The sequence below is a fragment of the Eikenella sp. NML03-A-027 genome (genome assembly GCF_001648395.1).
Taxonomy (GTDB): domain Bacteria; phylum Pseudomonadota; class Gammaproteobacteria; order Burkholderiales; family Neisseriaceae; genus Eikenella; species Eikenella exigua.
The window spans coordinates 110,036-165,970 of sequence record NZ_LXSM01000003.1; the positions used below are offsets into that span (position 1 = coordinate 110,036).

General features: G+C 56.1%; 56 protein-coding genes, 5 tRNA genes and 4 pseudogenes (2 of these 65 only partly in view). 22 read left to right on the plus strand and 43 right to left on the minus strand.

Annotated elements, in window-relative coordinates:
- The 25 genes from A7P96_RS11110 to A7P96_RS01405 form a co-directional block, all read right to left on the minus strand.
- Nucleotides 1–1,283, minus strand: partial view of a phage tail protein gene (locus A7P96_RS11110; protein WP_067524123.1) — the 5' portion only. 166 nt of this gene lie to the left of the window's left edge; only the first 1,283 of its 1,449 coding nucleotides appear in the window; its start codon is at nt 1,281–1,283; the stop codon falls past the left edge of the window.
- Between the two features lie 4 nt (nt 1,284–1,287).
- Nucleotides 1,288–1,863, minus strand: coding sequence for a YmfQ family protein (locus A7P96_RS01300; protein ID WP_067524126.1), 576 nt, complete (start codon nt 1,861–1,863; stop codon nt 1,288–1,290).
- Nucleotides 1,851–2,948, minus strand: a complete 1,098-nt coding sequence (locus tag A7P96_RS01305) for a baseplate J/gp47 family protein (RefSeq protein ID WP_067524128.1) — start codon at nt 2,946–2,948, stop codon at nt 1,851–1,853. The genes A7P96_RS01300 and A7P96_RS01305 overlap by 13 nt, the downstream gene beginning before the upstream one ends.
- Complete coding sequence (locus A7P96_RS01310; RefSeq protein ID WP_067524130.1) at nt 2,935–3,324, minus strand: phage GP46 family protein; 390 nt, start codon at nt 3,322–3,324, stop codon at nt 2,935–2,937. The genes A7P96_RS01305 and A7P96_RS01310 overlap by 14 nt, the downstream gene beginning before the upstream one ends.
- Nucleotides 3,321–3,890, minus strand: coding sequence for a phage baseplate assembly protein V (locus A7P96_RS01315; protein WP_067524132.1), 570 nt, complete (start codon nt 3,888–3,890; stop codon nt 3,321–3,323). Before A7P96_RS01315 ends, A7P96_RS01310 begins: the two co-directional genes overlap by 4 nt.
- The gene (locus A7P96_RS10920; RefSeq protein ID WP_067524134.1) at nt 3,841–4,956 is read right to left on the minus strand and encodes a phage baseplate assembly protein; all 1,116 of its coding nucleotides are present in this window, start codon (nt 4,954–4,956) and stop codon (nt 3,841–3,843) included. The genes A7P96_RS01315 and A7P96_RS10920 overlap by 50 nt, the downstream gene beginning before the upstream one ends.
- Entirely contained in the window at nt 4,946–6,193 is a 1,248-nt protein-coding gene (locus A7P96_RS01325; protein WP_067524136.1) for a DNA circularization protein, read from the minus strand. The genes A7P96_RS10920 and A7P96_RS01325 overlap by 11 nt, the downstream gene beginning before the upstream one ends.
- Nucleotides 6,193–8,157, minus strand: coding sequence for a phage tail tape measure protein (locus A7P96_RS01330; protein WP_067524138.1), 1,965 nt, complete (start codon nt 8,155–8,157; stop codon nt 6,193–6,195). The genes A7P96_RS01325 and A7P96_RS01330 overlap by 1 nt, the downstream gene beginning before the upstream one ends.
- A 133-nt stretch (nt 8,158–8,290) precedes the next feature.
- Nucleotides 8,291–8,584, minus strand: coding sequence for a phage tail assembly protein (locus A7P96_RS01335; protein WP_064087706.1), 294 nt, complete (start codon nt 8,582–8,584; stop codon nt 8,291–8,293).
- Nucleotides 8,585–8,722: 138 nt separating this feature from the next.
- Complete coding sequence (locus A7P96_RS01340; protein WP_067524140.1) at nt 8,723–9,292, minus strand: hypothetical protein; 570 nt, start codon at nt 9,290–9,292, stop codon at nt 8,723–8,725.
- A gap of 107 nt (nt 9,293–9,399) precedes the next feature.
- On the minus strand, nt 9,400–9,753 hold the full coding sequence (locus A7P96_RS01345; protein WP_064084039.1) for a phage tail tube protein: 354 nt from the start codon (nt 9,751–9,753) through the stop codon (nt 9,400–9,402).
- Nucleotides 9,754–9,763: 10 nt separating this feature from the next.
- A complete protein-coding gene (locus A7P96_RS01350; RefSeq protein WP_064084038.1) occupies nt 9,764–11,260 on the minus strand; it encodes a phage tail sheath C-terminal domain-containing protein in 1,497 nt (498 codons plus the stop codon).
- A 2-nt stretch (nt 11,261–11,262) separates the two neighbouring features.
- Entirely contained in the window at nt 11,263–11,433 is a 171-nt protein-coding gene (locus A7P96_RS10100) for a DUF2635 domain-containing protein (RefSeq protein ID WP_082887633.1), read from the minus strand.
- Complete coding sequence (locus A7P96_RS01355) at nt 11,433–12,062, minus strand: hypothetical protein (RefSeq protein WP_067524142.1); 630 nt, start codon at nt 12,060–12,062, stop codon at nt 11,433–11,435. Before A7P96_RS01355 ends, A7P96_RS10100 begins: the two co-directional genes overlap by 1 nt.
- Nucleotides 12,059–12,541 (minus strand): hypothetical protein, encoded by a 483-nt coding sequence (locus tag A7P96_RS01360; RefSeq protein WP_067440907.1) that lies wholly within the window; start codon nt 12,539–12,541, stop codon nt 12,059–12,061. The genes A7P96_RS01355 and A7P96_RS01360 overlap by 4 nt, the downstream gene beginning before the upstream one ends.
- Nucleotides 12,541–13,146, minus strand: coding sequence for a hypothetical protein (locus A7P96_RS01365; RefSeq protein WP_067524144.1), 606 nt, complete (start codon nt 13,144–13,146; stop codon nt 12,541–12,543). The genes A7P96_RS01360 and A7P96_RS01365 overlap by 1 nt, the downstream gene beginning before the upstream one ends.
- The gene (locus tag A7P96_RS01370) at nt 13,143–13,580 is read right to left on the minus strand and encodes a hypothetical protein (protein WP_067524146.1); all 438 of its coding nucleotides are present in this window, start codon (nt 13,578–13,580) and stop codon (nt 13,143–13,145) included. The genes A7P96_RS01365 and A7P96_RS01370 overlap by 4 nt, the downstream gene beginning before the upstream one ends.
- A 44-nt stretch (nt 13,581–13,624) precedes the next feature.
- A complete protein-coding gene (locus tag A7P96_RS01375) occupies nt 13,625–16,189 on the minus strand; it encodes a hypothetical protein (protein ID WP_067596340.1) in 2,565 nt (854 codons plus the stop codon).
- Between the two features lie 130 nt (nt 16,190–16,319).
- The gene (locus tag A7P96_RS01380) at nt 16,320–16,544 is read right to left on the minus strand and encodes a hypothetical protein (RefSeq protein ID WP_064084032.1); all 225 of its coding nucleotides are present in this window, start codon (nt 16,542–16,544) and stop codon (nt 16,320–16,322) included.
- A complete protein-coding gene (locus A7P96_RS01385) occupies nt 16,541–17,992 on the minus strand; it encodes a hypothetical protein (RefSeq protein ID WP_067524149.1) in 1,452 nt (483 codons plus the stop codon). The genes A7P96_RS01380 and A7P96_RS01385 overlap by 4 nt, the downstream gene beginning before the upstream one ends.
- Nucleotides 17,985–19,337, minus strand: coding sequence for a hypothetical protein (locus A7P96_RS01390; RefSeq protein ID WP_067524151.1), 1,353 nt, complete (start codon nt 19,335–19,337; stop codon nt 17,985–17,987). Before A7P96_RS01390 ends, A7P96_RS01385 begins: the two co-directional genes overlap by 8 nt.
- Nucleotides 19,321–19,515: a hypothetical protein gene (locus tag A7P96_RS01395; protein ID WP_067524152.1), complete on the minus strand. Its 195-nt coding sequence runs from the start codon at nt 19,513–19,515 to the stop codon at nt 19,321–19,323. Before A7P96_RS01395 ends, A7P96_RS01390 begins: the two co-directional genes overlap by 17 nt.
- Nucleotides 19,512–21,158, minus strand: coding sequence for a hypothetical protein (locus tag A7P96_RS01400; RefSeq protein WP_067524154.1), 1,647 nt, complete (start codon nt 21,156–21,158; stop codon nt 19,512–19,514). Before A7P96_RS01400 ends, A7P96_RS01395 begins: the two co-directional genes overlap by 4 nt.
- Nucleotides 21,155–21,325 carry a hypothetical protein gene (locus tag A7P96_RS10565; protein WP_156496231.1) on the minus strand — a complete coding sequence of 57 codons (171 nt, stop codon included), beginning with the start codon at nt 21,323–21,325 and terminating at the stop codon, nt 21,155–21,157. Before A7P96_RS10565 ends, A7P96_RS01400 begins: the two co-directional genes overlap by 4 nt.
- A 124-nt stretch (nt 21,326–21,449) precedes the next feature.
- Complete coding sequence (locus A7P96_RS01405) at nt 21,450–22,400, minus strand: hypothetical protein (protein ID WP_067524156.1); 951 nt, start codon at nt 22,398–22,400, stop codon at nt 21,450–21,452.
- Nucleotides 22,401–22,492: 92 nt separating this feature from the next.
- Here A7P96_RS01405 and A7P96_RS11465 point away from each other — a divergent pair.
- Nucleotides 22,493–23,509, plus strand: a pseudogene (locus tag A7P96_RS11465) (recombinase family protein); the annotation flags it as partial.
- A 495-nt stretch (nt 23,510–24,004) separates the two neighbouring features.
- Here A7P96_RS11465 and A7P96_RS01415 read toward each other — a convergent pair.
- Both A7P96_RS01415 and A7P96_RS01420 read right to left on the minus strand, forming a co-directional pair.
- Nucleotides 24,005–24,079: transfer RNA gene (locus A7P96_RS01415), tRNA-Glu, on the minus strand.
- Nucleotides 24,080–24,089: 10 nt separating this feature from the next.
- Nucleotides 24,090–24,166 (minus strand) — tRNA-Arg (locus tag A7P96_RS01420).
- 268 nt (nt 24,167–24,434) lie between these two features.
- Here A7P96_RS01420 and dapE point away from each other — a divergent pair.
- The gene (gene dapE / locus A7P96_RS01425) at nt 24,435–25,571 is read left to right on the plus strand and encodes a succinyl-diaminopimelate desuccinylase (RefSeq protein WP_067524160.1); all 1,137 of its coding nucleotides are present in this window, start codon (nt 24,435–24,437) and stop codon (nt 25,569–25,571) included.
- Between the two features lie 161 nt (nt 25,572–25,732).
- Here the strand turns inward: dapE and A7P96_RS01430 are convergent, their stop codons facing one another.
- The 3 genes from A7P96_RS01430 to A7P96_RS01440 all read right to left on the minus strand — a co-directional run bounded on the left by A7P96_RS01430 (nt 25,733) and on the right by A7P96_RS01440 (nt 28,132).
- Entirely contained in the window at nt 25,733–26,533 is an 801-nt protein-coding gene (locus A7P96_RS01430; protein WP_067524162.1) for a 1-acyl-sn-glycerol-3-phosphate acyltransferase, read from the minus strand.
- A 21-nt stretch (nt 26,534–26,554) separates the two neighbouring features.
- Nucleotides 26,555–27,304: a GNAT family N-acetyltransferase gene (locus A7P96_RS01435; protein WP_067524164.1), complete on the minus strand. Its 750-nt coding sequence runs from the start codon at nt 27,302–27,304 to the stop codon at nt 26,555–26,557.
- A 282-nt stretch (nt 27,305–27,586) separates the two neighbouring features.
- Nucleotides 27,587–28,132 (minus strand): RNA 2'-phosphotransferase, encoded by a 546-nt coding sequence (locus A7P96_RS01440; RefSeq protein ID WP_067524166.1) that lies wholly within the window; start codon nt 28,130–28,132, stop codon nt 27,587–27,589.
- A gap of 362 nt (nt 28,133–28,494) precedes the next feature.
- On the opposite strand from A7P96_RS01440, the gene rpmB reads away from it, so the two are divergent.
- The 4 genes from rpmB (at nt 28,495) to lolD (ending at nt 31,188) form a co-directional block, all read left to right on the plus strand.
- Complete coding sequence (gene rpmB / locus A7P96_RS01445) at nt 28,495–28,728, plus strand: 50S ribosomal protein L28 (protein ID WP_035579964.1); 234 nt, start codon at nt 28,495–28,497, stop codon at nt 28,726–28,728.
- A gap of 25 nt (nt 28,729–28,753) precedes the next feature.
- Nucleotides 28,754–28,909 (plus strand): 50S ribosomal protein L33, encoded by a 156-nt coding sequence (gene rpmG / locus A7P96_RS01450; protein WP_003822324.1) that lies wholly within the window; start codon nt 28,754–28,756, stop codon nt 28,907–28,909.
- A gap of 355 nt (nt 28,910–29,264) precedes the next feature.
- Nucleotides 29,265–30,515, plus strand: a complete 1,251-nt coding sequence (locus A7P96_RS01455) for a lipoprotein-releasing ABC transporter permease subunit (protein WP_067524168.1) — start codon at nt 29,265–29,267, stop codon at nt 30,513–30,515.
- Complete coding sequence (gene lolD, locus A7P96_RS01460) at nt 30,508–31,188, plus strand: lipoprotein-releasing ABC transporter ATP-binding protein LolD (protein WP_067524170.1); 681 nt, start codon at nt 30,508–30,510, stop codon at nt 31,186–31,188. The genes A7P96_RS01455 and lolD overlap by 8 nt, the downstream gene beginning before the upstream one ends.
- A 287-nt stretch (nt 31,189–31,475) precedes the next feature.
- On the opposite strand, the gene A7P96_RS10115 is transcribed toward lolD, so the two are convergent.
- Together A7P96_RS10115 and A7P96_RS01470 are read right to left on the minus strand one after the other, a co-directional pair.
- On the minus strand, nt 31,476–31,967 hold the full coding sequence (locus A7P96_RS10115; protein ID WP_369799130.1) for a tetratricopeptide repeat protein: 492 nt from the start codon (nt 31,965–31,967) through the stop codon (nt 31,476–31,478).
- A 120-nt stretch (nt 31,968–32,087) separates the two neighbouring features.
- Nucleotides 32,088–32,240, minus strand: a pseudogene (locus A7P96_RS01470) (hydroxymethylbilane synthase); the annotation flags it as partial.
- Nucleotides 32,241–32,340: 100 nt separating this feature from the next.
- On the opposite strand from A7P96_RS01470, the gene A7P96_RS01475 reads away from it, so the two are divergent.
- A complete protein-coding gene (locus A7P96_RS01475; RefSeq protein WP_067524174.1) occupies nt 32,341–32,718 on the plus strand; it encodes a hemerythrin domain-containing protein in 378 nt (125 codons plus the stop codon).
- 117 nt (nt 32,719–32,835) lie between these two features.
- Here the strand turns inward: A7P96_RS01475 and folD are convergent, their stop codons facing one another.
- Nucleotides 32,836–33,699: a bifunctional methylenetetrahydrofolate dehydrogenase/methenyltetrahydrofolate cyclohydrolase FolD gene (gene folD / locus A7P96_RS01480; RefSeq protein ID WP_067441431.1), complete on the minus strand. Its 864-nt coding sequence runs from the start codon at nt 33,697–33,699 to the stop codon at nt 32,836–32,838.
- 380 nt (nt 33,700–34,079) lie between these two features.
- On the opposite strand from folD, the gene A7P96_RS01485 reads away from it, so the two are divergent.
- The 7 genes from A7P96_RS01485 to rplI all read left to right on the plus strand — a co-directional run bounded on the left by A7P96_RS01485 (nt 34,080) and on the right by rplI (nt 36,000).
- A tRNA-Pro gene (locus tag A7P96_RS01485) sits at nt 34,080–34,157 on the plus strand.
- 32 nt (nt 34,158–34,189) lie between these two features.
- Nucleotides 34,190–34,266: transfer RNA gene (locus tag A7P96_RS01490), tRNA-Arg, on the plus strand.
- An 11-nt stretch (nt 34,267–34,277) separates the two neighbouring features.
- A tRNA-His gene (locus tag A7P96_RS01495) sits at nt 34,278–34,353 on the plus strand.
- Between the two features lie 256 nt (nt 34,354–34,609).
- Entirely contained in the window at nt 34,610–34,984 is a 375-nt protein-coding gene (rpsF, locus tag A7P96_RS01500; RefSeq protein ID WP_067524176.1) for a 30S ribosomal protein S6, read from the plus strand.
- Nucleotides 34,985–34,994: 10 nt separating this feature from the next.
- Nucleotides 34,995–35,291, plus strand: a complete 297-nt coding sequence (priB, locus tag A7P96_RS01505; RefSeq protein WP_067524178.1) for a primosomal replication protein N — start codon at nt 34,995–34,997, stop codon at nt 35,289–35,291.
- 6 nt (nt 35,292–35,297) lie between these two features.
- Entirely contained in the window at nt 35,298–35,528 is a 231-nt protein-coding gene (rpsR, locus tag A7P96_RS01510) for a 30S ribosomal protein S18 (RefSeq protein WP_067441425.1), read from the plus strand.
- A gap of 19 nt (nt 35,529–35,547) precedes the next feature.
- Nucleotides 35,548–36,000: a 50S ribosomal protein L9 gene (gene rplI, locus A7P96_RS01515; protein ID WP_067524180.1), complete on the plus strand. Its 453-nt coding sequence runs from the start codon at nt 35,548–35,550 to the stop codon at nt 35,998–36,000.
- A gap of 373 nt (nt 36,001–36,373) precedes the next feature.
- On the opposite strand, the gene A7P96_RS01520 is transcribed toward rplI, so the two are convergent.
- The 4 genes from A7P96_RS01520 to A7P96_RS01535 all read right to left on the minus strand — a co-directional run bounded on the left by A7P96_RS01520 (nt 36,374) and on the right by A7P96_RS01535 (nt 44,697).
- Entirely contained in the window at nt 36,374–38,407 is a 2,034-nt protein-coding gene (locus A7P96_RS01520) for a M3 family metallopeptidase (RefSeq protein ID WP_156496232.1), read from the minus strand.
- A gap of 197 nt (nt 38,408–38,604) precedes the next feature.
- Nucleotides 38,605–40,101 carry an efflux transporter outer membrane subunit gene (locus A7P96_RS01525; protein ID WP_067524182.1) on the minus strand — a complete coding sequence of 499 codons (1,497 nt, stop codon included), beginning with the start codon at nt 40,099–40,101 and terminating at the stop codon, nt 38,605–38,607.
- A gap of 61 nt (nt 40,102–40,162) precedes the next feature.
- Nucleotides 40,163–43,411 carry an efflux RND transporter permease subunit gene (locus tag A7P96_RS01530; protein WP_067524184.1) on the minus strand — a complete coding sequence of 1,083 codons (3,249 nt, stop codon included), beginning with the start codon at nt 43,409–43,411 and terminating at the stop codon, nt 40,163–40,165.
- Between the two features lie 14 nt (nt 43,412–43,425).
- Entirely contained in the window at nt 43,426–44,697 is a 1,272-nt protein-coding gene (locus tag A7P96_RS01535) for an efflux RND transporter periplasmic adaptor subunit (protein WP_067524186.1), read from the minus strand.
- 261 nt (nt 44,698–44,958) lie between these two features.
- Between A7P96_RS01535 and A7P96_RS01540 the strand changes: the two genes are divergently transcribed.
- From A7P96_RS01540 to A7P96_RS10575, 3 genes are all read left to right on the plus strand, one after another.
- Nucleotides 44,959–45,633, plus strand: a complete 675-nt coding sequence (locus A7P96_RS01540; protein WP_067441415.1) for a TetR family transcriptional regulator — start codon at nt 44,959–44,961, stop codon at nt 45,631–45,633.
- 216 nt (nt 45,634–45,849) lie between these two features.
- Complete coding sequence (locus tag A7P96_RS10570) at nt 45,850–46,002, plus strand: hypothetical protein (protein WP_153705553.1); 153 nt, start codon at nt 45,850–45,852, stop codon at nt 46,000–46,002.
- Between the two features lie 214 nt (nt 46,003–46,216).
- The gene (locus tag A7P96_RS10575) at nt 46,217–46,462 is read left to right on the plus strand and encodes a hypothetical protein (RefSeq protein ID WP_156496233.1); all 246 of its coding nucleotides are present in this window, start codon (nt 46,217–46,219) and stop codon (nt 46,460–46,462) included.
- 59 nt (nt 46,463–46,521) lie between these two features.
- On the opposite strand, the gene A7P96_RS01545 is transcribed toward A7P96_RS10575, so the two are convergent.
- Both A7P96_RS01545 and A7P96_RS01550 read right to left on the minus strand, forming a co-directional pair.
- The gene (locus A7P96_RS01545; RefSeq protein WP_067448045.1) at nt 46,522–47,388 is read right to left on the minus strand and encodes a peptidyl-prolyl cis-trans isomerase; all 867 of its coding nucleotides are present in this window, start codon (nt 47,386–47,388) and stop codon (nt 46,522–46,524) included.
- Between the two features lie 239 nt (nt 47,389–47,627).
- Complete coding sequence (locus tag A7P96_RS01550) at nt 47,628–47,921, minus strand: YciI family protein (RefSeq protein WP_197476430.1); 294 nt, start codon at nt 47,919–47,921, stop codon at nt 47,628–47,630.
- Between the two features lie 502 nt (nt 47,922–48,423).
- Here A7P96_RS01550 and A7P96_RS01555 point away from each other — a divergent pair.
- The 5 genes and pseudogenes from A7P96_RS01555 to A7P96_RS10130 form a co-directional block, all read left to right on the plus strand.
- Entirely contained in the window at nt 48,424–50,349 is a 1,926-nt protein-coding gene (locus tag A7P96_RS01555; protein WP_067524190.1) for a FimV family protein, read from the plus strand.
- Nucleotides 50,304–50,426, plus strand: coding sequence for a FimV/HubP family polar landmark protein (locus tag A7P96_RS10120; protein WP_082887884.1), 123 nt, complete (start codon nt 50,304–50,306; stop codon nt 50,424–50,426). Before A7P96_RS01555 ends, A7P96_RS10120 begins: the two co-directional genes overlap by 46 nt.
- Nucleotides 50,427–50,844: 418 nt before the next feature.
- On the plus strand, nt 50,845–51,654 hold the full coding sequence (truA, locus tag A7P96_RS01560) for a tRNA pseudouridine(38-40) synthase TruA (RefSeq protein WP_067524193.1): 810 nt from the start codon (nt 50,845–50,847) through the stop codon (nt 51,652–51,654).
- 10 nt (nt 51,655–51,664) lie between these two features.
- A pseudogene (locus tag A7P96_RS10125) lies at nt 51,665–51,911 on the plus strand (glutaredoxin family protein).
- Between the two features lie 18 nt (nt 51,912–51,929).
- Nucleotides 51,930–52,055, plus strand: a pseudogene (locus A7P96_RS10130) (N-(5'-phosphoribosyl)anthranilate isomerase); the annotation flags it as partial.
- A gap of 112 nt (nt 52,056–52,167) precedes the next feature.
- Here A7P96_RS10130 and A7P96_RS01565 read toward each other — a convergent pair.
- The 4 genes from A7P96_RS01565 to glmM form a co-directional block, all read right to left on the minus strand.
- The gene (locus A7P96_RS01565; RefSeq protein WP_067524194.1) at nt 52,168–52,758 is read right to left on the minus strand and encodes a DUF4189 domain-containing protein; all 591 of its coding nucleotides are present in this window, start codon (nt 52,756–52,758) and stop codon (nt 52,168–52,170) included.
- Nucleotides 52,759–53,011: 253 nt separating this feature from the next.
- A complete protein-coding gene (locus A7P96_RS01570; RefSeq protein ID WP_067524196.1) occupies nt 53,012–54,640 on the minus strand; it encodes an FAD-dependent oxidoreductase in 1,629 nt (542 codons plus the stop codon).
- A gap of 115 nt (nt 54,641–54,755) precedes the next feature.
- Entirely contained in the window at nt 54,756–55,436 is a 681-nt protein-coding gene (locus A7P96_RS01575) for a DedA family protein (RefSeq protein WP_067524198.1), read from the minus strand.
- A 27-nt stretch (nt 55,437–55,463) separates the two neighbouring features.
- Nucleotides 55,464–55,935: the final stretch of a phosphoglucosamine mutase gene (gene glmM / locus A7P96_RS01580; protein ID WP_067524200.1), read on the minus strand. Its footprint extends 860 nt past the window's final position; only the last 472 of its 1,332 coding nucleotides appear in the window; the start codon falls outside the window, past its right edge; the stop codon is at nt 55,464–55,466.

Below are 55,935 nucleotides of genomic sequence, written 5' to 3' on the forward strand. Positions count from 1 at the left end.
TGCACGTTGTAGCACTCGGAGGTAAACGCAATCGGAAACACCACTTTCACCGGCCCTTCTCCCTGCCAGCCCGTCAACACCTCGCCCCATTGGTCGATGAGGCCGTTGGCCTGTTTGGTGTAGCCGTTGGTGCTGGCTTGGTGCGGCATGGCGGCGGCGAGCTGCTGCTTAACCGCTTCGCCCAAGTCGCTGATTTCGGCGGCGCGGTGGGTATGGTTTCTGTCGGCCTTGTCCTGCAACTGTGCGGCCAGCGTGGAGGCATCCAGCGCTCCGGCATTGGTTACTTTGCCGTAAGCCTTAATCCACATCACCACATCATCTAGGCTGTCTTTGGCCTTGATGCACAGCACCATGCCGATGTATTTCGGCGTGTTGTCCTGATAATAGGGCTGGGGCGTGTATTGGTCGGTGTAGGCGTGGTCGTAAGTGATGGGGACAGCGTGTTTTTGGTGGTATTTGCCGCTGCCGGCCTGCACATGCTCCTGCCCAAACATATCTGTGCCGTTGTTTTTGCCCTCGCCGCCGCCCAGTTGTCCGTAGATGACAAACATCGGGTCGCCCGCTTTGATTTGATTGGGGTAATACTTATCCACCGGCAGGCGTTTGAGCAGCAGGTCGTCGTTGCCGTAGGCCACAAGCCCCAAAACATGATGATGGTCGCCTACTGTCCACGGGTATTGCTGGCCGATTTGGCCGCTGCTGCCCACGTTGCGCACAAAGTAATCATCTACCGGCTTGACGTTGGCAATGCTGCCGTATTGCGCCACCAGTTTGCGGTAGAGCTCTGGATAGGCGGACTGGGTAACTCTAGTGGCAATCTCGTCGTATTTAATCCAGCCGTCCGGGATGTCGCCAAACGGGAAATAGGCGGTCATGCCGATGTCGGAGCGCGTGAGGTTGGGCAGCTTGTTGCCGCCCAATACGCGGTACAGGTCGGGATAGGTGGCCTGGGCAAAGGTGCTGCCGTCGGCCTTTAAAAAGCCTTCTTGGCTGGTAATCGCGCGCGGAAAGCCGATTACCGCGCCAACGGGCAGGCCTTTGCCGCCGGCTTGCTCGTCGATGATTTTGCGTAATGCGGTCAGCATTTGGTTGTACTGGCTCGGGTCTACCGTCAGCCCGGCCGCCTCGATTACCGCGCAAATCTCTTCCTGCGTGTGGTCGAACCACGCCGCCCCGGGAATGGTTGGCAGCAGGCCGCCTGCAGGGTTGCCGCTTTGGAATCCGTGTTTGCCCGCGCCGAATTTGTCGCGCTGGGCGCGCTTTTCTAGGTCTGCCCGTTTCATGGTCTCATCCTATGTATTTGAAAATCAGTTGGGTATGCGCCTGTTTTTCTCGGTTCAGTACGCACTCGATATGCGTATTCCCCCAAGTAGCCAGCGGCTCTTCGCAGTGGCTCTGACAGGTGGCTTCGATATATTGCTTGTCGGCCTTGAGCGATATCGACCAAGTAAACAGCCAGTCGGGGTGGTCGAATACCGCAAATTCACAGTCACTCTCGCAGGTGTGCAGAGTGAACCGTTCTATTTGAGCTTCACTCTGTCCCAATCTCTCCAGAATCGCTAAATAGCGGGTACGTCTTGCGCCGCCGGTATCCACCAATTTGTTGTAAACCGCCTGCCGCCGTTCGGCGACGGATTGGATGCCTACCGTGCAGCGGTCGGGCAGGTTCAGGCTGTGTTCGTATTCCACCAACAGCAGCGTAGCCAACCTAGGATCAATCTCCTGCCAGAGCGTGGTATCTAAATCGTCCACCGCCTCCAGTTCGCGGGCGGTTTTTTGTAGCAGCTCAGCCGGTTCATCTGCCTGTGGGTCGAGCGCGATGCCGGGCGGCAGCAATTTGCCTAATGCGTTCAGGTAGCCCATTCGATTTGCCCCAAACTAACCAACTCTCCTACTGCCGGCGTGATATCGCCGGCGGGCAGTAGCAGCTGGTGGTCGTATTCGCCGGCTGCGTTGGATATGGCCTGCGTGAGGTGGCTGCGCGGGATGGCGTGGCCACGTGCCGGCAGTTCCAAATCGCCGGCCGCGTCATAAGCCACAGGGGAAGCGTTGGCATCCAACACTCGGCTCAATTCCACTTTCACCGCCGCCCGCACTTCCGGCGTATCCGGTGTAATCTTGATTTTGAAATTCACCGGCTTGGGCAGTGGCGATACCACATGGATTTCGCCGTTCGGCAGCGCACTGTGCTCCAAATGCTTCTGCACTTCGGCCAGTTCGGCGGCATCGGGGAAGATGTTGCTGTCGTGGTCGCGCACCACATACACGGTTACCGTGCCCAGCCCGCTCAATTTTGGCGCCGGCCACACACGGGTGATGCCGGGAACTTCCTTCGCCCAGCGTATCCAATCGGCTAATTTGCCCACCTGTCCGCCGAGGTTGCGGCTTTCCACCACCCTGCGGCGGAGCTCGGGCAGGCTCTCGATGTCCGAGCCGCCGCTTAAATAAGCAACGGTAGCAGTGTTCTCAATGCCGGCTATCGGGTTGGCGAAACGCAACATGGCGCCGTTGTCGGTATTGCCGGCTGCACCGGGCTGGGTGGCGCACACCCGCAGCGTGGTACTGCCGCCGCTATCGGTAATCACCCCCTCCACCACGGCAAACTGCACCGAATCACTGCGGTTGAACAGGGTGCCTTGCGGGATTTCGATCCCGCCCGCGCCGCGCACCACCACCCTGCCCACCGCAGGCACGGCCGCACGGCGTTTGCTGCCTTGCAGCCATAACCCAACGTGCAGGTTTTCCAGCACATCGTCATCGCAGGTTTGCGGGAACATCTGGCGGGTGCGCCAGTCGATATGCTCGTGGATGCCGTGCACCGCTGCGGCCAGCGCCCGCGCAAACGGGGTGAACAGGTTGCGGCGCAGCGCCGGTGAAGCGTTGGCGCGCGGCAGCTCGGTTTCCAGCCGTCGATTTAATTCAGGCAGGCTTTCTTTATCGTAGGGCATGGCGCACTTCCAAATTCAGCGTGGTATCGTCGATTTTTACCTGTAGTCCAAGTACGGTAGGTCGTGGGGTATATGCGGTGATGGATACGCGGCGGGCTACGCCGTCCTGCGTCAGCCAGGCCAGGGCAGTTCTGGCGTAGTCCTCCGCCAACCGTAGGGTTTCGTGGATTTCCTTACTGCGCTGCAGCTCCCACAGGCGGCTGCCCCAGCGGTCGTTTTCGGCGAGGCTGTCACCCCACCATCCGCGCCCCGGGCTGCCGTCGGCTTCAATGCCGCGTGCATCGCAAAACAAGCTCAGCACCACCGCACAAACTAATTCGTCTTCCAGCTGATTAAACGGGATGCCCAGGTTCAAATCCAGTACCAGTTTTGTCATTTAACCGGTCCTCCGGTGTTATCTCCGCCGCTCTGCACGCCGCTGTGGGCATGGTCTTCCAGTTTCACGCCGTCGGCGCTCACCGAATCCGCGGTTACGGTGTCCACATTAAAACCGCCTTCCATATGGCTGCCTGCCGTAGCGCTCATATTCAGCTCGCCGCCAGCCTTCTGCTCAACGTTTCCGGCAGCCTGCGTAGAAACATTGCCGCTGGCCTCGATGGAAAAATCCTTGCATTTCAGCGTTACGTTGCCTTGCTCGTCCATCTTGAACAGCTGCCCGAATTGGGCATACATCGCGCTCTCGCCGGATTTCAAAGTCGGCGAATACTGCGGATGCTCGCAGGCCACAACGATCATGTGGTCGCGGCTGCCGCCCACCGCCACCGCCACCAAGGTGGAACCGGCGGGCGGATGGCCGCTGTGGCCGTAGTTCTGCACCCGCTCCACCTCATCGCGGGTTTCGCCTTCCAGCAGGCTGATCTGCATCATCTGCAGGCCGCTGGTGCGCAGCAGGTTAAGTACGCCGCGCGCTACCAGCAGCCGGATTTTTTGCAGGGGATTCATTGCGCTTCCTTCTACCGCGGCGCTTACCGTGGCCGCGGCCTTGTTTTTGTCTCGGTTGTTCGGCCAGCTGGTCGTAAGCATTTGGGTCGGCCAGCTGCAGTTTGGCAATCGTGCCTTCCTGGTCGTTCAGGATGTATTCGATTTCGGAGATCACCATCTCCTCGTTGTCTTTATGGATGCGCGCCGCCTGCACCTGCACGCGCAGGCCGGGGAGCCATAAGTCGCCCTGGTCGCCGGCCTGCCGCCAGCTCTGCACGGTTATTTCCGCACGGTCTGCCTTGCCTTCGCGCATAGTGGCTTCGTGCTTGGCGCGCGCCGCCGGGCTCTGGCTTTGGTCTTCCGCTAGAATCAGCAGCGGCCGGTAGCGCTTCACTGTGGCATCGGTAGCGTTGCCTTTGCCGTCGTGCTTGCCGCGCCCTTGCGATTTCACGATGTATTCGCTGTATTGCTCGCTCTCATCCTGCGTGCTCTCCGCGCTCAGGATGTTCTGCCCTTCCACTAGCGCCGTTCCGGCCGGCGTTTGGTCGGGCAGGTCGATAACCAGGCATCCGCTGCCGTTGGTCCACATCATCAGCGCTTTCATACGCAGCAGGCGTTGCAGCGCATCCTGCACCGTTTCGCTGTCTTCCAGCGCGAAGCTGGCAATGGTTTCGTTTGCCGCTTTCTCGCCGCGCGCGCCGATAAACACTTCAATCCCGAACGGCCGGCACAGGTCGGCGGCAATTTGTTTCAGGCTGGCGCTTTTCCATTGCCCACTTTTATGGATGGCCGAGCAGTCGGTCAGGTCGGCAGTTTTATCCCGTCCTTCCACCGAAAACCATGTATCGGTGGCACTGTAGCCCTGCCGCGTGCGGTTCACATAACCGGTCACCACCGCCACCCCGTCAATTTTCACCACGCAGCTGTCGCCAGTTTGAATCGGACGTACCTCCAACTGCCCGGGCCATCGCTCGGTAACCGTTAAACTAAAACTGCCGCTCATCTGCTCGATGCCGCGCTGGATGGATATCTCCGTCCAGCCGCCAAAAATCTGGTTATTGACCCATAACTCACATTTATTCGCCATCGCGTAGCACCTCGACCCGACCCGCTGGCACAAACAGCGGGTGGCGCACATGGTTGCGCGCCACGACGTCTTCATACGCCTCAATGCTGCCGTTGACACGGTATGCCACCAGTAGTGCAGGCAGGTTATCCAGTGTTTCTACCACCGCCAGCTCGCGGATAGTGGGTAGCCTTGCCTGGGCGGTGCGTACCACTTGTGCCTGCACCGCATCCAGCGCGCGGAACAGCCGCCCGCTGGCCTGCTGCATTTCGTTATGCAGTGCGGAGAGGGCTAGGTCGCGATCAGACAGCAATTCGCTTTGGCTGGCGTAATCATGACTACCAATGCCGCGCGCCTGTTCCAACACCAACGTGCGGCGTACTGCATCAGCCAAGCTGGGCGGCATCGGCGGCAAGTCCGTTTGGTTGCGCGGGGAATAGGGCAGTGTCCACTGCGGTCGCGCGCTAATTTGTGGCTCGCGCCCGCGCAGCGTATCCAGCATTGCCCGGTCTCTATCCGGGCGGCTGGTTACCTGGAAAGCCGGCATCTCGGCCAAATTACCCGCACTCTGGCTTTTGTCTGCCTGCCATGAGCTGCCTGTATCCCGCTGGAACGGGGCGGCAATCTTACGGATCAGTCCGGCTACGCGGTAATACAGCTCTATCGGCTTAGCCAACAAACCACGGCCGCCGGAAGTCAGCCTCTCTACCCCCGCCAAACCGCGCTCGAGCGGCGTCAGGTAATATTCAAACCCTTTCATCAGCTCGTCTGCCCGCTGAGCCGCCACGTCCAGCCAACCGTCGATATCGCGCAGCCATTCCGCTTCAAACTTCATCCCTACCTGTGATAGCGCATCATCTACCAAGCCGGATAGCAGGCCGCCGGCGTCTTCCTGCACGTCCGGCTCGTTGTTTTCGCCCGCCTCCACAAACGACAGCCGGAAATCAAACCGCCCGCCCTCAGCACGCGGATAAGTTACCGACTGCTGCCCGTCGTGCTGCACAAACACGCTGCCATACCACGGATGAATCAGCGTGCCGGGTCCTTCGCTTTCCAGCGCATCCACCAGCGCGTCATATTCGGGCTGCGTCAGCACAAAGGCATGCACAGAGAAGCGTCGCACCTCGCGTCCCAAGTCTTCGGCGAACGGCAAATCCCGATACGGATACTGGTGCAGCACATTGCGCCGCCCGAATTGGCCTTCCGTTTCGTCTACCTTAAACGGTACGCCCTTAAACGATGCTTCACGTAACGCCATTACTGCGCTCCTGTATTGGTTCGGCCCACATTCAACTTGGTCTGCGGCGTACCGACTGCCGTGGTGGATACGTTCAGGGTGGCCGGCGCACTCACCATCACCTTAATTTCCCCACCTATTTTCGCCGCCGAGATGCTCTGTGCGGCAGCATCCCCGGATGCTTTCACCGCTTCCGCGGCCTGCTGTGATGTGCCGTCCAGCACCGCCTGGCTACGCTGCCGCTCGGCCTCCATCTGCCGGTTGATTTCCAGTGCCTCGATTGCCTCTTTATTGCCGTGCCATGCCTGAAAACGCGCCACCAATTCGCCGATCACGTTCTCATCGCTATGTTCACGCGCATACTGGGCATCCTCATTCCCAAACCAAGACAGTACCGTTGCTACCGTCTGCCCCACCGCACTATCGAACTTCTGCCCGGTTTCGGTTTGCAGATAGGTTTCGCGGGCTGCCGTGCCGACCGCCCAACCTGCGCTGAATGCGGTTACCGCCGCGGCGGCGATGTTGGCCGCCTGGGCGAATTTACCCAGCGCACCGGCGGCCCCGGCCGCTTCGCCACCCAAACCACCCAAGCCACCCAACCCGGGTAGTGCGCCGCCACCAAAACCGCCACCCGGCATATTCACCACAAATACCGGCTGCACCCCGGCCGCATGCTCCATCGCTTTAGCGGTAGCCAAATTACCGCCGATCCCGAGCAGGCCGCCACCACCACGCAGGCCGCGCGTCAACCTGATAGCCATTCCGCCCAGCAATGCGGCCGATAAGGCACCACCGCCGATTTTCAGCATCGATTCCCCACTCAAACCCAAGCCGCCCTGTTCTTTCGAATCCATCATGAAGCCGACCACGTTGGTGAATGCGTTATCCAACGGCCGCATCACGCCGTCTTCGATTGCTTCATGGAACGCGCCTTTCAGGCGGTTGGCTTGGGTCACGGCATTGTCCATTGCCGTGCCGAGGTCGCGGTCTACTGTGCCGGTAGCGTTGCGTAGCTGGCGGTTGAACTCGTCGATTTTGTCTAATGTGCCGTCATCCATCGCCTTGCGCAGACCGCGCTGGGTGTCTAAGTCCATCTTGCCGAAAGCGGACGTGATGAACTGGTTGCGCTGTGCATCGGTGGTCAGCTTGTCATAGGCCGTTTTCATGTCGCGGATAACGGCCAACGGGTCGCGCCGTGCGCCTTTGGCATCGAAGAAGCTCACGCCAGTGGCTTTTTCCGCCTGCTGAATATATTTACCGTTGGTAAAGATTCGCAGAGTGCTATCCACCAAGGTCGCTAGGCGTTCGGCCTGCGGTTCGGATTGCGACAATGCCTCAGTCAATGCCAAGGTCTGATCCAGCGTAAAGTTGGCATCCTTGGCGCGGCCGCCCACGCGGGCGAAGATATCCGGCAGGTTTTCCAGCTCGGCATTACCCAAGCGCCCGGCCACCACCATCCTATCCAACAGCCCTTCCACCGCCGCCTTGTCGGTAATGTCAATGCCGAACTGCTCACGCGCCACACCCAGTGCCTTACCCAGTTGGTCGGCATTGGTTTTGGCTACCTGTAATGTTTTGGATACCGGCTCGGCCGCACCGCGGATGGCGGTGATGTCCAACCCTGCAGCCTGCAGGCTTTCTGCCAACTCTTTCTGGTCGGTGAGTAGTGTGCCGTAGCGTTTTTGATTGTCGTAGGCTTCGCTGCGCCACGATTCCATTTCCGCGCGGCTGGCGCCGAGGTTTACCTGTAGGCGGCGCATATCGCGCTCGAATTGAGCGGTATCTACCGCCAGCTTGATACCGCCCACGGTAACGCCGATACCGGCCAATATCCCTTTCAGGCTGCCCAGTGTGCCCTTCACCCGCTCGAATTCGCCGCGGATGCCGGCAGAGAAGCGGCGCGTGCCTGCAGCGGCTGTATTCATGCCGCGCAGGTAGCCTTGCGCATCCGCGCCGATGACTACTTTCAACTCTTCCCTGCTCATTTATCTTTCCCGGTTAAGATTTCGATATAAAACTGGAAGCGGGCTACCGGCAGGTTCAAAATATCCTGCTCGCGCCAGCCGGTCTTCATGGCGATGAGGAACACGCAGCGCCAGAAGTTTTTCGGCCGCCCGCTTATTCTTCCCCCTCGTCGCCCTCCTCCAGCTGGGTAAGGGCATCAGAGAGCCGTGCCACATCGACCGGTTTCAACTCTTTCATCATGCCCATCGTCACTTCGCCGTCGAATCCTTCCAGCTTTTCGATCAGGCGCGAAATCAGCGCCACCTTGAAGGCATACTGCCGATACACCGGCGCGTTCACTTCCGCGGCGATATAGTCCGCCACCGTCGGTTCGCGCAGCACCACATCCTTCAGCCGCTGCTCGTTGACTTTGAATCCAAGTTTTAAGGTTACAAGTTGGGTACGCATAAGAATCTCCTGTGTTGTCATAAAGGGAAATACATCAATGGCAGGCTACATTTTCAGGTAGCCTGCCATGACAAAACAGGGGCATTTTGGGCAAAAGAAAACGCCCCCGCAGGGCGTTATGCACAGGATAGATAAACGTTAATGAGCCGCTCGGTTTCGGATAGAAAAATATCCTTGGTTATCCACATCAATAGAAATAGAACCGCGGTCGATGACGGCCATTGGCGCTTGCGGAATATATGGGTAGAGCCCGGCCCGCTCCATCAACAAGCCGGGTACATCTTCGTTTGAAGCGACTAGCTTACCCACTATCCCATTAAAAATTTCGACACATCGCCCGTCAGGTGCCCACCCAGCAGAATTCCCGTCGGTAGAGTATTCCATACAATGCCCGGATAAAACGCGCACATCTTGCTGATTATCCCCAACCGCCTCCAACATATTGCTCTCGTCCATTCCTATAATTTGCCAGCGGCGGCGTTTAAACCCATCCCCGCTTTTATCAACCGTAGGCTTATTGACTGGCAATCCAACAGTCAGCTCATCCGAGTTAAGTTTATCAGTGGTGAATTCAAACGCTGTTTCCGGCGGCCTGATCTCGGATGAAGCGTGAGAAGCCACAGCGGGCTGCTCAACTGCCGATGTGTCTTGCCCGCCGCAGGCAGACAGGAAAACAGCGAGCATTAAAACAGAATAAGTCTTCAGCATAATTGCTCCATAAATAACGAAAAGCGAAGTCATTATACCCGTGCACAATAAAGCCGCCCACGCGGGGCGGCTGCTTGCTTCACACACAACACACACAGGAGGGAAATCTATACGCGCTCGGCTTCCTGCCCGCCGATGGTTACGTCCACTTCGTGGCCGGAAAGCTCTACCGCATCCACCACCGAAGCATTGCGGATCAGGTAACGCTGGCCGCTGTCGGTTTCGAAGGTGGCGGTAAAATTGCGCCAACGCTGCACGGCGGTGATGTCCAAATCGCCGGTGTGTACGATTTTGGCTTTAATTTCGGCAGCCTGCAATTCTTTTGTGGCCGCGCCCACTACCCCGGTGACCGCGGTCACCATCTCGGCCACCGGGCCGCCCGGTTTCAGGGTGGCGCCTTCTTTCGATTGTAGGCGCTGGCCGTTCACGCGCACATAGCATAATCCGGTTACATTACTCATAACTTATTCCTTATAAACGATATTGCACAACCGCAGCGAAGGTGCGGAACTGGTTCACCAAATTCGGCGGCAGCACTGCGTTCACACGGTCCGGGTCGGTTTTGCTGCGCAATACCAGTCGGTTTTTCTTGCTGGTATCCACATCTTCCACGATACCCATTTCTTCCAAATCACGCTCCAGCGCGGTGATTTCGTCGCTGATCATCTGCGGGGTTACAAATTTCTGCCCCGGTCCGATATTGGTGCCGTCGTTCACCAACTTGTGGCGCGGGAAGCGCAGGGCGATGCGGGCGCGCACCTGATAACGGTAGTAATCCACCGTCCACTTCGCTTCCAAACTGCTCAGGCTGGTATCGTCCAAGCCCAGCGCATTCTGCTGGTAGTAGGTAACCACCCGCTCTAAATACACTTCGCCGGCCGCGTTTACCGTGGTGGTGGAAATACCGTCTCGCACCAGCAAGGTGCGCTCGCCGTAATTGAAACGGTCTTGCAGGCGCGGTGCACGCACCCCGGGCACCTTCACCGCCTTCAGCGGCAGGGCCGGGTCTTGGTTGCCGTAGTATTGGCAGGTCAGTCCGAAGCAGGTGGCGCGTACCGGCGCCCAAGTCGGGCAGCCTTTCAAGCCCCAGCCGCTGCCGTGCGCACTGTTGCGCTTGTTGCCGAAGGTAGTCAGCTCGGCATGGGTGCCGTTTAACGCGTTGAACACATGGCCTGTCTTCATGTTCATACCGCCCCAGCGCCCATTCATGTCGGCTTCAATTTTGGCAAGGTTGTTCTGGTCGGTATAAGGGCTGATGATGGTATAGAACCATTGCTCGTCCACCGCCGCCAGCGCGGCGGCCACATCCGGCGCGCCGCTGCCGCCGGCCAACGCCCCCACGCCGTTGCTGCCCCCGGAAATAGTGACGGTGATGCCGCGCGGCAGGCGGTCGTCGTCGAAATACTGCCACGCCACTTCCATGCCGTTGCCGGTTTCGCCTTTATTGCGCGCCGTCAGCGTAACCACTTTGTCTTCCACCGCGCTGCTGACGGGCAGGTCGGTACGGGCGGCCAGCACTGTATTGATTTTTTTTGCGATGGCGGCGGCATCCTCGCCACTGGCCACCACCACCTGCACCTGCTCGCCGGCGATATACAGGTTCAATACCCGGCTTTCAATCGCCTGGCCGGCCACGGTAATGGTGGCGCTGGCGGCCACGCCAGTATCTTCGAGCGCGATGGCGGACACATCCAAAAAGCCAACTTCATCAAACACAGCCTGCATACCCAACGCCATGCGGTGCAGCATTGAACCGCGTCCGAACTGTACCTCCGCATCCTGTGCGCTGGTGATGCGGCGTGGCGTGAGCAGCGGGGTGGTGCCGCTATCCAGTTTTTGCCCCATCAATAACACTTTACGCTCTACTGCCACGGGCCCTTCCAATGCACGGGAGGGATCGATTTCCAAGAAGATCCCGCCAAGCGGGGTATCGGAAGGAATCGTATCAAATACAATATTATCAGCCATTTTTATTTGCCTTTCGCTTTCGCTTCAGTTACCTCAATCAAATCCCCGTCGGACAGACGGCGGCGGTAATAGGCCGTTAGAGGCAACAATTGGCCTTCCGCGTCCACATAGCCCATACCGTCTTCCAGCCGAACCAACAGCCCGTCTTTCGGTTTTAAATATTTCTGTTCCATCACTTCAGCTCCACATTTGTTTTCACATCTGGCTGGCTGGTTGATTCGTCGCCATCCAACCACTTATGATGCTCGACCGCGCTTTCGTGCGGCTCAATATCAATTTTCACATCCACGCCGGAGAGCCGGCTGATGGCCTGCTCAACCTGCGGCGGATACATCGCTTCCGGCACATCGCCGCCGCCGAAATCCCAATCCAGGCAAGCTTCGTTCAACGGTCCGTAATCCGCCCGCAACAGAAACCAACCGAACGGCGGTTTGCTCTGCGCCGAAAACTGCACCTCGCGCGCCTCGATATGCGGCAGCCCGCCGGTGTTGCGTAGATAAGCGCGTAGCCGGGCATACAAGGCGATTTCTGCTTTCTCGATTACCGCACCCAATGCCGCCTGCTCTTCCACATCGCCCGGACGTCCCGGCACTTCCAGCTGGCCGGTAATCAGCAGCCGCAGCTTGCTGCGCCAGTCGCCATCGTTCTCAATCCGCTCCAACAGCACCGTGATCACCCCGTTTTGCAGCTCGTCGCGGCGTAAGGATTCGTGGTCAATCAGCGAGCCGCGCACGATTATGCCCGGCAGCGCTTCGGCAATCCCGCTTTTCAAGCGGTCGATTTCGGCCTGAAAAATATTCATCCCAATACCTCCCGCACACCGCGCCGTACTTCATCACGGATAATTTGCACCATCCGCGGCGCCGCATCCTCAAAAGCCGGCTGCCAAAACGGATGGGCCTTGGTGCCGTGGCGCTGGATATGCTTTTGCAGCCTGAAAACCGCCCGTTCCGGCTCCGCCGCCCGACGGGTTCTCAGCCAAGCCAGCAGCGGCGCAGGTGCCGGGCGGTAACCGGCGCGGGTGCCTTTCTCCAGATGGATAGCGTAATCGGTACCTGGCAGCACTTCCCGCTCCAGCGTGCCGGTTTTCTCAACCGTGATTGCCTGAATCAGCGTGGAAAGTGCGAGGCTGTCGTTTTGTCGAAGCTTCTGCCTGGCAGTCTGCACCATCTGCAGTCCGGCTGCATCCAACCCGCGTTGCAGGTGGCGCTCCATCGCTGCCGGCGCTTGCTGCAGTGCGGCCAGCACATGGGCGTCGTTAATGCGGTAATGCATCCTCATCACAGCACCCGCCGTTCGAATTCCGCCAACAGTTCCTGATACAGGTAGGCCGGCGTGCCATTCTTCGGCACACTGCCGATACCTTCGCGCAGCTGGTAGGAGGTAGTGGCATTACGCATGGCCAGATCGCGCATGGCTTCGGCTTGCGCGCGCAGATGCAGCAAATCCAGTAGTTCCGAATCCAGTGTGCAGGCGGTATCGGTTAATACATGGTCGGCACAATATTCCAGCTCGCAGCGGTTGCCTAATATCTGAATTTGCCGGGCACTCGGTGCCGGTTGTGCCTGCAGCAACCGTCCTTGGGCGCCGGGTAGTACCCGCCATTCCGGCAGCCTCCCCGGGTAGTCGTCCGCCCAGATTGCAGTGTGGGCCTTGTAACTGCGCCCCCACCAGCAGGCAAACACCGAGTTCAGGTCTTCAGGGCAGGGATACAACGCCTGCCACGCCGCCAACTCCAACACCTCCACCTTGTGCAACGGCCGCACCGCATTCAATGCGGCCAGCGCGGTACGCAGTAGGCGGGGATAATCCTCGTCCTTAAACATACGCTTGCTGTCCAGCATGGAGCTGGTCAGCCGTTCCGCGGCGGCGGTGAGTGTAGTCATTCGGCAACCTGTTCTTGTTTGGCATCCTGTTCGGGATGTTCACTATCTTTTTCAGCATCCTGCTTAGGCGCCTCTTCAACGGCCGGCGGCTGGTTGGGCTGCTGCAAACCACCGTCCTGCTGCTGGCTCGATTCATCCAGCAGGCGTGCTGCAATCGCGCCCAACACGCCTTTGCGCTGGGCACCGGTCTGTTCCAAATCGCCGAGCCGGGTCAGATCCTCGATGCTTAAGCCGGGTATAGCATCCACCACCTGCGCCACATTGCCTTTCAACAGTTCCACCAAGGGGTCGGCAGGCTGCGAGGGTGGGGCGGGGTCGGCTTCCGGTTGTGGTAGTAAGGCTGCGTCCACCAGGCGGGTATGCCCCGGCGGGATCATTACCGCACCCACAAAAACAGCGTGCGGCTGGTCGTTGTAATAGGGAAGTTGTTTCATGCTTCATCCTTATACCCGCCCCGGTATGGGGCGGGCCTTGGGTTTTAAATCGCGTCGCGGCTGGTTTTGCTGTATACCACCACCGAAATGCTGCGGTGGCGTACCGGCTTCGGCGTGTGGATGGCGTTGTACTCTTCGCCATAGGCCACTTTCTTGCCCAGCGGCTGGCCTTGCGCATTGGTGATCTCGAACAGATCGCCGGTGCTGAACGGCTTGGCCACCGTGTAGCTGGTATTGCCGCGCACGCCCATAATGATGCGGCCGTCGCCCATATCGGTATGCGGCGCATTGGTCGAGTAGGCGGGAATGTCCTTAATCTTCATCAGATCGCCGCCGCCGGTGGTATCAGAGCCGTTGCGTTTCAAACTCACTACAAACTGCTCGGCATTGCTGATGGTGTCGTTCAACACCGGGCTCATCAGCAGGTAGTCCACATGTTCGTAACGCTGGCCGCTCATGTTTGCCTTGGCCGCACCCACTTCGCGCAGCAGGCCGTTCAGGTGTTTCTCCAGCGTGTTACCACTGGCCACATCCAAGTTGAACAGCACGATGTTGGTGGCTTGGCTGTAGGAGATTTTCACGCCGGTAGCGCCTGCCTTAGGTGCACCCAGTTGGTTCACCAGCTGGAAAATACCCTGGTTCAAGTCCACGATGCGGAAGTAGTCGCCGGCAGGTTGGGCATTGGTACCGTCGTAGGGTTTCGCTACGGTGGCGCCAATCTTGATGGTGATCGGATTTTCCGCTGCGCCCACGGCCGCGCCCTGCAGGGTCAGGCTCTGATGTGGGCGCACCACCGGGAATTTCGCGGTTTTGAAAATACCGCTGGTGGCGTTCGGCGTAACCGCCTCATCGGTAATCGCAATCGCGGCGTAGCTGTCACTGGCGCGCTGGATTTCGTTGATCAGGCGGCGGGCCACCAGCTCACGCAGAATGCGGGCATTGGTTTCGATGTTGCGACCCAGTGCGTCCCAGTTGATAACGGATGCGCGGGTGAAATGCACCACCTCGTTAGTTACCGACAGCGCCAGTTTCATTTGGTTGATGTAGGCCAAATCCATTTTTTGGCTCACGCCGGCAAAGGGGATCGGCTGGCCTTCAAACACCATGCCGTCGTTGTACACCGGCGCCAAATCGCGCTCCTCGAAAGGGATTTGCGTGGTCTGCTGGGCGCTGAAATCGGTCAGCGTCTGCACCAGCTGCAGCACGTTCAGGTCATGCAGCGACTGGCGGATTACCTCGCGCTGCACACCGTATGGCAGCTGGCTGCGGTTCATATCCATTTCGCCGCCGGCCAGCAGTTTGCGCTCGGCATTCAGCTCGCGGGCAAAGATGCGGTCGAATTCGGACAGCACCTTCTGGGCAAACGGGCTGTCTTGGTCGGTGAAATTCAGGCTGCCTGAAAGCGTGGACTGCTTCAGCTTGTCCTGATAAATCTGGCTCAATTGTTTTGCCCCTTCGTCCGGCACAGTAATGTGCGGCGAGCCGGCCACGTTGTAGCCCATTGCGGCCAGCGCGGAAGTCGCTGCCATGCGGTTGCCCATATTGATTTGGTGCTGCGCCAGCTGCTTCACCTGTGCTTCGGTGGCATGGTCGGACAGCAGCGCTTTTGCGCCTTCGGCCAATTCTTTTTTCAGCTCGTCAGACAGGCCTTCGGCCTTGCTGATTTCTTCCGCCAGCAGTTTTTCGTTGGCTTCGCGTGCCTGTGCCTGCCGCGCTTTAGCCTGCTCAGCTTCCGCCAGCTTTTTCGCCACCAGCGCCTCCAGTTCGTCTTCACTCAAGGTTTTCGCCGGAGCGGCGGCCTGTGCCGGAGCAGCAGTCGGAGCGGCGGGAGTGGCAGCCGCGGCCGGGGCGGCTGCTTTTTTGCCCTCGTCTTCGGCGGCAGCCAGGGTTTTCGCCATGCCTTCCAGTTCGGCAATCACTGCTGCGGCCTTTTCCTCGCCGGTATTTTCGTCCACCGCCGCCTCGGCCAGTTTTTTCACTTGTGCCTGTACGTTGGCGGAATAGCCGGATTCGGCCAGTTTTTTCAAAAATTCTTCTAATTTATCCATGTTCGCTCTCGCTTTTTTCATCAAATCGTCGGCCAGCTCGGCCAGAATTAGGGTATCGCCGCCGGATTCGCACGACAGCGTGATCGGATCTAGGCGCTTAATGACAGGCCGTACCGTCAATCCAGCACCCAGTAAAGTCGGGCCGTGAAACGCACCGCCCTCGTTATCTTGCCAGTTATCCGCAAATTCGGCGGAAAGATAGGTGAAACCACGCTCCCGCACCGCCTTCAGGCCGTAATCGGTCCATTCGGCCAGTGCCCGCAGGCGCGTGCCCTCCACCCTCAACTTTAGGATTTTGGCGGCAGCACCGTCGCCCGGTTTATGATTCACATCGATGTAAATCTCCTGCCCCACCACCTGATCGTCGAAGTTCTTCACCATGCTCAACAGCATCGGCGAAGTAATTTCAAAGAGCCCGTAGCGCGGGTCGGTGAACGAGCCGGTGCGGGTAATCGTAACCCATGAGGTCTGTTTGCCAGACAGCGGCGGCGTGGCCGCTGCAGACAACACACGGCGGCATCTCGGTTTCTCTCCGGATAAGCGGTAAATTCGCGGTTTCATTGAAACTCCCTCTGACAATAATGGCAGGTTAGGCTGTTTGCGCATGACAAAACAGGGGTATTTTTGGCAAAAGAAAAGCGCCCCAAAGGGCGCTAAAAGGAGATGTCGGAATAACCGGAACTAGGAGATTTTAAACTGTACCTACCAGGGCTAAGGCTTCCTGCTCACTCAGGTTGTGTACGTCAAGATTGGCTTGTATATAGCACTCGTCCCACCAGTAACCGGATTCGCTGTAATCCCACTGCCGGGTATGCCGATTGAAGAAGGCGCATTCGTAAACATTGCCGTCTTCATCCTCATCACCACGAATAATGATGTCTGGGTTACCGTCTACTTTCCAATATTGATGTTTCATCGTATCCCTGCTTTCGTTTGAATCGTACTGATGCCGGGCGGGGTCGGGATTTGCCTGCTTAATTCTACCATCTGACGCTGCAATTCGGCACGTCTTTCCGTGCTGGTGGAGATTTCCCGCGCCTCTTCGTAGAGTTTGTGCAACTCGTTATTCTTCAAATTGAAGCTCTGCTCGGTATGGAATTGCAGCTCGAATACCTGTCCATTTTTGATTATGGTCGTATTGATGCCTTTATACACTGCATTTTTACGCCAAGTATTCGACACCTTGTTGGTTTGGTAACCGCTGGCTGCCAGTTGCTCCTGCAACTGCCAATACTGGCTGACAAAACTCTCACTGTCCAACAACACCGTATATCTCAACACATCCGTGATATTAGCGGCGGCACGGGCCGGTGTTACATCACGCCTCCATGTTTTGCTTTCAATCTTGCGAATTAGGGATTCGCGGCCTTTGAAACGGTAATCCAACCCAGCCATACGTGCTTGCACGGCGGCAGCCATCCGTTGTAAGTCGCCCGTTATCACCGGCTCGATGGCGGCGGCCCGTTCCAACAACCCATCTGCTTCCGCAGCGATCTCGGTTTGTACTTTTTCCACCGTAGGGTTCAGGCTGCCGATTTCGTCCCGATACACCGCTTCGGTGTAACTGAAGGTATTCGGATGTGCCGGCCACGGGCATTCGTCCACCGGATACACGCCCTGACCCAGCCCGTATAAATCTGCTGCCGCATGCTCGTCGCAAATATCCACCCGCGGATGGCGCGGTGAAAGCATGAATCGCAGCCCAACCACATTCTCGTCCGCCCGCGCCAGCTGCTTGTAGCGCTCGCCGTGCGCGCGGTTGATTTCGGTGCGCAGCACGCGACGGAATTTCATGGCCGCATTGCCCGGATTGGCCAGCAATCCAGCTTCTAGGCGCCTAGCCACCGCACCCGCTCCGGCCTCATCCAGCGCCTGCTTCAATTCCGGTGTGATATTCAGGGTGCGCTGCAGGGCGTGTTCGGCATCCCAGCCGCGCTGCACTGCCACATCCACAACACTTTTCAGGTCGCGTGCGGCACCGGCATGGATACGCCACAGTCGCGCCGACAAGTTCAGCCCGTCCTTCTGCGGCGTATCCAGCAGGTGCCGCACCAGTAGCCGTTCTGCTTCCGGCTCACGCCGGCGGCCGCGCCAGCCCAATGCTGCTGCCGCCGCTGCGGCCAGCATGCCATCGTGCAGCAGTCTATTCTGTACCTGTTCCAGCTGCTTCAGCTCGCTATCCAGCAGGCGGTGGATTTCCGCCAATTCGGCAATGCCGATGTGCTCGTAATCGGCCACCTGCTGCCGGATGCGTTTCCCGGCGGCACGGTAGGCTGCCTGGCTGGACTGCTCCATCGCTGCCACCAGCGCCCAGGTTTCGGACAAATCAGGACGTGAATGCGGTGCGCGCGGAATATCATCCATGATTGCCCACGCTCGTCATACTCTCTCCCTTCGGTGCGTTGCCTGGCGTTACCTTCACGCTCGGCATATGTGCATCCTCTGGGTAAGGGTCGTAGTTCTTTTCATCGTTCTCACGCCGCTGTTCCACATCGGCCGGGTTGTAGCCCAGCTCCTCCCAAATCATCGACTGCGGCAATTGCAGTGCTTTCAGTTTCAGCGCCCGGTCGGTGGTCTGGTTCAGTGTTTCGGTGCGACGTTCGGCAAATGACACTCTGAAATTTTCCGTATCGGCGGGAATACCCTGCAGCAGTAAGTGCAACCGGAAGCCCTGCTGGTACACCATTGCCAGCACGTCCTGAATCTGATCCACTTCGTCGTAGTAGTCGCGCTTCAAGTCTTCCAAGATGTCGCGTGCCAGCCCGTCGGTATAGCCCGCCAGCCCTTTCGGCAAAGGGCTGCCTGAAAAAAAGCTGTCCAGCAAATACACCACATCGGCGATTTCCCCCATCGTGGCGTCGCCTTGTACCGCCTGCACCCCGCCCTTTTTGTTGCTGTAGAAGTCGGTGGTAATCTGGTCTTTGTTCGCCTCAGTATGCTGGCGGTACTCTTCCAAATCCTCCGCGCTCGCCCCTTCTAACACATGCGACAGGCGCATCGGGCTGCGGTGGTGGCGGCGGATCACTAAGTCGGTGTCCGTCAGCCGCAGTTTGCGCCAAATCTCGCGGCTGGCATCCAAAAACGGCCGGCCGAGAGAAGAAAGGTCGTCGAAGTTGTCCGGGTCTTGCCGCGCCAGTGTCAGCTGCCACAGCCCGAACACTGCTATGTCTTGACCATGTTGGAAATCGTATTGCGCATAAGCCGCCGCCACATCCTTGAAGCGGCCGTCGTTGCCCACTATTGGGCGGATGGTTTCCGCCGGCATGCGCACCGCTGCCACCACCTGCCCTTTATTATCCAGCACCCACTGCATCGGCAGGTTACCTTCCATCACCAGCCCGCGCGCATCCGATTTCAGTTTCTGTGCATTGTCCAGTTGCAGACGGCGTACGAATTCGCGCCATGCCTGCTGTACCCGCGCACTCGGGTCGGCCTGCAGCAGCACCAATCCGCCGCGGGTCACGTCGCGCGCCACCCGGTTATGGATGCGCTTTACCCGCCCGTCTTCGCGATCCATACGCCGGATATCCAACACCACTGAGCGGTAGTCGTAGTCGATAGTTTCCCAGCTGTATTCCAGCCGCTGCTGCCGCTCCGGCGTTGTCCGCACCCCGATTTCGCTGGTTATGCCGTGCGCTTCCTCACCGGTCAGCATGGCATCGGATTGGCTACGCCCGAAACGGCGCAGCAGCCTATTGATGATCCCCATTTTCGATTCGCTCCACTTTAACGATTGACCGCCAGCCTTCGATCAGTCCCGCCTCATATAACCGACGAACCATGTCGTCGTCCTCACCGAAGGCGGCAATCCATTCCGCCCGCTTACGGGCCACTTCGATTTTTTCCTGCTCAGAAAGAGGGCGGGGTGGCGGTCGGTTCAGTTTCATAATTGCCCCAGTAGTTGCTCTTGGCTGATGCGCCGCGTCAGTACCACGCCCGGCTGGTAAGCCTCAATACCGGCGGTAACCATTGCATATACCGCCGCACAGGCCGCATCAAACAAGTCGTCGCCGATTTTCGGGTTCGCCATCTTGTAGGTGTTGTAGGCAGCGTTTTTCGCCGGCGCCGATTTCACATTACCCAGTTGTCTGATAAACAGTGCAAAATCGCTGCTGTCGGCACCGATTTCATCCAATCTGCTCGGCCCCCAACTGGTATTTGCCGCGTTTTTTGTCCGTAGTGCGTCACTACCGTCGTCCACATACGGGATGGCGGCCTGCCCGTTATGAAAGGCGGTGCGCAGCAAGCTGGCCATATTGTGCTTGGTCATGCCCTCGAAACGGATCGGGGCAAATGGCCAGTGCATCCATGTCGAAGCAGTCGATTGCCCATCACCGATACTGCGTCGGTCTATATCGGTCAGACCGCGAGCAAACAGCATATCGTTCAGGTTGGTCAGCATACCCAAGCCATAGGCATCGCCCATCGCGTAATCCGGGCGGAAATACTCCCAAAAGCCGAACAGGTCACGCTGCACCACCGCATCATCAGTACCCGCCGGCCACGTTTTCACAAACGGGAAGGTAGCGAAATTCCCCACCTGCTCGCACACCACCAAGGCAGACTTGGATGCATGTGCGCTCTCGCCGTGGCCAGAATGGTCATAACCGAAACTGAGCAAACCTTTTTTGCGGTAGCGGCCGCCGGGCAGCGGGCAGGCTGCCTGCAAACCAGCCGACAAGCCCACCGCCATCGCCCGGCGGATGTATTTTTCCCAAATATGGTTCTGCGCCGAAGCGTTGATGCACAAGAACTGCCGTATCCACTCTGAATCCGGTAACTGTTCCTTCATCTCATCCACAAACGCCTGATTCAAAATCCCCAGTTCGATACCGAGATACACGTCTACCGGCGGCAATACATGGTAGCCGCCGGTATCAATCAACTGGGTCAGCACGTCCGCCCCTTTGTACACGCCGGTGATACGGATCTGCGGGTCGAAACTCACCGAACTATCCACCCCAAGGCGCCGAGCCGAACCCAGCATCGGCAGGAAGCGGGAAAATAGCCGGTCGGCCGGCATGTCGTCGATTTCTTCCAGCGAACCGATACTCAGGCCGTCACCGTCAATTTGGCTCATGATGCCGTAGCAGACGGCCTTACTGCCGTTGTGGAACTGGTAACGGGTATCGGCAATCTGTCGCCGCCCGGATTTATAGCCGATCCAACCACTCAAAATCGGGCTGCGTCGGATGGCATCGATGTGATACATCAGGTTGGTTTGGCTCTGCTGTAGGCGCGGCGCCACAATCCCTTCTTCTTGGAAAGGGGTAGTGGCCAAATATTCCAGGCAGTACATTTCTTTCACTGCAGTTTTACCGGTGCGGCGGCAGGAAAAATCCACCGTATTGCGGTGGTCGTCCATCTCCTGCATCTTCAACACCTGCATCGGGTCGAGACCGACGTTGTGCACATGCTTGTGCCACAGGGCATGCGGCTTGATGCCGGTAACCGGGTCGGGTCGGGCATAGCGCATGATTTCCTGCTCGGCGCTATGCTGTATTTGGATGCGTTGGGCGGCGGTCGTCATGCAGCCTCCGTCTGTGGAGCCAACTGCGCCAAATAGGCTGCCCATTCCTCATAGCAGTCGCGGCACACGTCCAAATATTGCAACTGCTCGTGCCCGTCCAATTTGGCGCCGCAGTCGGCACAGTATTCCGACGGCAACATCAATCCACCTTTAACCCGAAAAAACATACATAAAATACCGCGGCGAATACCAACCAACCGCAATGCGGTACCCGTTCTTTCGCCGATAGATAGGCTAAATACACGATTGCCACCTTGCTACCCAGAAACAGGGCGCTGATTGCAAACTCTTTCATGATTTATCCCCGTTCTGCTGCCGGTATTCAATCAACACCGGATCTTGTTGTAGCCGTTGGTTGGCGCGTTGTGCCAGTACCGATAAATCTTCCAGTGCTTTGGCACTGCGCTCGGAGAATTCCAAAAGCGACTGCTGGGTGGCGGCATCCTGTTTCAGGTGGCCTAATGCCTGCTCTTCCTGCTCGATGACTTTCGGTGTCATACCCATATCGGCCAGCGACAGACCGTTTTTGCTCAAGAAATCCTGCAGGCTGCGAATCAGCGGATGGGCGTGGACTTCGTAAATCACCTTCATCTCGCCGCTGGCCCGGTCGAGGTATTCGCCGATCACTACATTGCCTTCCTGATCCACCTTCCATGCCGGTGCGCGCAAAACCACCCCGTCCGCCACAATCGTCTGCAGTATCTGCTGGACGATGGCGGTGATGGCCGCCTGCATATCGGCATAAATCTCGGTCAAATACCGTGGGTCGCGCTGCTCGAACGCGGCGTGGTGCAGCATAAACAGCTGCGTCTGCTTTACACAGGCCGGCTGGCTGCGGCAGTACTCGCGATCCACGGTGCAGGTGCGGCAGGCCGGGTAGCCGTCCGGCTTGGCCGGGAAATAGGTGGCGGTGCGGGCATTCATGCCGTGCTTGAGCGCATTGAAGCGGGTCCTTCGTGTTTCCTCCGGCGTCGGGTGGCCTTCCAGATTCTTACGCACCGCCGCCTTGCCTTCCGGCGTCTTCGGACCGGTGGCATTTGCCCAGCCCTTCATCAGATTGCGGTGCCAGGCCGCCTGGGCACAGGTCTCCCCGCATTTCGGGCAGGCTGCCTGATAGGCAAACGGGTGCCACTCGCATTCAGGTGCATCCCGCACCGTCTGCGGGGCGCACTCGAAGGTGTGCTTGCAGGCGGCGCAGCGGAAAACAACGGTATCGAGGGATTGGGAAGAATGGTCGGTCATACGGGCATTAAACGACCAAAGACAAGAACAAAACAGGGGTATTTTTGGCACAGGATAGGCAGTAAAATCCACCCTACACAGGAAGGGAAATCATGAAACGAGCAATCATCTATGTGCGGGTCAGTACCACCCGCCAAGCCGACGAGGGCATTTCAATCGATGCCCAGACAGATCAATGCAAAAAGAAAGCCCAAGAGCTCGGTGCCAGCGTGCTGCAGATATTCCGCGATGAGGGTATTACCGGTACTTCGGCGGTGAAGAGGCAGGCATTTCAACGCGCGATTCATTATTGTGCGGTAAACGATGTGGACTACTTCATCGTCTGGTCCACCTCCCGTTTCGCCCGTAATAAGTTGGATGCCGCCCGCTACAAACTGCTGCTGCGTGAGAGCGGTACCCGCCTGGTATATGCATCGATGAATATCGATAGCGACACCGACGAGGGCTGGTTCACCGATTCGATTATGGAGATTATGGATGAGCAGGTATCGCGCCAAATCAGTCGCGACACCCGCCGCGCCATGTTGAAAAATGCGGAAGAAGGCTGGTTTAACGGCGGGCGTGCACCGTTCGGCTATCAAATAACCAGCCAGGGCAAACGCCGTAAACTGGTGCCGAACGATGCCGAAAAACCACTGGTGCAGGAAGCCTTCCGCCGTTTTGCGGCGGGGGAGGGCGCCATTGCCATCGCCCGCAGCTTTACTGGGCGCGGCTATACCCGGCGCGGGGCCGAATGGCAGGCCGCCAGTCTGTCGCATATGCTGAAAAACCGTGTCTACATCGGTCAGACCGTGTATAACAAACGCAGCGGCAACAAACCCAATCCGCCGGAAGAGTGGATTATTCGGCAAACCCACGAGCCGTTGGTTTCGGAAAAAGATTTCGAAGCCGTACAAAAACGCTACCGGCCGGATTATAAGCAAACCGGCAGCCCTTCCAGCCGTTTCCTATTCACCGGTTTGCTGCGGTGCGGTCACTGCGGCAAGGCCATGAGCATTGAAACTGCTACCAGTAAAACCAAACGTCGCTACAATTACTACAACTGCAGCGGCTTCAAGAAAGGTTGCAATTGCATATCGCGCCGCATATCGGCCGAAAAGCTGGATGACTACCTGCTAAATATTGTGGTCGACAAACTGCTTACCCAAGAAGTGGTCAGCGATTTTATCGGTGAGGCTTATCGGAAATACGTCGAAAAACGTACCAATAATGCCGAGCAGCGCAAACTACTGCAGCAAGAACTCACCGAACTGCGCCGCCGCCGCAATACCCTATTCGAACTGGTGGAATCAGGGCTGTCCGGTTCAGACAGCCGCTCTCTACTTGAGCGCGTGGCCGGTTATGATGAACGGGAACAAACCCTGCTCATCGAACTCGACAAGCTGGCGGGCGCGCCCGATGTTGATGCAATCCCGGAGATTGATGTCGACAGCGCATTACGCACACTGAAAACTATCCTCCTGAATACTGCAAATGAAAAAAAGCTCCGCATTTTATTGCAGAGCTTTATCAGGAAAATTGATATAAATCCCACTGAAGTGGTTATACACTACAACCCGGAACGAATTATCAATGATTCCATAGGGGTTCATAGTACGGAAAGCTGGCACGCCCAGGGGGAATCGAACCCCCGTTACCGCCGTGAAAGGGCGATGTCCTAACCGCTAGACGATGGGCGCGGATAAATTATGGCGCACCCGGAGCGATTCGAACGCCCGACCCTCTGGTTCGTAGCCAGATACTCTATCCAACTGAGCTACGGGTGCGCTGTGAAGTCTTGAATTGTATTTAGGATTAATTTCCAAGTCAAGCTATTTCGCCGAAAATATTCCCTATTCACGCACAATATTGTCTAGCTGTTTCATTCATCAGTAAAAATAAATGTTATATAAACCCTTTTTATCAACTACTTTTAAACTGTATAGCTTGGTTTCCAGGTAGCTTTCCCTGGCTTGCAGACTACCTATAACTTGGCAAATCCAACCAAACCCGCTATAACCCAGCTTCATCACCATCTACCCAATTCTGCTCCTCATGACCGAAACTTCTTCCCTCTGGCTGGCCAAACAGCTTATTGCCCGGGCCTCCATCACCCCGGATGACCACGGCTGTCAAGAGATAATTGCCGAACGTTTACGCGCCATTGGTTTTTCTATTGAACACATGCCCTTTGGCCGCACACAAAACTTATGGGCGCGGCGCGGCAGCGGTACGCCACTATTGTGCTTTGCTGGCCATACTGACGTTGTTTCGCCCGGCTCCGCTGGAGCATGGGCATCTCCGCCGTTCCGGCCCACCGAACGCAACGGCAAACTCTACGGGCGCGGCTCAGTCGACATGAAAACCAGCATCGCCTGTTTCATTACTGCCTGCGAGCGCTTTATTGCACAGCATCCACAATTTCCAGGCAGCCTCTCCCTGCTAATTACTTCAGACGAAGAGGGCGACGGCAAAGACGGCACCGTGCGCGTGGTGGAAACCCTGCGTGCACGCGGCGAGCATATCGACTACTGCATCGTCGGCGAGCCTACCGCTGAACACAACCTTGGCGACACCATCAAGAACGGTCGGCGCGGTTCACTTTCAGGTAGCCTCGCCATCCACGGCAAACAAGGACACATCGCCTACCCCCACCTCGCCGCCAATCCCATTCATCTGGCCGCTCCTGCTCTAGCCGAGCTCACTGCCGAGCATTGGGACAACGGCAACGCCTACTTCCCGCCCACCGGCTTCCAAATTTCCAATATCCACGCCGGCACCGGCACCACCAACGTCATCCCCAGCGAGCTATCCGTACAATTCAACTTCCGTTTCTCCTCAGAAACCGATGCCGCAAGCCTGCAACGCCGTGTAGAAGCCATATTGGATAAACATCATCTGCATTACAGCCTCCAATGGCAGATCTCCGGCCAACCCTTCCTTACCGAAGCCGGCTGCCTTACCCAAGCCGCCCAAGCTGCTATTGCCGAAGAATGCAGCATCCAAGCCGTCCTCTCCACCGGCGGCGGCACCTCAGATGGCCGTTTCCTCAAAGCCATTGCCCGCGAACTTATCGAACTCGGCCCAGTAAATGCCAGCATCCACCAAATCGATGAGCACATCGATCTAGCTGCCATCCCCCGGCTTTCTGCCATTTACGAAAATATCTTGCGCCGCTTGTTACTCGATTAAACCTGTTGGGTATTTCAACCCGAATGCCACAAAGTTTCAGATGGTCTGCTTAATCTACAGGCTACCTGAAAATTCAATGCACTGAAATAAAAAATAAAATTACAAGACCAAACAAAAGGCCGTCCCTACAAACTGGACAGCCCAACAATCATCACGACAGCTTAAGTCCGCTCGAACACAGCCCCCTTTTCTTCCACCACGCTCTCCGGCGGCAGCCCGCGCAGTTCGCCCATCTTGGCCGCAATTTGCGCCTGGGCGGCGGCGCATAACTCTTGCCGCGTTTTGCCTTCCGGCGAAATCGGTTCCAGAAAATACAGCACGCCTTCGCTGCGCTTTTGCGGCAGGATACGGCAGAACGATTCCCACAGGCTGATTTCGCCGCAATAGGCCATATCCGTGTTCGGGCTGCCGTCTTCATTTGGATAGTACACCAACACCGGCCACACCGGATATTTGCCGATGATGGCGGTATCGAATAGCCCGCTCTTAAACGGCTTGATGCCACGCCCGTCGGTGCTTGTTCCTTCGGGGAAGACAACCGCGTAATCCTTTTCCGCCAAAATCTGCAACAGCACATCCATCACTTGCTGTGATGATTGGCGGTTGCCGCGTTTGATGAATACTGTATCGACTCGCGCCACCAGCCAACCGATTACCGGCCAGTCGCGCACTTCTTGCTTAGCTACAAAGCGTACAGCCTGCACGGAGTTGATGAGGAAAATATCCAGCCAGGAGATGTGGTTGCCCACCATAAACTGGCCACCTTCGGCGAAAAAACGTTCTGCGCCGTGCACGGTCAGCTTGGTACCGAACACTTTCATGCACTGGCGCGACCAGCGTTGAATCCGCCATTGGCGTTTGGCCTTATCTTCACGGCCGAAAAACAAGGCTACCTGAAGGCAGCCCCACAACAAAATGGCAGCCACCCAAAATAGCCTGACAATCAGTCTGAGCCTACGCATCAGCTAACCTTGTCTTCTGATTTATTTAACAAAATGTTTGGCGTAACGCGGATGGATATTGGCCATCGGCATCATCACCAGCATATCGGCACTGCCGAAATCCTTATCCCAATGCGGTTCGCCGCAAATCCACACGCCGGCGCGCAGGTAGCCCTTCATCAGAGGCGGTGCCTCCACCTCCAAATCCTGCCGCAGTTCGTTCAGCGGCAGCGGCACTTTCGGGAACACGCGGTATTCCTCGGGTGAGTAATGGGTCTGTTTGAGCTGGTTAAACAGGCTGGCGGCATAATGCCCGCCGTCATCTACATGCACGCTGCCACAGCCGATCATGTATTCCAGACCATGTGTTTGCATGAAACTGATCAAACCCATCCACAGCAGTGAAATCGTGCCGCCGGTACGGTAGTCTTTATGTACGCAGGCGCGACCTAGCTCCACGGTTTTGGGCAGGATGTGGCGGATGCGGGAGAGGTCGAATTCGGAATCGGAATACCAGCCGCCGGCAGCTTGGGCCGCTTCTTCGGTGATTAAGCGGTAGGTGCCAATGATGCGACTGCTGTTTTTGTCGCGCACAATCAGGTGGCGGCAGAATTCATCATAACGGTCGATATCGCGGCCGTCTTCACTGTGTATGCCGGCGCCCATCTCGCGGCCAAAGATGTCGAAACGCAGGCGTTGCGCTTCTTCCACGGCATCTGCTTCGCGGGTTACACTCACTTCAAGATTGCCACCGTCTACCAGCAGCCATTCTTGGTTTTTTATTTGTTGCATGGGTTACTCCGGAAAAACGTGCCATTTCGCACAGCCTGAACTGTAAAGCCACATGGTGCAAGTGGCAAGTAAATTGTTTGCCTATGCGGCGGAAATGGCGGATTTTAACAAGGGTTTTGTTCAATAGGGGGGGAATAGCACACTGTAGATTATTCAAGAATATTGCCGGCCAAGTATTTAGTCTGGGTTACAGTTTGCACCTTCAGGTAGCCCATCAATCCATAGCTAACACAGGCTACCTGAAAGCTTGTCTGATCAGTCGAAAAAGTTTCAGGTAGCCTCTTACATTCGCCGTAAAAACTGTGCCGGCACTTCCTTAATCAGCCATACTTTATTGGCTGTTAAATAAAATATAAAACCCTGCTGACGCATCAGACCGGCTTGCACTTCCAACACCAACGGCTTGCCGTGGCGGCTGCCCACCGATACAGCCGTTTCCACATCACCCGACAAGTGCACATAATGCCGGTTGCCCGGCAACAAGCCTTGCTCTTCAATAGCTTCGGCAAAACGCTGCGCCGTGCCGTGATACAGGATTTCCGGCGGCTCGGTTTCGGTGTAGGCAATATCCACTTGTGCCGTGGAATGCCCTTGTTCGGCACGGATTTTGCGGCCATCGGCAGACAGCGTAAACCGTTTTTTATTATTGGTAGCCACCACTTCATGCAATAGCGGCAGGCTGATGTTGCGCCCGTGTGCCGCCGTTTGAGTTAATAGTTCATCCACATTAGCCCAGCCTTCGCCATCTAGTGTCAAACCGATGGCTTCGGGATGGTGGCGCAGGATATAACTGAGGAATTTGCTCACGTCGGCGTTTGATTTGTCCATTGTATTGCCTTTAAATCTGGTGTTTAGCTGTATTTTAAGTATCGCGCTGGGATTGAAAAACGGAAAATATTAAATGAGCCCTACCACATTCATCAAACCATACCGGCCTGATGCAGCGCTTGCTCCTAGCAATTAAGGCTACCTGAAAATAAAATAATTAAAGCAATTAAATCATTAAAACAGTGTGTTAAATACAAAAATCTATCCAGCACACCGTTTCAGGAACCCTACCCACAAAATGTTGTATCCAGCAGCACATCCGCCAAGTTCATCGCGATAGAACTTGAACTGAAAATGCTTTCTATGGTATAAAGCAAGTTTCGTTTCTATCTAATATTTTTTTGAAGTTTGGAGAATTAACCATGGCACGAGTTTGCAAAGTAACCGGGAAGCGGCCGATGTCCGGTAACAACGTATCGCACGCCAACAACAAAACCAAGCGCCGTTTTTTGCCGAACCTGCAATCGCGCCGTTTTTGGGTTGAGAGCGAAAACCGCTGGGTGCGCTTGCGCGTTTCCAATGCGGCTTTGCGTTTGATTGACAAAGTTGGCATTGATGCCGTTCTGGCTGATCTGCGCGCACGCGGCGAAGCCTAATCACATTATTTAAGGAATTAGAGTCATGCGCGATAAAATCAAGCTGGAATCCAGCGCCGGCACCGGCCATTTCTACACCACCACCAAAAACAAGCGGACTACCCCCGGCAAATTCGAAATCAAGAAATTCGATCCGGTTGCCCGCAAGCACGTGGTTTACAAAGAAACCAAGCTGAAATAATCTTCAGCCACGCTTTCTACCCAGACTGCATTTTCTGCTTGGCAGAGAATGCAGTTTTCTATATCTGCCCCACTAAGGGTACATCTGCCGTTAAATAGGGCAAATGCGCGTAATACCAATGCCCTGCCCGGCAAAGAGCCTGTATACTGTGCGCCGCTTTTTGCAAATCTAATGCTTGGCCAAGTTTGCATATCGTGTACCTTGCCGCCGTATCAAATACACCGCTGAAGCATATTTTGCAAATGAAGCGAACTGATGCTGCATGAAGTGATTTTTAGCCAGATAAAGGCTACCTGAAACCCCGCCAATCCCATGATTGCAGCCTGCTTCGGCAGACTGCGGAGCCCATTCCACTATGCTTTCCTTAGAAACTTGGATCGGCCTGCGCTATATGCGCGCCAAAAAACGCAACGGGTTGATGTCTGTTATCAGCATTATCTCGATTTTCGGTATTGCCACCGGCGTAACCGCGCTGATTGTGGTGCTTTCCGTGATGAACGGTTTTCAAAAAGAAATTCGCGGCCAGCTGCTGCAAGTTACCCCCCACATGCAGATGAGCTATCTACAAGCTGATCCGGGTGACACTTGGCAAGGCTTGGCCAAAATCGCTCAAGCCAATCCACGTGTGCTGGGTGTGGCGCCCTACGTGAGTGGGCAGGCGCTGTTGGCTAATTCCGGTGAGGTGCAGGGCGTGCAGGTAAAGGGGATCGACCCGGCTGAAGAACCGAAAGTGTCGGAATACGGCGAAAAGCTGCCCAATGAGCTGTATCAGCAGCTCAAACCTGGCCAGTTTGAAATGATTTTGGGCAAAGATATTGCTGATCGCTTAGGCGTGCAGCCGGGCGAAAAAGTTACTCTGATTTCGCCTGAAGGCAACGTTACACCGGTGGGCATGGTGCCGCGCATGAAGCAATTCACCGTGGCTTCCACTGTTTCCACCGGCATTTTCGCTGTGGATAACAGCTTGTCTATTATCCATATTGAAGACGCCAAAACCCTGTATCGTGCCGGGGATGGCGATGTTAGCATTCAGCTGCGCCTTTCGCAGCCGGAAACCGCACCCGACGTGACCGCCACTATTGTGCCCGCCGAGCAGCGCAACCGTATCGCCGCTTTCGACTGGACCTACCAAAACCGCGACTACTTCCAAGCCGTGGAAGTGGAGAAGAAGATGATGTTTGTCATCATGTTCTTCATCAGCCTTGTCGCCTCCATCAATCTGATTTCCACCCTCATTATGACTGTAACCGAAAAGCAGGCTGCCATCGCCATTTTGCGCACCCTCGGCCTGCCTCCGCGCGGCATCATGAAGATTTTCCTAGTACAGGGTACGCTCTTAGGTGTGGTCGGTACCGCTATCGGCGTAGTGCTGGGTGTAACCGTAGCGCTAAACGTAGGCGCTATTGTTGCCACCATCGAGCAGATGGCCGGTCGCAAGCTGGTTACTTCCGCCATCTATTTCATCGACTATATGCCTTCGCAAGTGAAGCTGTCTGATGTGCTAGCGATTATTGCTATTTCCCTCGGCCTCTCCTTCGTGGCCACCATGCTGCCCAGCTGGCGCGCATCCAAAACCCAACCCGCAGAGGCCTTGCGCTATGAATAAAGAAGCCGTTATCCAATGCCAAAACGTAGGCAAAACCTACGACGACGGCAGCCTCAAAGTAGAAGTGCTGCGCAATATCGATTTTCAGGTAGCCTCAGGCGAAGGCATCGGCATCATCGGCGCCTCCGGCAGCGGCAAATCCACCCTGCTGCACATTCTCGGCGGGCTGGATAAACCCACCAGCGGCGAAGTGAAAATCCAAGGTCAGGGCCTAAACAGCCTCTCCCAGGTGGCTATCGGCCAGCTGCGCAACCGGCATTTGGGCTTCGTTTACCAATTCCACCACCTGCTGCCCGAGTTTTCCGCACTGGAAAACGTGATGATGCCGCTTTTGGTGGCACACAAAAGCCGGGCCGAAGCGCAGGCTGCTGCTGCCGAAATTTTAGAAAAAGTCGGCCTTGGCAGCCGTATGACCCACCGCCCAGGTGAACTCTCCGGCGGCGAACGCCAACGTGCCGCCATCGCCCGCGCACTGGTAACCAAGCCCGACTGCCTGCTGGCTGACGAGCCCACCGGCAACCTCGACCGCAAAAACGCCACCCATGCATTGGAAATGATGCTGGAGCTCAAACATGAGCTGGGTACCGCTCTCATTGTAGTTACTCACGACGAGCAACTGGCCAAACGCTTCGACCGCGTGCTCACTATGGACGACGGCAGTTTGCGGGCTTGAATCTATCCAATAACTATCCAAGCCGCCTAGCGCATAACAAAGGCTACCTGAAAGCTCAAACTAGAAAGAGTTTGGCAATTTTCAGGTAGCCTTTGCCCATTTCCGAAAATGAAGGCATAAATCACCCTGCCCCGATAGCATTTCAGGTAGCCATTTATTTCAGATGGTATCGGGTTACCTGAAAACAGAGGTGATTTACTTATCCAACCGTTTCAATTGTTTGGTAGCATATTTATCATCTGCTGCCGCAGCGCAGCAGTAGTAGCGGACAGCTTTTTTCAGATGGCCTACATCTTCATACAGGACACCGAGGTTGGATAATGCAAGGATGCTACCCGCGTGGGCGGCGAGTTTGTACTATTTCTCCGCCAGTTTTTTGCTGCAGGGCACGCGCCTTTGCCGTTGTTAAAACCGAGGTTGTTACAGGCGGCGGCATCAACCTGCAAGGCGGTGCGGGCGTACCATTTGCGGGCTTTGGCGTGGTTTTGTGGCAGGCCGAGGCCTTTTTCGTATAGGTAGCCGATGGCTTCCTGTGCTTCGGCATGGCCGTAGTTGGCAGCGCGGTGGTAGTGCTTTTCAGCTTTGGCAAGGTTTGGCTTGACGCCGTAGCCGTATTGGCGGGCGCGGCCGAGGACGAACCAGTTGTTGGGGCAGCCTTTTTTGGCGAGTTTGCGGTAGGTGCGGCAGGCGGTGCTGGCTTCGGCCAGGTCGGCGGAGAAAGAGGCGCAATGGAGGTATTCGAGCAGGGTGGCGCGGTAGAGGGATTTGGGGTTTATGATTTTCCTTTAGAGGTGTTTTCAGGTAGTCTCAAGCACAGGCTACCTGAGACGTTTGGAGGGCATTCGTTTTGATTTTACTGAATACTGCCCTGATGCTGTTCAGTTTTGTTCCTACTTTTTTTAAGTAGCCTGCTCGGCCAACACGGCGGCGATGAGCTCTTGAGCGCCGTTGTCGGCCAGTTTTTTGGCTACGGCACGGCCGAGAGCATCGGCGTATTCGCGCAGAGCTTGGGCCTCTTCACGCAGGATGACGGAGCTGTCGGAATGGCAAACGGCGGGCAGTCTATCATAAAACGGCGGCGTGTTTGTGGGCGTTTTGCGCTGCCCGCTATATAATCTGGCCATCGTTCAACCACTTCAGGCGACCTGAAAAATGAAACGCCATCCCCTGTTGATTCCGCTGTCGCAAGACCACCACCATTCGCTGGCCATGTGTGCCCGCATCTTGCGCGACCCTGCCGCCGACCATCGTACCGATTTTGCCAAGCAGAAAGATGATTTGCTGGCGCATTTTGCCGAAGAGGAAGCGCTGTTTGCGCCGTGGTGGGATAAATTGGCACAGCCGGCCATGCAACGGCGTTTTGAGGACGAACATGCGCTGTTGCGCCAAATGCTGGCCGCGCCTCAGTTCGACAATCCCGGTTGGATGAAGACTTTTGCCGAAATCCTGCGCGGCCATGCGCGTTTTGAAGAGCGCGAACTATTTCAGGCGTTTCAGGAAATCTTGGGTGAAGAGGGAGAGGCTACCTGAAAATATTGTGTGGCTTGCCCAGTAGGGTTTCAGGTAGCCTTTTGAGTGGCTATATCATATAGAAAAACAAGAGCAAACTGCCGATATAGCAGTTTGCTCTTCACATACAAGTACGCCTTAGGCTGTCGGTTTGTCGTGCAGCGTGGCGGCATAGTAGGTGTTTTCCAGCAGGATGGCGATAGTCATCGGACCTACGCCGCCGGGAACGGGAGTAATCATGGAGGCACGCTCTTTGGCGGTTTCAAAATCCACATCACCACAGAGTTTGCCGTCTGCTAGCCGGTTGATGCCCACATCCACCACCACGGCGCCAGGTTTAATCCAGCTGCCCTGAATCAGCCTGGCTTTGCCCGTGCCCACTACCACTACGTCGGCTTTAGAAACCTCATGCTCTAAGTTTACAGTAAAGCGGTGGCATACGGTAACAGTGGCACCAGCCAACAGCATTTCCAGCGCCTGCGGGCGGCCAACAATATTGGATGCGCCCACGATTACCACTTTTTTGCCGCGCAGCTCCACGCCGTAAGTTTCTAGCAGGGTCATCACTCCTTTGGGTGTGCAAGGGCGCATTAGCGGCATTTTCATGGCCAGCCGGCCGATGTTGTAGGGGTGGAGGCCATCCACGTCTTTATCCGGCTGGATGCGCTCGATAACCGACTGGCTGTTAATGTGTGCCGGCAAGGGCAGCTGCACCAAAATGCCGTCCACGGTGGGGGCGGTATTGAGTTCGTCAATCAGCTGAAGCAGTTCTTCTTCGGTAGTGGAAGCGGGCAGCTCGTAGGAATGGGAATCGAAATTAGCCTTTTCACAGGCAATTTTTTTGTTGTGCACATACACTACACTGGCAGGATCACTACCAATCAGCAAAACAGCCAAACACGGGGGGCGCAAGCCTTGTTTGCGGCGCTCGGCCACTTTGTCGGCAAGTTTCAGCAGACGTTCGTTAGCAACGGCTTTACCATCGAGAATCTGGGCTGTCATGGATTGTTCCTTTTCTGTCGGGTTGGGTGGGGAAGTAAAATGAATTGGCTGAATGGCTGCCACGAATAGAAGTAGCAATCTATTGATAAAAAATAAAGATAATCCATGCAGCACTATGCGCTGCAGTCAGCAATTGTTAAGGTTTCAACGATTGTCGACGTGGCGATTATAGCATGTTGCTAATAACTCTTTTGGGCTGCTGGAAATCTTGCCCGTGTGAGTTTATTGTGCATAATACGTACTGGTGTTGTGAATTAGATATTCTATTAATAAATTGTTATTTAACATGAAATGTTATCCATGAAAGCAAGGCGACATTTAATTTTGAATCACCTGCTTGACAAAACAAAAGCAGCGTGGGTAAAATCCTTATTTCTTATCGGGGCGTAGCGCAGTCTGGTTAGCGCATCTGCTTTGGGAGCAGAGGGTCGTGAGTTCGAATCCCACCGCCCCGACCAAAGTTCTCTGAGAAATTGTGAACGACAGGATAGCGCCCGTAGCTCAACCGGATAGAGCACCCGCCTTCTAAGCGGGCGGTTACAGGTTCGATTCCTGTCGGGCGCGCCAAAAGTTTTATGGTGGCTGTAGCTCAGTTGGTAGAGCCCCGGATTGTGATTCCGGTTGTCGTGGGTTCGAGCCCCATCAGCCACCCCAAATTGAAAACCCGTATGCTGAAGCATGCGGGTTTTCTTTGTATCCCAAACTCGTTTTAAGCCCATTTGGCTCTTCTTTTTCAGGTAGCCTGTGCTAATTGTGCAAACATCGGACACACAATTTAACTGCGATTATCATCGCTCCATCCAGTAAATGCTTGCTTACGCTGTATTTTGCCGATATAATGCCATATTTCTAACCCCTTGCCCGCTGTTTTCGCATGACGGCGGGCTGTATTTAGCCATAAGGAGAGAACATGCGTCATTACGAGATTGTATTTATCGTTCATCCCGACCAGAGCGAGCAAGTACCTGCCATGGTTGAACGTTACAAAGCCCTGATTACCGAAACCGGCGGCCACATTCACCGCTTGGAAGACTGGGGTCGCCGCCAGTTGGCCTACCCCATCAACAAGCTGCACAAAGCACACTACGTGCTGATGAACATCGAGTGCACCCCGGCTGCCATCGAAGAGCTGGAAACCGGTTTCCGCTTCAACGACGCTGTATTGCGCCACCTGACCATCAAAATGGACGAAGCTGTTACCGGAGCTTCTCCTATGATGAAGGAAGAAAAATCCAAGAACCTGCTGAATGGCCAGCCTCAGGAAGAAGTTGCCACCGAAGCCTAAGTGTGAAATTTTGAACAATACTGTAAGCCTTACCGCCCGCATCAAGGATATCGATGCCTTGCGCTACACCCCGGCCGGCATAGCCGTATTGGGATTGGTTTTAGAGCATGAATCGTGGCAAACAGAAGCAGGCGAACATTATCTCGCCCGGTTTGAACTCCAGGCGAAATTAATCGGCAAACAGGCAAAATTCTGGCAATACAAAGCAGGCAGTATGGTGGATATATCCGGATTTCTTGCGGCTTACAGCCAAAAATACCGTCGCCCCATATTGCATATACAGACAATTATTGAAAATAAAGGTTGAATTGAGATGGCTCGTCAAACATTTAAACGTAGAAAATTCTGCCGCTTTACCGCAGAAGGCATCAAACAAGTAGATTACAAATCAGTTGATTTGCTGAAAGATTTCATTTCCGAAAACGGTAAAATCATCCCTGCCCGCATTACCTGTACCAAAGCCCATTATCAGCGCCAGCTGTCTGTGGCCGTAAAACGTGCCCGTTTCCTGGCTCTGCTGCCGTACACCGACCAACACAAATAATTAACGGAGAATTTATATTATGCAGATCATTCTGTTAGAAAAAATTGGTGGCTTGGGCAATCTGGGTGATGTGGTAACCGTAAAGAATGGCTATGCCCGTAACTTCCTGATTCCGCAAGGTAAAGCCAAACGTGCTACCGAAGCTGCACTGGCCGACTTCGAGGCTCGCCGTGCCGAACTCGAGGCTCGTCAGGCTGCAATCCTGGCTGATGCACAGGCTCGTCAGGCTAAACTGGAAGGCCAATCTATCACTATCGCCCAAAAGGCTGGCGTGGACGGACGCTTGTTCGGTTCTGTAACCAACGCCGACATTGTCGAAGCTATCCGTGCATTTGGTGTGGAAGCTGTTAAAGCCAACGTACGTCTGCCCAACGGCCCTTTCAAAGCAGTTGGTGAATACGAAGTCGAAATTGCCCTGCATGCTGATGCTGTAGCCAATATTACCGTGGTTGTTGTGCCGGCCACAGAATAAGCCCACGCTGTTATCTGCAACATCAAAAAGGCTACCTGAATATTTCAGGTAGCCTTTATTTTATTGTTTTTACTGTATAAGGGATAAATACGTTTTTTAATGTGGCTAAAGCAATTATTTTCATAAAAGTAAAAGGCCACGCGGCATAAACAGTATGGGTAGATAAGATGGCGAAATATAGCTAAATACTTATTTCTTCATCCGATGTTGGTTCACTTTGCGGTATTCCCGTGCTGTCTGGGACTGCAGCCTTGTCTCTTTCCTGTTTGGCATGACTATAATTTATTCAGTAGAAGGGCTACCTGAAAATTTTAGTTTCGTAGAAAAATGTGCTGCGTTTCGTTTTCAGGTAGCCTTTTCTTTACCCTGCGGTTTAGGCACCGTTCAAATCGAAGCCACTGTGGCGGAGTAGGGCGTCGATGCTGGGGGCGCAGCCGCGGAAGGCTTGGAAGGATTCGGCGGCGCTGCGCGAGCCGCCCACGGCGAGGATTTCCTGCCAGAAGCGGCGGCCGCATTCGGCCACATCGCCGCTTTCTTCAAATGCGGCGTAGGCATCAGCGCTGAGCACTTCGGCCCAGGCATAGCTGTAGTAGCCGGCCGAGTAGCCGCCGGCGAAGATGTGGCCGAAGCTGTTGGCGAAACGGTTGTAGGCGGGCGGCTGCACCACGGCCACTTCGCGGCGCACGTTGTCCAACACTTGAGCCCAGCCGGAAAGACGGGCGGGATCGGTTTCGCTGTAAATCAGCATGTCGAACAAGGCAAATTCCATCTGGCGCACGAGGAACATGCCGCGTTGGAAGTTTTTGGCGGCGAGCATTTTGTCGAATAATTCCTGCGGCAGCGGTGCGCCGTTGTCTTCGTGTTCGGACATGCCGCGCAGTACATCGTATTCCCACACGAAGTTTTCCATAAACTGGCTGGGCAGCTCCACAGCATCCCATTCCACGCCGTTGATGCCGCTCACGCCCAGCTCGTCCACTTGGGTGAGCAGATGGTGCAGGCTGTGGCCGGTTTCGTGGAAAAGGGTGAGGATTTCATCGTGGGAGAGGCGGGCTTCTTTGCCTGCTGCGGGCGGGGTGAAATTGCACACCAGATAGGCAGTGGGGCTTTGCAGCTGGCCGTCGGGTAGGCGGCGGCGGCCTTTATAGTCGTTCATCCATGCGCCGCCGCGTTTGCCTTCGCGGGCGTACAAATCCATATATACGCCGCCGATGTGCGCGCCGTTCTGCGAGAGCTCGAAATAGCGCACGTCGGGGTGCCACACGGGCACGGTTTTTTCGGTGAAATCCACGCCGTAGAGCCGTTTGATTTGGGCGAACAGGCCGAGGAGCACTTTGCCCACGGGGAAGTATTTTTTTACTTCGGTTTCGCTGAACGAATATTTGGCCTGGCGCAGTTTTTCGGAGGCATAGGCTAAATCCCATGGCTGCGGGTTTTCAATGGTGAGGGTGTCGCGGGCGAAGGCCTGCACGGCGGCAAAATCCTGTTCGGCGAAGGGCTTGGCGCGTTTGGCTAAATCACGCAGGAAATCCAGCACTTGCGCGGGTGAAGCGGCCATTTTGGTGGCTAGCGAGAGCTCGGCGAAGTTGGCGTAGCCCAGCAGCTTGGCTTCTTGCAGGGTGATTTCCAGGCGGCGTGTGATGTTGGGGCTGTTGTCGAACCGGCCTTCGTTGGAAAGTTCACTGGCGCGGGTAACGTAGGCACGGTATACCTCTTCGCGCAGTTCGCGGTTGTCGGCGTATTGCATCACGGCGAGGTAGTGCGGCATTTGTAGGCCGATTTTGTAGCCGCTTTTGCCTTCGGCCTGTGCGGCGGCGGCAAACATTGCCATGGCGTCTTCAGGTAGCCCGGAGAGCGGCTCGGCATTGTCGAAATAGAGGGCGAAGGCATCGGTGGCATCGAGCACGTTTTGCGAGAACTTGGTGGCCAGCTGGGCGCCTTCGGTTTGCAAGGCGGCGAATTCGGCCTGTTTTTCGGGCGGCAGCTCGGCGCCGCTGAGCACGAAATCGCGCAGGTCGTGGTTGAGCTTGGTTTGCTGCGCCGGGCTTAAGGCGGCGAATTCGGGGGAGCTTTTGATGGTTTTGAAGCGTTGGTAAAGCTCGATGTCTTGGCCGATTTCAGTAAAGAACACGGTGATTTCCGGCATCAGCTCGTTATATACGGCGCGCAGCTCGGGGGTGTCGGCCACGGAGTTGAGGTGCGATACCACGCCCCAGATGCGGCCGACGCGCTCAGTGATGTCGGTGAGTTTTTCCACGGTGTTGGCCCAGGTGGCTTCGCTTTGAGCCTTAACGGCGGCAATGTCGGCCCGGGCTTCGGCGAGGGCGGATTCGAGGGCAGGGCGGATGTAGGTGGTTTGGATTTGGTCGAAACGCGGCTCTTCGCCGAGTTGGAGCAGGGGATTCACGGATTTTCCTTTTGATGATGGGGGATGATACGGGCAAATAGGGGCAGGGCGGGTTTTCACAAGGGCAGGGTTAATTGGTGTTTTCAGGTAGCCTCAGTTGCGGTGTGAATACGGATAAAAAACTGCCGGCCTTTCTATGATATGTGTGGGAGGGTCGGCAGGGCAGGCTGCCTGAAAACGTAATGAGGGCAGCCGGATTATTTGCCGTTTGCTGCGGCAGGGGCAGAAGCGGCTTCTGCTGTGGTTTGGGCCGGCGTTGCTGCGGCGGCTGGGGCGGCTTCGGTGTGTTGCTTGAGGCCGCCGCCGAGGGCTTTATAAAGGTCGGCCAGGTTTTCCAGCATGGAAAGCTGGGTGGCGAGCACGGCGGCATCGGCGGAATAGCTGCTGCGTTCGGCATCGAGCACTTCCAGCGAGCTGGACACGCCGTGGCGGTAGCGCAGATTAATCAGGCGCAGGCGGTCGTTGTAGGCTTTTTGGGTTTGCACGCGGGCATCGTATTGCTGTTGCAGGGTTTCGCGCGCCACCAGGGCGTTGGATACGTCTTGGAAGGCGGACTGCACGGCTTTTTCATACGCGGCCACGGCCGATTGCTGGCGCAGTTTGGCCACATCCAGGCTGGCGCGCAGACTGCCCCAGTTGAAGATGGGCACATTGATGGTGGGAGAGAATGCCCAGGTGCGGTTTATGCCGTCGAACAGGCGGTTCATTTCGGTGCTGCCGGTGCCGATGCTGCTGGTGATGCTGATGCTGGGGAAGAAGGCGGCACGGGCGGCGCCGATATTGGCATTGGCCTGGCGTAGGTTGTACTCGGCAGCGCGGATATCGGGGCGGTTTTGCAGCAGGTCGGAGGAGAGGCCGGCGGGCAGTTGGGTGATGCGGAACTGTTTGTTCAGCGGCAGGCCGGCGGGCAGGTTGTTGGGCACGGGTTGGTTGATCAGCACGGCCAGGGCGTTGTGTGCCTGCTCGCGGGCGCGCATGGCGGCGGCGTAGTCGGCTTTGGCCGATTCAATCAGGGCTTCCATTTCACGCAGGTTGACGGCAGAAATCACGCCGGCGTTGTGCTGGATTTGGTTGAGCCGGTAGGTTTGCTCGCGGGTTTGCAGCACTCTTTGTGCAAGCTTCATGGATTCTTCGGCGTAGCGTTCGTTGAAATAGGCTTTGGCTACGGCGGAAACCAGCGCGAGGTGGGCGGAATCACGCGCGGCGGCGCTGCTGAAATAGCCTTGCAGTGCGGCTTGATTGTTGCTGCGGGCTTTGCCGAACAGGTCGAGCTCGTAGGAGGCGATGCCGAGGCCGACGGTGTAGGATTCAGCAATGTAGGAGCGGCCGGTGGCGCTCAAATCTTGCGCCACGCGGGTACGTTGGCCGGTGCCGCTGGCGTTGATGCCGGGCAGTGAGGCGGCGCGGGTAATGGCGTATTGGGCTCGCACTGCTTCGGCATTCAGGGCGGCCATGCGTAGGTCGGGGTTGTTTTGCAGCGCCAGGGTAATCAGGGATTTAAGGCGCGGGTCGGCAAAGTAGTCTTCCCAGCCGGTGCCGGCGGCACGGCTACTTTGGTTGGTGGCGGTGTCGTAGCGGAAGCTGGCGGGCACGTTTACTTCGGGCTGCTGATAGCGTGGCGCAAGGGTGCAGGCGGAGAGCAGCAGGCTGAAGGCGAGGCTGCCGGCAATCGGTTTTAAAACGGTTGTTCTCATGTGCTTTGTCCTTATGGTTTTCAGGTAGCCTCCAATGCGGCAGAGGCTACCTGAAAACGTTTTACTGGTCGTTATGCAGGTCGCGTTTCTCTTCTTCGCTCAGCCCTTCTTCAGCGGCAGAAACGTAGAGTTCGGCCTGCTCGGGGCTTATGTTGGTGTGGGCGGCGGCCATTTCGGTTTCGTGTTGGGACGGTTTAAACAGCTTGCGTACCAACACATAGAACAGCGGCACCAGGAACACCGACAGCAGCGTGCCGACAGACATACCCCAGAATACGGCGGTACCGATGGCGCGTTGGCTGGCGGAGCTGGCACCGGAAGCGACATACAGCGGCACCACGCCCAAGATGAAGGCGAAGGAGGTCATCAGAATCGGGCGGAAACGCAGGTGGGCGGCGGCCAAGGCTGATTCCATCGCGCTCTTGCCTTGCGCTTGCAGGTCTTTGGCAAATTCGATAATCAGAATCGCGTTTTTCGCGCTCAAGCCGACTACAGTAATCATACCGACCATGAAGTAGATGTCGTTGAAGAACACCTCCCGGATGCCGAATACGCCGTTGAACAGGTTGCGGCCGAACACGCCCAGCACCACGCCGAGGAAGCCCAAGGGGGCAACCAGCAGCACGGCAGCGGGAATCGACCAGCTTTCATATAGGGCGGCCAGCACGAGGAAAGTGGCCAGCAATACGAAGCCGTAGAGCATGGTGCGCTGGGAAGAGCCGCTGGCCTGTTCGCGCGATTCGCCCGCCCACTCCACGCTGTAGCCGTCCATTTGCGATACGATGCGTTCTACTTCGGCTATAGCGTCGCCGCTGGCGAAACCGGGTTTGACCGCGCCGCTAATCGACATGGCGGGATAGCCGTTGAAACGAGTGCTCTGCTCCATGCCGGCTTCCCACGAGGCGCTGACCACGGTGGAAAGCGGCACGGCCACGCCTTGACCGTTGGGCACGGTCATGGCCAAAATTTGCTCGGCCTGCATACGGGCCTGGGGCACGGCTTGCACATACACTTTTTGCAGACGGCCGTTGTTGGGGAAGTCGTTTACATACGCTCCGCCCAGAGCCGTACCCAAGGTGCTGCGGATAGAAGCCATGCTGATGCCTTGTGCGGCAGCAGCTGCGCGGTCGATGGTAAGTTTGAGCTGCGGCGCATCTTCCAAGCCGGCGGCACGGGTGTCGCCAAATATCGGGTTTTTACGCATTTCGGCAATCAATTTATTGCGTGCCGCCAGCAGGGCTTGATGGCCTTGGCTGTTGCGGTCTTGCAGGTAGAATTCCAGGCCGCCGTTACCCAGTTCGCGGATGGGTGGTGGATTCACGGCGATAGCGAAACCGTCGCGGATCAGGCCGCTGGACATGAAGGTACCAGTCAGTTTCCGAGTGATGCTGGCCGCATCTTCACCTGCGCCTTTGCGTTCGTCCCAGTTTTTCAAAATCACAAAGCCCATAGCCATGTTCTGACCGCTACCTGAAAAGCTGAAGCCGGATACGGTGAATACATCTTTCACGCCGGGCGTGCCTTTGGCAATCTGCTCCACGGCCAGTAGGGTTTGGTCGGTACGCTCTTTGGTGGCGCCGGCCGGCAGCTGGATGCTGACCATCAGGTTGCCTTGGTCTTCTGACGGCAGGAAGGAAGACGGGATACGGGTGTAGAGCAGGCCGGCGGCAGCCACCAGCGCCAAGTACACAATCAGCATACGGCCGGCACGGTGTAGCAGGGCGGCCACCCAGCCTTCGTAGCGCTTGTTGCCAGCAGTGAATTTGCGGTTGAACCAGCCGAAGAAGCCGGTTTTTTCCTCGTGATGCCCTTTCCTAATCGGTTTGAGCAGCGAGGCGCACAAGGCTGGCGTGAGTGACAGAGCAAGGAAGGCTGAGAAAGCGATAGAGAGCACCATAGTGATGGCAAACTGCTGGTAGATTTTGCCGGTGGCGCCGCTGAACATGGCCAGCGGTACGAACACGGAAATCAACACGGCGGTAATGCCGACCACGGCGCCGGAAATCTGCCCCATGGCTTTGTGTGTGGCTTCGCGCGGCGGCAGGCCTTCTTCCGACATGATGCGCTCCACGTTTTCTACCACCACGATGGCATCGTCCACCACAATACCGATTACCAGCACCATGGCAAACATGGTCAGCACGTTGATCGACATGCCGAAATAGTAGATGCCGGCAAGACCGCCTAAGAGCGAAATCGGCACCACAATGGTGGGGATCAGGGTATAGCGGATGTTTTGCAGGAACACGAACATCACGATAAACACCAACACCATGGCTTCCACCAAGGTGTGTACCACTTGTTCGATGGAGATTTCCACAAAGGTGGATGTATCGTACGGAGCGCTCCAGCTAACATCACTGGGGAAATATTGCGCCAATTTGGCCATACGTTCTTTTACCAGCGCGGCAGTGGCGGTGGCGTTGCCGCTATTGGACAACATCACGGCCATGCCGACGTTTGGCTTGCCGTTGAGGCGGGTACTGGCAGAGTAGTCTTCCGAACCTAGCTCGATTTTGGCCACATCGCGCAGATAAACGTTGGCACCATCTGTGGTGCTGCGCAGGATGATGTTGCCGAATTCTTCTGGCGTGCTGAGTTGGCCTTCGGCGGTGATGGTGGCAGTGATGGTTTGCCCCTGCACTGATGGTAGAGAGCCGAGCGAGCCAGCGGAAATTTGCACGTTTTGTGCGCTGATGGCGGCGGAAACGTCGGCAAAGGAGAGGTTGAAGTTTTGCAATTTCTGCGGGTCTACCCAGATACGCATGGCGCGTTCGGCAGCAAACAGGCGCACTGCACCCACACCTTCAACACGTTGCAATTCTGGCACGATATTGCGTTTGGCGTAATCGGCCATTTCTTCCAAATCTTGCGTTTGCGAAGAGAGCGCCACCACCATCAGAAAGTTGGATCGAGATTTGGATATGCGTACACCGTATTGCTGCACGGTGGCAGGCAGGCTGGACAAGACTTCATTCAGCTTGTTGTTTACTTCCAGCTGTGCCACGTCTTCATCGGTGTTGGGCGTGAAGGTGAGGGTAACGCTACCTGAACCGCTGGAGTCGGCAGAGGTAGACATATAATCCAAGCCTTCCACGCCATTCATATTGCGCTCGATCACTGCCAATACACTGTCTTCCATCACTTGGGCGGAAGCACCGGGGTAGGTGGCGGTGAGGTTGAATGTAGGCGCGGCAACAGACGGGTATTGCGATACTGGCAGTTTTCGGATGGCCAGCACACCCGCCAAAATAATAAAGATGGAGATAACCCATGCGAACACGGGTCGGTCAATAAAAAATTTAGCCATTTACGTACGCCCCTTTATTTGGCTTGGGAAGCAGATTGGGCGGTCGGAGCGGAGGCTGCTGTGCCGGATAGGACGGGAGCAGAAGTGCTGTTTGGCTTGATCGGGGCGGCAGCTGTGCCAGATTGTTGCGGCTGTGAGGCTTGCCATTCCTGGGTTTTCACTTTTTGCGCCCCCATCATGCCGGCAATCATGGTACCGTCTATGGCTACTTTGTCGCCGTCTTTCAGCCCGCCGGTAATAATCCAATTGTTGCCGCTTTGGCCGGCAATGGTTACTTCCTGTTGGCGCATTGAGCCATCGGACGCTACGATTACCACGGTATTTTTGGCACCACGGGTAACGGCGCGTTGCGGAATGAGGTAGGCGCTGTTGGCTTGTGCCTGCGGCAGGCGTACGCGCACATACAGACCGGGTAGCAGGATATTGTCGTCGTTCGGCACTTCCACACGCAGGGAAACCTGGCCGGTGGTTTCGTTTACCGTCGGGTCGGTAAACAGCAGGCGGCCTTTTTGCGGGTATTCGCTGCCGTCTTCCAAAATAATGGTTACTTCCACTGCGCCGTTTACCGCGCTCATCTGGCCTTCGGCAATCTGGCGGCGCAGTTTCATCACATCCAGCGCAGACTGGGTAACGTTCACATACATCGGATTGGTTTGCTGGATGGTGGCCAGCACGGTAGCACCACCGGCAGTGAGCAATGCCCCTTCAGATACGTTGGAGCGGCCGATATAGCCGGAAATCGGCGCGGTGATGCGAGCGTGGTTCACATTTACCTGCGCCGAGCGGATGGCGGCGCGGGCGGCATTCACATTGGCCACGGCAGAGCGTTGTGCGGCCACGGCAGCATCGTATTCCTGTTTGCTGATGGCATCAGCAGCTACCAAGGGCTGGTAGCGTGCCAAATCGGCATTGGCTTTAGCCTGAGCGGCTTCGGCGGCAGCTAGCTGGGCGCGTGCACTGGCAAGGCCGGCTGAGTAGCTGGCGTCGTCCAGTTGATACAGCGCCTGGCCGGCTTGCACATAACTGCCTTCTTGGAACAGGCGGCGTTTGATGATGCCGCTTACCTGCGGGCGCACTTCGGCAGAGCGGAATGATTCCAAACGGCCGGGCAGTTCGGTGTTGATGGTGGTGTCTTCTGCCTTCACGGTAAGCACGCTTACTACTAATTCCAGCTCCCCCTGCCGCTGTGGCTCGCTTTTGCCGCAAGCAGACAGCGCTAATACGGAAGTCACGACGATTGCACTCAGCCTGAAGCTCGTTTTCCCTGATATGCTGAAATATGTCATTATGATGATGGCCTTGTTAAGTTGATGTCTAATTTAATGAATTATGGCCGCTTGAAGCCTATGGGGGGGCGGAAGCAGCCGCTAGAGAAATAATATTTTACATACATTATTGTATGTTGTCTATGGCTATTCAAATGAAGAAATGCTAATATACTAAAAAGCAACATTATTGCGTGGGCGAGCCGATAGGAAGCTTGAAAGCCTGCTCTAAACATGACAGAATTTAATAATAAATAAACCAGTGAATATTCTGGAATAGTGATGAGAAAAACGAAAATTGAAGCGCAGAAAACACGCAACTACCTACTTAAGGCAGCATTGGATACATTCTATATAAGAGGGGTCAGCCGTTCATCTCTAAACGAAATCGCTCAAACTGCCGGCGTAACGCGTGGCGCGCTGTATTGGCATTTCAAAAATAAAGAAGATTTATTTGAAGGTCTGTTTCAAAAAGTATTTGTCGAATTATCTAGCAAGTTGGCGTACGATATAGAAACCCAATCGCCGGATATTTGGGAAAGTTTTGAAGTAGCCACCATTAATCTGTTTCAAAAGCTGGAAACCGATGAAACCGTAAGAAAGTTTTGCAACATCATTCATTTGAAATGCGAATACACTGAGCAAAACCACTCTGTGGTGAAAATCATGCGCAGCTATCAGGATATGTGGCAGCGTCAGCTCACCGATGTGCTGACGTTAAGCCTGCAAAAGAAAAAGCTACCGGAAGATTTGAATATTAATCTGGCGGTGGTGTTTATGATGTCAGTTATCAGCGGGCTGATGAACATTTGGATGAATATGCCCGAACAATTCAGCATCGGCAAAACTGCGCCGAATATTATCCGTACCGCCATGAAGGCATTGCAGCATTCGCCGGATTTGTGCACTCAGTCTTTTAAACCTCTGCCACTGAGTATGCGGCAGCATAAGGCTTAATATTTCCGTACCGCATACAGGCTACCTGAAAATTTTCTGCTTCATTCATACAGAAGTTTTCAGGTAGCCTGAAGTGTTTGTAGCTAAAGCTCTTATTTATTCCTACTACGTTGGATCGCCTTCTCGTATTACTCATACTGTCTACGGCTCACCACCTGGTAGGGAAAAATAATTGCCTCAGCTATATTACCGTTTGAGCTCCTCAAAATATGCCATATGAAAACCTTGTTTTCCGAGTTAGTCCTTTCCCTGTTGCTCATCGGCGTAGCAGTGGGCATCATCGGCATTGTGCTGACATTGCTGCTGCACACGGTACAGCATTTGGCGTTTGGTTATCCGCTGAATGTAGAGAGTTGTCGTACTGCGTGATGGTGGAATAGAGCATACCGCTGCGGCGTTTGATAGTGCTGCTGCGCTATTGGCTTGCGGCATGGTGTTGTGATGGTGCGCTCGGCATTGGGTGATGTGATTCAGTATCCGCTACTGGATTTTCCTTTTCCGGATGAGTGGGTTAACACATGAGCACTGGTAGCCTGTGCGTGGAATGTTTGACTGCCGGTAGTGGATATGGGGGCGGCAGCATTTGTGGGAGCAGTGGTGTTTTGGGTGTGCCGTAGAAAATGCTGATTACCACGCTGGTGTTTATGCTGGAATTGTCGAACCAGTCGCCAGCGCTGTGGCTGCCGCTGTGTTTGGTACTGATTTTGCTGGTGTATCGGGCATTGCCGGTGAAGCAGGTGGTTTGAGGGCAGGATGGCTGGAGAATCTACCTGAAAAACAAAAACAGTGGTATTGCCATGCCGCTTTCAATTTTTACCAGCCGCCATAAGTAGGCATAACAAAAGGCTACCTGAAGTTTTCAGGTAGCCTTTTCTGTGCTGAATAAGCTTAGCGGATATTGGCTTGTTGATAGAGGCGGGCAATTTCCTGCTCGATCAGCAGGTTTTGCAGGTCTTGCTGGATTTGTGGTTTCATTTGGGCAAACGGCGGTACGCGCACGGGGCGTTTGGCTTCCAGATAGAAAATGGCGAAAATGCCGTTGCTTTCCACCGGAGTTTCGGTGAATTTGCCCTGGCCGAGCGATTTCACGGCGTTGTACACTATGGGTGCACCTTCTTCCAAATCTTTCAGCGGGGTAAAAGTGGGGCTGATGCCGCCGTTGGCACGGCTTGGCGTGTCGATGGTGTATTGGCGGGCAACGTCGGTGAAACGGCGGCCGCGTCGGAGGTCGGCCACGGCTTTTTGGGCGTTATCGCGGCTGTTTAGGATGATTTCGCCGAGTTTTACTTCTTGCGTGCCGCGATAGCGGTTGGTGATTTCCTGATAGGCCTGTTGTACTTGGGCTTCGGTTACGGGATTAGAACGCAGAATGTGAGCCACCAGAGCTTGGGCGGTTACATTGCCTTCAAAGGTTTCCCAGTCTTGGTGGAAGGTGGTTTTGCGGTCTTCGCCACTGGTGCGGGCATCGGTGCGGGCGCGTTCGATGATTTGTTTGAATTCGGGGCTTTCGTTTAGGCGCAGGCGGCGTGATTCTTGAATCATCAGTTCGCGGGTTACGAGGCGGCGGGCAATGTTTTCGCGCAGCTCAGGGGTGTCGACCACCTGGCCGTTGCTCTGCTCGTTAATAATCCTTACCTGTTGGTCGATTACGGTGCTGTCAATGCGGGTATTGTTTACGGTTACAACGGTTTGGGCAGCTAGCGGGGAGACAGCCAAAACGGTAGTCAGTAGTAGTGCGAGTGAAGTTTGTTTCATGTTGTTGTCCTTAAATTCAAGATAGTTATAGCCGGATTATAAAGGATTTTGCGGCGCGCATTCTCCGGTGTTTGTGCGCGGATGATCAGGGCGTGGATTTAGGCAGGGTATAAATCGTGCAATATCTGCTGGACTGTGTGTTGGTTGTCGGTGTGGCAGATGTGTAATGGCTCTCGTTGGCCAGTTCGAGCAGGCTGTGAGAAAACGGTTTCCAGGGCGCTGGAGAATGATTTGTGTGCTCATGCAGGCAGTACTTTCTTAAACGGACGGATGAGGATTTCGGCATATACGCCGGCTTCCACATAGGGGTCTTGCCCAGCCCATTCTTCAGCTTCGTCTAAAGAGGCGAAGTCGGCCACGATGAGGCTACCTGAAAAGCCGGTTTCGCCCTCAGGCAGGGGACATGGTCCAGCCAAAACCAGCCGGCCGGCTTTGGCCAGCTTTTCTAGCCTGGCCAAATGCGCGCTGCGGGCAGCTAGTCTGGCTTTGGTGGAATCGGCCACGTCGGAGGCCATCAGCATGAACAACATAATTCGGTTTCTCTTGATAAATTTGGAAATCGGGCAAAGGCGTTTGTTGCAACGAAATCTGTGGATAGTTTTGCCCGGCTGCCGTCAAACTTTGCATCATCTTGTAAGCTGGCAGTTTGCAAGTGGTGCGATTTAGGTGTTTATCTTAAAGCAAATGCGGAAATTCTGCACTTAAATATCGCAAAGCTGAGGATTGGGAGGATGCGTTGGCAACAGTGCAAACACACCAGAAAGGTGAAAGATTGAAAGACTGGATTTTTGTTAAATAATTAAAAATGTTTCATTCCTGTATAGAAAATCGGGCCAAATAGCAGAAATGGCTTGGCATAAATAGGAAATAAACGATATGATACCTAAGTTTAGAGATTTTAATCCGTTGCACAACTGCCGTGCTCAGGCTGGAATTTTGCTTATTTGGCTCTGTATTTTTCTGTTGGTTCAGACGGTTAGCAGTGCATTACTTTAGGTTGTTAAGGGGGATTTGATGTTTTGTAAGCAGTATAAAATGAAACTGATCGCGGCTTCGCTGGGTTTGGTAGCCTCTGTCGGTGCCCATGCCGCTTTGGGCGTTTTGCAGGTTCAGTCGCGTTTGGACGAGCCGTTTTCCGCCACAGTGGTGGTAACGGGCGACGAGGCACGTGCTTTGGCTTCGGCCAAGCCCACCATCAATGGTGCCAATCTGCAAGCCACGGTATCGCGCCGAAGCAGCGACCGTGCCGTTATCCATTTGCATTCCAGCACGCCAATTAAAGAGCCGGTGATGACTTTCTGGCTGGGCGTAGGTAATCAAAACCACCAATATACCGCCATTTTGGATCCCCGCGATTATCAATCTGCCCCCAGTAGCTCTCGTTCGCGCCACGAACGCCGTGCTGCAGCTGCACCGAGCCGCCGCCATCCTGCCGAATCCAGACGGCACCGCCGTACTGCCGACCGTCGCGAAGCACCAGTGCAGATTCAGGGAGAAAGCTATCAGATTAAAGATGGCGAATTGCTGGTGGACATTGCCCAGCGTGTTAAGCCGTCCGGCATGACTTTGCGTCAAACCATCAACGCCTTGGTGGCCGCCAACCCACGCGCCTTCCGCAACGGAAACCCTGATTTGATGTATCGTGGTGCCACCCTCACCATTCCCGATGGCGAAACCCTGCGCCGTTTGGCACACAACCCACCACGCCGCGTAAGCGACCGCGCACAGGAAGAGCGCCCGGCAGTTGACACCGCTCCAGCACGCCAGCTGCCGTCGGTGGAAACTCAGTCGGCCGCACCCACTCCGCCGATTACTCCCCCTGCACCGCCTGTTGAGCCGGCTCAACCCCAGCCGCAACAACCTGCCCAGCCGCCAGTTCAGCAATTGCCCCAAGAGCAGCCTGCTGTTCCGCCCATGGCCAGCGATGTAGTCCCCGAGATGCCGGCTTCTGCCGTGCTGCCCGATATGGGTGCCAGCTTGCCTGAGCAGGCTTCCGATATGATGGTGTCCGAGCCGGTGGAAGAAATGCCGCCGCCCGTGGTTGCCCCGCCGGTGGTGGAAACCCCGCCGATGGAGGAAGAGGGCATGGACATCACTCAGATGGCACTCTACGGTGGTGGTGGATTGTTGGTGTTGGGTGGTTTGGCGTATCTCCTGATGAACCGCCGTCGCAAAATGGCCGCACCTGCCCGCGGTGACGATCATGCGGACGATGACGGCTTCTATTTTGAGAGTGTTACCGACCATTCCGGCAGCTTTTCTGCCGCTCCGGCTGCTCCTGCCGCAGCGCAGCCTGCACCGGTGAGTGAACAGGATTTGGGTTTGGACTTGAGCCACTTGGACGAACAGCAGCAGCTGGGCAGTACTCCCAGTACTGGAGACGCGGCCCGGCAGGCCGAAGCCGATGAGTGGAGTTGGCTGCAGTCCGAACAACCTGCTGCAGCACCTGCTGCCCCGGCTGCACCCGCTGCTGCTGGATCTGCCGCTTCGGATGACGATTGGCTGAACTTTGCTACCGAAGAGCCTACTGCTTTCGCTGCCCCGGCGGTTCAAGCACCTGTGCAGCCAGCGCCCGAGCCACAGGCTGAACCGGTTGCCCCAGAAGAGCTGGATTGGGTGTTGGATGAAACTCCTGCTGCCGTTGAAGTGGTAGAGCCTGCCCAGCCGGCAGCGTCGGAAATGGACAATACCATTTCCTTTGATGTATCAAGCTTGGATACTGAAGGCGTAAGCAGTGTAGCTGAAGAAGCTACCGCTACGTCCAATGTAATGGATTTGGACTTTGACAGCACGCCGGCTGTTCCGGCTCAAGCTGCTCCGGTGGAAGTTAGCCAGCCCGCTTCGGCCTATACTGAGCCGGTTAGTGCTGGCCCGCTGCCGAGAGAGGCGCTGGAAGCCAATTGGAACTGGCTAAAATGTATCTGGAAATCGACGATGCCAACACCGCCCGCCAGACTCTGATGGAACTGATTAACGAATCAGAAGGCAGCAGCATTCAGGCTGAGGCGCAGCAATTGTTGAACGACATCGGCCAGTAATCCAACTAGCCACAGCAACCCGGGCAGTTCCGCCCGGGTTTTTCTATACGGGGCAGCTTTTGCCGGCGTTGTTTCCGTTTTCAGGTAGCCATCTCAAGCAATATCGTGGCTACCTGAAAAGAGTAGGCTGGCTTCGGCTCATAGTGAGCAGTCAGAAGGCAGGCGTAAAACTGCTGTACACAGCACTCCGCTGGCGTAAGCATGCCAACCAGCCCAGTTATACCGTTATCTGATTTTCAGGTAGCCTTTCCCAATATACAGGCTACCTGAAAACATGGCTGCGACGGAGCTATAGTGAATTACAATTAAGAATGCTGCGGCGTTGGCTTGCCTTGTCGCACTATCGTTACGATCTGCGGCTCGCCTCCTTGTCCCATTCTTATTTTAATCCACTATAAAACCAATTAATTTGAAAAATATGAATCCATCTCCCATCAAACGACGTGTCTTATTCGTCAGTTATGACGGCAGCCGTTTTTTCGGCTGGCAGAAGCAGGCAGACGGCATTGCCACCGTGCAAAGTGCCTTGGAAGCTGCTTTGAGCGAATTGGCGCAGGAACGCATCAGCGTGGTAACGGCCGGGCGCACCGATACCGGCGTGCACGCCACCGCACAAGTGGTGCATTTCGATTCCGCCGCGCGGCGGCCGGATCAGGCTTGGGTGCGCGGCGTGAACGCGCTATTGCCCGAGGGCGTGGCCGTGTGGCGGGTGCAGGATGTGGCGCCGGAGTTCCATGCCCGTTTTGATGCCTGCGGGCGGCGTTATCGTTATCTGTTGCAGTCGGCGCCGGTGCGCTCGCCGTTGTTGGTGGGGCGTGCGGGGTGGGCGCATTATGCCTTGGATATGGAAGCCATGCGCCAAGCTGCCGCGCTCTTGGTGGGCGAACACGATTTTTCCAGCTTCCGCGCTGCCGAATGCCAGGCCAAATCGCCGGTGAAAACCCTGTATCGCGTGGCTTTGTGCGGCACGCCGGAATTGATGGCGGTGGATTTCTACGGCAACGCGTTTTTGCACCACATGGTGCGCAACCTGATGGGCGCGCTGGTGTATGTGGGCTGCGGTAAGTTGAGTGTGGACGGTTTTGCCGAGCTGCTGACCGCCCGCAGCCGCAAGCTTGCGCCCCCCACTTTTATGCCCGACGGGCTGTATCTCACCGGCATCGACTATCCGCCGCAATTCGGCGTGGCCACGCCGCCGCCGCCCGCCTGGCTGTCTCCCGATTGGTGAGGAGAATCAGATGGTTTTAACTTTAATGTTTCGCGAATATTGCAGCCTGTGCCACCAAATGCGCTCCACCCAGCAGCCGTATCAGGCGGCATATGGTTTTGAGTTGCAGGTGTTTGATGTGGATGAAGATCCGGAGCAGGAAGCGCGTTATAACGAGCGCGTGCAGGTGTTGCAGCATGAGGGGCGAGGAAATCTGCCATTGGCATTTCGATGAAGCCAAATTGCTGGCGGTGCTGCAAAATGCAAAGGCTACTTGAAGGGAAAACCCGGGCAACGTAGCCACTGCCGTGCGGCAAACCGGTGCTGCTTGGTTGGATGTGTCCAGCGGTGTGGAGCAGGCTCCAGGGGTGAAGAGTAGGGAACTAAAGGGGTGCTTTGTGCGGCTGGCGCGCGAGGCATGATTGATAAGTGGTGCGGGCAATGAAAAGGCTACCTGAAAACAGGGGCTTCACGCAGTGAAGGCGGAGTTTCTGCAACGCTGGAATTTCAGGTAGCCTTTTGGCTGTAACTGGCTTAACGCTGGCCGTAGATACTGTAATCGTAGCCAGTACACAAGGGTTTACGGACTTGCCAATAGCTGCAATTGCCCGCGCCGTGCTGCGCTTCGCAGGAGTGCATGGCTTTGGTCGCTGCCTGCCTGTCATCCTTATCTAAGGCAACGAAAATATCTGCCGCCGATTTTGCCCGGCTGTCTGGCTCAACCACGGCGGCGCAGGTGTTGGCAAACGTTTTGATAACCCGACAATTGGACGAGCTGCATTGCTTCAGGGTTTCTTCCACGGCTCGGTGCTCGGAAATATAGCCGCCGCTCCACATGGATTGGCGGGTGTCGAAATCATAGGCAATCGCCATGTAAAACGGCGTGCGGCGCAGTTCCGCAATTTCGGCTTGCACTTCCGCCTCGCGCTGCTCCCAGGCGCGTATTTCGGCGGCGGTGGGGCCGGAGTAGGTTGGCTGTTGTTGTGCTTCGCGGTTCTGCTGGATTTGCTTGTTCAGCCCGTCTGCCAGCCACGGATCGAAACCATCCGCCCAAGCCAAGCCCGCGCCGCCCAATAGCACTGCCGCCAATACGCCCGCTGCCGTGTTCATCATGGTTTGCTTCATCTTGCCGCTCCTGTTTGGAAAGGGGAATAAGGGTATTGCCGATGATCGGATTGTAACAAAAAACAAGATATTGTAAACATCTATCCCGCTGCTTGAAGGCTACCTGAAAACCGAATATGGTTTTTCAGGTAGCCTTTTCGTGTATGGCGATTGGGGATGGCATTGCCGGCTTGGTTTCTGGCGTAGCCGTAAGTTGGGCATGGATGCCCGGCCTACATTCTTTTGTTGGGTTACACCTGCGGCTATACCATCGTCAGCGCGGCAGGATTTTCTTGGCGGCTTCCACGCCCCAGTAAACGGCTTCTTCCATCACGGAGTAGCTGCTCAGGTCGCTGTGGGCAAAGGTGAGGCGGGAGTGATGTTGGCGCAGCTGGAGTAGGGTTGGGTGGGTGAGGTAGCCGGGGGTGGGGGAGCTCATGCCGTGGCCGCGGATGCCGATGTCTACGGAGGCAACGTGTTGCCAGAAGCGGCTGCCATAGATTGGGACGAGGTCTTGGGCGGCGTGGGCGAGCAGTTCTTCTTCGCCGGCTTTGAGCAGCCAGCGGCGGATGTTTTGCGGGCTGTCGTGGTTGAGGGCGGTGTAGGCGGTGAAGATGGTGTATTCGGGTTTGGCGGTGCGGATGAGCTGGTTGGTGGACACGACGTAGCCGAGGCCTTGCGTGCCGTGCACTACGTTGTCCCACGCCAATTCGCTGCGTTTCGCTTCGCGGGGGAAGCCGTTGAGCACGAAATTGCTCACCAGCCAGGGGGCGTAGGCAGGCAGGTTGAGCGAGAAGCCGTAGCGTTGGGGCTGGGCGATGATGCGGGCGGCAATCATCAGGGGCATGGCGCAGATAACGTTTTGGGCGCGGATGAGGGTGGTGTGGCCGCTTTGGTTGTGGCGCAGGATAACGGCAACGTCTTCATCGGTTTCGCTGATTTGCAGGGCGGAGGCGTTGATGGCGGTGGGCAGGGGGAAGGTGAGCTCGGTGGTTTCAGGTAGCCTGTCGATATTTTGCAGGCGGATATGGCGGCGGATGGCTTCGGAAAGGTGGGCGAGGCCTTCGGGCCAGGTGAGCACGGCTTCGTTGGTGTGGCCGCGGGCGGCGAAGTAGTGCAGGCCGGCAAAGGCGGATACTTGGGCAATGCCTTGGCCGTAGTCGTCGCGGCAGCAGTAGTCGAGATACCAGAGCAGGCTGGGGGATCGGTAGTTTTCTTTTTCGAGCCAGGCGGCGAAGGTGGTTTGGTCGAGGCGGCGCCATTCTTCGTCGGCGGAGGAATGGGTGATGGGAATGGCGAAGATTTTTCGCCCGTCGCGGCCGCGTGCGCGGCGCAGGATTTCGATAAGGGCGTGGAAGCGGCGGCTGTCGGCATCTTCTTGCGGCAGCAGGGAATATTGCCAGCGGTTTTGGTAATACAGGCGCTCGGCGGGGGCGTAAACCAAATCGGTTTCGCGATACAGGGGCTCGGGCCAGTCGATGCCATCGAGCAGGATGCCGAGGTCGGATAAGAGTTGGCGCACATACACGCTTTCCTGTGAGGGCAGGGCCAAATAGTGCGCGCCGGAGGGGGCGGAAAGGCTACCTGAAACATAGGCGGCATTGTTGCCGTTGCGCTCGATGCCTTCGGCGAGGAGGAAGTTGCGCTGCCCGTGTTTGGCCAAATGCCAGGCGGCGGAGAGGGCGGCGGCGCCGCTGCCGAGGATAAGGGTGTGGCAGCGGTGTTCGGATTGGGGGGCAAGGGAAACTTGGCCGTTGCGCAGCTCGTGGCCGAACGGCAGGCCGATGCGGCGGATGCGCACGGGAGGCAGGCGGTGGAGGTATTGATACCCTAGGCGGGAGGCTGCGGCTGCGGCGGTGAGGGCGGCGGCGCTGCCGAGCAGTTGGCGGCGGGTGAGTTTCATGTTTCAGGTAGCCTTGGGGAGGGAGGCCGGTGGCGGGCAGAAGTCTGATGGTTTATATGTTTTCAGGTAGCCTTTATCCATTAGGGCTACCTGGAAAACAAGATGCGGTGCAATGCTATTCGGCAGATTGATTTTGCCGTTTGCTGCGTTCGGCTTGCCGTTTTTGGCGCATTTCCTGCAGCTTGGCGTGGAAAAATTGGCGGCGGCGGCGTTTGCGCTGCCAGAAGTAGAACAACACCAATGCGCCGATGCCGATGATTGCGTAGAGGATGTGCTGGAACTGGTGGGCTTTCATGAGCAGCCAGTCTTTGTTCGCGGCGCCGTAGTGGCCGAGATACACCCAGGCGGGCACGGAAATCAGGGAGGCGAGGCCGTCCATAATCAGCCAGCGCCAAAATGAGATCCGGCCGCTCATGCCGGCAGTGATGAAGATGGGGGTGCGCAGGCCGGGCAGGAAACGGGCCACGAATAATACCCAGCTGCCGTGTTTGTCGAACTTTTCCTGCACTTGCAGGTAACGTTGCGGCGGCATCAGACGTTGGACGAAGCGGGCTTTGAGGATGCGGTCGCCGTAGAAATGGCCGAGCAGGAACATCATGCCGTCGCCGGTGAGCACGCCGATCATGCCCACCACCACCATGATGTGCTCATTGCTGTGGCCGAGGCCGGAAATCACGCCGCCGGCAATCAGGGTGATGTCTTCGGGAATGGGAATGCCGAAACCGCAGGCAACCAACACCACGAATACGGCGGCATAGCCGTATTGGGTGAACAGGGCTTCTAGAATGTCCAGCATGGTTGTGGGTGTTCCTGTGAGTTGCTGTTATTTTTGACGGATGCTGTCGGCAATGCGTTCGGCGCAGCGCTGCGCAAGCTTGGTGTCGCGTGCTTCCACCATCACGCGTACCACGGGCTCGGTGCCGGAGGCGCGCAATACCACGCGGCCGTGCCCGGCCAATTCGGCTTCCACGGCCTGCAGCTCGGCGGTGGAGGCGGCTTGCCAATCCTGCCCTTTGCTGATGCGTACGTTAATCATGGTTTGCGGGAAGGGCAGCCAATCTACGGCAGCGGCCAAATCCTGATCCAGCGTTTGCAGTGCAGCCAGCACTTGCAGTGCGGCAATGGTGCCGTCGCCGGTGTTGTGTTTGTCGAGGCAGAGGATGTGGCCGCTGGCTTCACCGCCCAGCTGCCAGCCGTGTTGGTGCAGCTGTTCCAGCACATAGCGGTCGCCCACTTTGGCGCGGCAGAATTCGATCTTGAGCTGCGCCAAGGCCAGCTCCATCGCCATATTGGTC

Coding starts and splice junctions, on each gene's coding strand:
- A7P96_RS01525 (WP_067524182.1), bottom strand. CDS start 40,101: ATGAGAACAACCGTTTTAAAACCGATTGCCGGCAGCCTCGCCTTCAGC.
- A7P96_RS01405 (WP_067524156.1), bottom strand. CDS start 22,400: ATGACCGACCATTCTTCCCAATCCCTCGATACCGTTGTTTTCCGCTGC.
- A7P96_RS01315 (WP_067524132.1), bottom strand. CDS start 3,890: ATGAATCCCCTGCAAAAAATCCGGCTGCTGGTAGCGCGCGGCGTACTT.
- folD (WP_067441431.1), bottom strand. CDS start 33,699: ATGACAGCCCAGATTCTCGATGGTAAAGCCGTTGCTAACGAACGTCTG.
- A7P96_RS01530 (WP_067524184.1), bottom strand. CDS start 43,411: ATGGCTAAATTTTTTATTGACCGACCCGTGTTCGCATGGGTTATCTCC.
- A7P96_RS01385 (WP_067524149.1), bottom strand. CDS start 17,992: ATGGATGATATTCCGCGCGCACCGCATTCACGTCCTGATTTGTCCGAA.
- A7P96_RS01575 (WP_067524198.1), bottom strand. CDS start 55,436: ATGCTGGACATTCTAGAAGCCCTGTTCACCCAATACGGCTATGCCGCC.
- A7P96_RS01360 (WP_067440907.1), bottom strand. CDS start 12,541: ATGAGGATGCATTACCGCATTAACGACGCCCATGTGCTGGCCGCACTG.
- A7P96_RS01330 (WP_067524138.1), bottom strand. CDS start 8,157: ATGAGCAGGGAAGAGTTGAAAGTAGTCATCGGCGCGGATGCGCAAGGC.
- A7P96_RS01390 (WP_067524151.1), bottom strand. CDS start 19,337: ATGGGGATCATCAATAGGCTGCTGCGCCGTTTCGGGCGTAGCCAATCC.
- rpmB (WP_035579964.1), top strand. CDS start 28,495: ATGGCACGAGTTTGCAAAGTAACCGGGAAGCGGCCGATGTCCGGTAAC.
- A7P96_RS01440 (WP_067524166.1), bottom strand. CDS start 28,132: ATGGACAAATCAAACGCCGACGTGAGCAAATTCCTCAGTTATATCCTG.
- A7P96_RS01430 (WP_067524162.1), bottom strand. CDS start 26,533: ATGCGTAGGCTCAGACTGATTGTCAGGCTATTTTGGGTGGCTGCCATT.
- A7P96_RS01375 (WP_067596340.1), bottom strand. CDS start 16,189: ATGAAACCGCGAATTTACCGCTTATCCGGAGAGAAACCGAGATGCCGC.
- A7P96_RS01535 (WP_067524186.1), bottom strand. CDS start 44,697: ATGACATATTTCAGCATATCAGGGAAAACGAGCTTCAGGCTGAGTGCA.
- truA (WP_067524193.1), top strand. CDS start 50,845: ATGAATCCATCTCCCATCAAACGACGTGTCTTATTCGTCAGTTATGAC.
- A7P96_RS01340 (WP_067524140.1), bottom strand. CDS start 9,292: ATGCTGAAGACTTATTCTGTTTTAATGCTCGCTGTTTTCCTGTCTGCC.
- A7P96_RS01355 (WP_067524142.1), bottom strand. CDS start 12,062: ATGAATATTTTTCAGGCCGAAATCGACCGCTTGAAAAGCGGGATTGCC.
- A7P96_RS10570 (WP_153705553.1), top strand. CDS start 45,850: ATGAAAACCTTGTTTTCCGAGTTAGTCCTTTCCCTGTTGCTCATCGGC.
- A7P96_RS01555 (WP_067524190.1), top strand. CDS start 48,424: ATGAAACTGATCGCGGCTTCGCTGGGTTTGGTAGCCTCTGTCGGTGCC.
- rpsR (WP_067441425.1), top strand. CDS start 35,298: ATGGCTCGTCAAACATTTAAACGTAGAAAATTCTGCCGCTTTACCGCA.
- A7P96_RS01305 (WP_067524128.1), bottom strand. CDS start 2,948: ATGCCCTACGATAAAGAAAGCCTGCCTGAATTAAATCGACGGCTGGAA.
- A7P96_RS01475 (WP_067524174.1), top strand. CDS start 32,341: ATGAAACGCCATCCCCTGTTGATTCCGCTGTCGCAAGACCACCACCAT.
- A7P96_RS01310 (WP_067524130.1), bottom strand. CDS start 3,324: ATGACAAAACTGGTACTGGATTTGAACCTGGGCATCCCGTTTAATCAG.
- A7P96_RS01545 (WP_067448045.1), bottom strand. CDS start 47,388: ATGAAACAAACTTCACTCGCACTACTACTGACTACCGTTTTGGCTGTC.
- A7P96_RS10920 (WP_067524134.1), bottom strand. CDS start 4,956: ATGGCGAATAAATGTGAGTTATGGGTCAATAACCAGATTTTTGGCGGC.
- A7P96_RS01380 (WP_064084032.1), bottom strand. CDS start 16,544: ATGAAACATCAATATTGGAAAGTAGACGGTAACCCAGACATCATTATT.
- A7P96_RS01565 (WP_067524194.1), bottom strand. CDS start 52,758: ATGAAGCAAACCATGATGAACACGGCAGCGGGCGTATTGGCGGCAGTG.
- A7P96_RS01540 (WP_067441415.1), top strand. CDS start 44,959: ATGAGAAAAACGAAAATTGAAGCGCAGAAAACACGCAACTACCTACTT.
- A7P96_RS10100 (WP_082887633.1), bottom strand. CDS start 11,433: ATGGAACAGAAATATTTAAAACCGAAAGACGGGCTGTTGGTTCGGCTG.
- A7P96_RS01570 (WP_067524196.1), bottom strand. CDS start 54,640: ATGAAACTCACCCGCCGCCAACTGCTCGGCAGCGCCGCCGCCCTCACC.
- rpmG (WP_003822324.1), top strand. CDS start 28,754: ATGCGCGATAAAATCAAGCTGGAATCCAGCGCCGGCACCGGCCATTTC.
- A7P96_RS01325 (WP_067524136.1), bottom strand. CDS start 6,193: ATGGCGTTACGTGAAGCATCGTTTAAGGGCGTACCGTTTAAGGTAGAC.
- rpsF (WP_067524176.1), top strand. CDS start 34,610: ATGCGTCATTACGAGATTGTATTTATCGTTCATCCCGACCAGAGCGAG.
- dapE (WP_067524160.1), top strand. CDS start 24,435: ATGACCGAAACTTCTTCCCTCTGGCTGGCCAAACAGCTTATTGCCCGG.
- rplI (WP_067524180.1), top strand. CDS start 35,548: ATGCAGATCATTCTGTTAGAAAAAATTGGTGGCTTGGGCAATCTGGGT.
- A7P96_RS01345 (WP_064084039.1), bottom strand. CDS start 9,753: ATGAGTAATGTAACCGGATTATGCTATGTGCGCGTGAACGGCCAGCGC.
- A7P96_RS01350 (WP_064084038.1), bottom strand. CDS start 11,260: ATGGCTGATAATATTGTATTTGATACGATTCCTTCCGATACCCCGCTT.
- A7P96_RS01455 (WP_067524168.1), top strand. CDS start 29,265: ATGCTTTCCTTAGAAACTTGGATCGGCCTGCGCTATATGCGCGCCAAA.
- A7P96_RS01370 (WP_067524146.1), bottom strand. CDS start 13,580: ATGAAACAACTTCCCTATTACAACGACCAGCCGCACGCTGTTTTTGTG.
- lolD (WP_067524170.1), top strand. CDS start 30,508: ATGAATAAAGAAGCCGTTATCCAATGCCAAAACGTAGGCAAAACCTAC.
- A7P96_RS10565 (WP_156496231.1), bottom strand. CDS start 21,325: ATGTTTTTTCGGGTTAAAGGTGGATTGATGTTGCCGTCGGAATACTGT.
- A7P96_RS01335 (WP_064087706.1), bottom strand. CDS start 8,584: ATGCGTACCCAACTTGTAACCTTAAAACTTGGATTCAAAGTCAACGAG.
- A7P96_RS01400 (WP_067524154.1), bottom strand. CDS start 21,158: ATGACGACCGCCGCCCAACGCATCCAAATACAGCATAGCGCCGAGCAG.
- A7P96_RS10120 (WP_082887884.1), top strand. CDS start 50,304: ATGTATCTGGAAATCGACGATGCCAACACCGCCCGCCAGACTCTGATG.
- A7P96_RS01435 (WP_067524164.1), bottom strand. CDS start 27,304: ATGCAACAAATAAAAAACCAAGAATGGCTGCTGGTAGACGGTGGCAAT.
- A7P96_RS01300 (WP_067524126.1), bottom strand. CDS start 1,863: ATGGGCTACCTGAACGCATTAGGCAAATTGCTGCCGCCCGGCATCGCG.
- A7P96_RS01365 (WP_067524144.1), bottom strand. CDS start 13,146: ATGACTACACTCACCGCCGCCGCGGAACGGCTGACCAGCTCCATGCTG.
- A7P96_RS01395 (WP_067524152.1), bottom strand. CDS start 19,515: ATGAAACTGAACCGACCGCCACCCCGCCCTCTTTCTGAGCAGGAAAAA.